Origin of the sequence: Enterobacter cloacae complex sp. SHL001, assembly GCF_049236825.1 — a bacterium.
GTDB classification, from domain to species: domain Bacteria; phylum Pseudomonadota; class Gammaproteobacteria; order Enterobacterales; family Enterobacteriaceae; genus Enterobacter; species Enterobacter hormaechei_C.
Window position 1 is genome coordinate 504,011 of the sequence record NZ_JBMKIP010000001.1, and the last position, 57,671, is coordinate 561,681.

The window sequence follows — 57,671 nt, forward strand, 5'->3', positions numbered from 1 at the left end:
GTAACAAACTGAACATACAACAAAAAAAAAGCCGCAATCAGCAAGGAGCTGAGTGCGGCTTTCGTCGATGAATTTTACTTATGGCAGCCGGGAAATCTCTCTTGCGATAGCAGCCGACTCCTGTGCCCACCCCTGCGCAAGCACTTTCACCATTTCGTCATAGCCATCTTTCTGCTGCTTCAGTTCCAGATGGAAAGGACGCTTAATCAGCTGGCCCTGATGATTCAAGAGCCACTCCCCGCTGATAACAACCGCACCATCATAGCGGCCATGGAATCCCGTCACGTTAACATTCAGGGTATCCTGATCGCTTCCCAGAGGCTGCGAGGCGACTACCCAACCAGGAAGCTGGCTGCTCAGATTCGCCACCAGCGTATTGCGTAGCTGCTGATCCAGCGGGCTGGCCCACAGGTTATTGTTGGCGATAACGTACTGCACATCGCTGGTCTGGTAGACCACCCCGTTGCCCGCCAGATAATCTGGCACGGCAACCTGTTCAACCCACAGCAGACGGCTGCCCTGCGAGGTGCTACTCTGCGCACCGGATTGCGCGCTTAACGGCAACTGGTAGTAGCTTTTGTTATCGCTTCCAGAGCTACAGGCCGTTAATACCAGTGCGCCTGCGATGATTAGCCATTTTTTCATTGTTTCGCCCTCTTAGGCTCAGGATCCTTTTTGTCTTTCGCTTCAAACACCAGCGCGTTGCTCTTTTCATTGAGCGTTTTCAGAACGGGCTGTAGCTCACGTAAAACCTGATCAAGACGTTGCATATCCGCCACCATCTTGTTGTAAGCCGCTGAGCCCGGCTGGAAGCCCTGCATACTGCGATTCAGTTCGCGCAACGTTTTCTGCATATCCTGCGGCAGCTGCTGCATGGACTGGTTGGCAGTGATCTTGTTGATATTATCCAGCGTGGTTTGCAGACGTTGCATCGTCGCCTGGCTCTGATGCAGTGATCCCGTCGCGGCCTCAAGCATTGGATTCAGCGGCAGATTGTTGATCTTATCCAGCGTTTCCATCAGGCGCTGTTGGATCTGCGCCAGGCCACTGCTGACCGTAGGAATAATTTTGTAGCCGCCAAATTCACGGATCCCCGTCATTGGTGGCGCTTTTGGATAGAAGTCCATATCGACATATAACGCCCCTGTGACCAGGTTGCCAGTTTTCAGCGAGCCACGCAGACCGCGATTCATCAGATCGCTGATATGCTCCCCAATATCCTGGTCCTCGCCTATCTGGTTAATCAAACGCTCAGGCTCAATGCGGATCAGCACCGGAATACGATAATCATCATCAAGCATCTGCTTGAGTCCCGGAACAAAGTAAGGCACTTGTCCCACTGTCCCCAGACGGATACCCCGGAACTCTACTGGCGCCCCTGGCTGCAAGCCGCGTACGGAGTCCTTAAAGAACATCAGGTAGTCGATGTGATCGGTATAGAGCGCATCCTGAATGCTTTTTTGATCGTCAAACAGCCTGAAGGCGGTTTTCTCCGCCACCGGTTGTCCCAGATCGATACCTTCCGGCACATCAAAACTGACGCCCCCACCAAATAGCGTGGTGAGTGAACCCATCTCAACGCGCATCCCCGCAGAGGTCAGATCCACCGCGATCCCGCTGTCTTTCCAGAAGCGAACGTTGCTGGTCACCAGGCGGTCATTAGGCGCATTGATAAAAAGCTGATAGCTGATGGTCCGTTTTTGCGGATCGAAGGTGCTTGTTTCAACCGAACCGACGCGATACCCACGGAACAGCACCGGATCGCCCGGCGAGAGCTGACCCGCTTTTTTGCTGTCCAGAATAACGCGGATCCCTTTTGCATCCGGTGGCGCAAGCGGCGGTGAATCCAGCAGCTGATAGTTTGCTGGCTGGGCGCCTTTGTTGCCGGGCTGGAGTTCAATATAAGCCCCGGACAATAGCGTCCCTAAGCCGCTGATCCCTTCTCTCCCGACCTGCGGTTTCACTACCCAAAAAACAGAATCTTCATGGAGCAGTTTTTCCATGCCGGCATTCAGGCGGGCCTTGATTTCAACATGGGTTAAATCATCCGTCAGGGTCGCGCTTTCCACGACACCCACATCCACGCTGCGGCTCTTGATGGTGGTTTTTCCGCCCTCAATCCCCTCTGCATTGGTGGTAATTAGCGTGACTTCCGGTCCCTGATGGCTGTAATGATAAAACAGGATCCATGCACCGATCAGCGCGGTCACGATGGGGAAAATCCACACCGGCGACCAGTTTCTGACCTTCTGCACTTTAGCCTCTCCACTCTTATTTTCCATGCTCTTACTCTTCCTCATGGCTTGAATCGGGCTCACGATCCCACGATAAACGAGGGTCGAAGGTCATGGCCGCAAACATGGTCATAATGACGACCAACGCAAACATCAGCGCCCCCATAGCGGGATAAATACTCATCAGCCCCCCCATACGCACCAGCGCTGAGAGAACCGCAATCACGAACACGTCAATCATCGACCAGCGGCCAACAAATTCCACGACCTCATAAATCAGATGCATACGCTCGCTGTCTCGCTTACCGTGCCCTTTTGCATCCCAGCAAAGCCAGGCAATGGCAATCATCTTTAAGGTCGGAACCATAATACTGGCGAGGAATATGACGCCTGCTACAGGGTAAGACCCCTCGCTCCACAGCAAAATCACCCCGGCCAGTATGGTCGAGGGCATTCTGTCGCCGAGCAGATCGGTGATCATGATCGGCAAGATATTGGCGGGCAGATAGAGCATGACAGAGGTCACCAGCAGCGCCATGGTCCATTGCAGGCTATTTTTGCGCCGGACGTGACCTTTTGTTTCACAGCGCGGACACACCTCGACATCCGCGGGCAGCACGGCGGTGCAGCACGAGCAGGAGCGAAGCCCCTGACGGATACCCGGTACGCCCACCTTTACCGTCTGCGAGAGCGTCGGCGCCGGGGCAATATCGTCCCAGGCCCAGCGTCGGTCCACGCACTGGAACGCGCGCAGTTGTAGCACGCAGTACAGACACCACGGAATAAAGCTGCTGCCAATCCCCACATCGCCGTAGGCCATCAGCTTCACGAAGCTGACCAGGATACCCGCGAGAAAAATTTCCGCCATCCCCCAGCTTTTCAACTGGAACAGGATCCGCGCGAGTTTGATTTTAAGGACAGTGGGCATCCTGACGCGGTTGACCAGCAGCAGAATGACGACCAGGCAAAAAGCCGGGACGATCTGCACGAAAAGAAGAAAGAAGGTGCCAAGGCTGGCGTAATCTTCCGAGAACATCACGCCTGGTATTTCCAGTAAATCCACCTGGCTGGTCATCCCGCCCACTTTCATATAGATGAAAGGGAAGAGATTGGAGAGCAGTAACATGAATAAGGCTGCCAGCGCATAAGCCGTAGGACGCTGCCTTGGCGCGTCCCACTCGGTCGTCAGCGTAGCGCCGCAGCGCGGGCAGGCAGCCTTATGTCCGTGACCAAGCTCTGGCAACGCCACGAGCATATCGCATTGCGAGCATAATATATGCCGATCGGCATGGTGCTGGTCACACATAGATTATCCCTGTTTATGCGCCGTTTTTCAGAGACTCAAGGTACTCCCAGCGCTCAAATGCCTCTTCCAGCGCCTGTTCAGCCTGGGAGAGTTCAGCCAATACTTTCTGAGTATAGTCGTGAGGCTGCGTAAAGAATGACGCATCAGCGACCTGGATTTGCAGTGCTTCCAGTGCAGCTTCCAGCTCTTCCAGACGCTGCGGCAGCCCTTCCAGCTCGCGCTGCAAGTTATAACTCATTTTAGCAGGAGACTTTTTGACAGTTTCTGCCTTTGCAACAACAGGTTCAGCGACATTTTTGGTCTTCGCCTGTTTTTGCGCCAGCGACTGCGATTGCTGTCCACGCGCGTCATGATAGCCGCCCACATATTGCCCGATGCGTCCTTTGCCTTCGAAGATCCAGCACTCGGTCACGGTGTTATCGACAAACTGACGATCGTGGCTGACCAGCATCACGGTTCCCTGATAACCATCAATCAACTCTTCCAGCAGTTCCAGCGTTTCGACATCCAGATCGTTAGTCGGTTCATCGAGAATCAATAAGTTACTGGGTTTCAGGAACAGACGCGCCAGCAAAAGACGGTTACGTTCTCCCCCGGACAGCGCGCGCACCGGCGTCATAGCGCGTTTCGGGTGGAACAGGAAGTCCTGAAGGTAGCCCAGCACGTGACGCGGCTTGCCGTTAACCATGACCTCCTGTTTGCCCTCGGCGAGGTTATCCATCACCGTACGGTCTGGATCCAGCTCGGCGCGGTGCTGGTCGAAGTACGCCACTTCCAGTTTGGTACCGCAGTGGATACGACCGCTGTCGGCCTGGAGCTGACCGAGCATCAGTTTCAGCAGTGTGGTTTTACCGCACCCGTTCGGGCCGATCAGCGCAATTTTGTCGCCGCGCTGAACCTGAGCGGAGAAATCGTTCACCAGCACTTTGCCGTCAACCGAATAATTCACGTTCTCCATTTCGAAGACAATCTTGCCCGAGCGGGACGCCTCTTCCACCTGCATTTTGGCGCTACCCATGACTTCGCGGCGTTCGCTACGTTCGCGGCGCATCGCCTTCAGGGCGCGAACGCGGCCTTCGTTACGGGTACGACGCGCTTTAATGCCCTGACGGATCCATACCTCTTCCTGGGCCAGCTTGCGGTCGAACTCGGCATTTTGCAGCTCTTCCACGCGCAGGTTTTCTTCTTTCTCCAGCAGATAGGTATCGTAATCGCCCGGATAGGTCACCAGCTTGCCGCGATCGAGATCGACAATGCGCGTGGCCATGTTGCGGATGAACGAACGGTCGTGGGAGATGAAGATAATGGTACCGTTAAAGGTTTTCAGGAACCCTTCCAGCCAGTCAATCGCTTCGATATCCAGGTGGTTCGTCGGTTCGTCCAGCAGGAGCACCCTGGGCCCGCTCACCAGGGCCCGGCCCAGCGCCGCTTTACGCAGCCAGCCGCCGGAGAGCGCCGACAGCTCCATATCCGCTTCCAGGCCAAGCTGGGCCAGCACTTCGTTAATGCGGTTTTCCAGCTGCCACAGGCCGTGGTGATCGAGCATCTCCTGCACTTTTGCCAGCTCGTTGAGATTCTTGTCGCTCGGGTCCGTCATCACCAGATGCGAAATCTCGTGGTAACGCTTGAGGTATTCCGCCTGCTCTGAAATCCCTTCGGCCACAAAATCGTACACGCTGCCGGTGACGTTACGCGGCGGATCCTGTTGCAGACGAGAGACGATCAGATCCTGCTCGTAAACAATACGGCCGTCATCCAGCCCCTGCTCACGGTTGAGGATTTTCATCAGCGTCGATTTACCTGCGCCGTTACGGCCCACCAGACAGACGCGCTCGTTATCTTCGATATGCAGCTCTGCATTATCGAGAAGCGGTGAGTCGCTGAAAGAGAGCCACGCGCCGTGCATACTAATTAAAGACATTTATTTTTCCTTTCAGACCGCGGAGATCAGCCAGCAGTTGTGGATTTGACGGTTACGGGCAAAGTCCTGAGACAGCGTTTTTTGGCTGATTTCTTGTGCTTTCAGTCCCAGTTCGGCCAGGCCGTCGTGATCCATGCGGAATCCGCGCTTGTTATTCGAGAACATAATGGTGCCGCCTTTACGCAGCAGACGCTTCAGGTCGGTCATCAGGCGCAGGTGATCGCGTTGAACATCAAAGCTATCCTCCATACGCTTGGAGTTAGAGAAGGTCGGCGGATCGATAAAGATCAGGTCAAACTGCTCGTCGGTATCGCGCAGCCAGCCCAGCACGTCGGCCTGTAACAGGCGATGCTGACGTCCGGTTAAGCCGTTAAGACGCAGGTTGCGCTCAGCCCACTCCAGATAAGTCCGGGACATATCTACCGTGGTGGTGCTACGCGCGCCGCCAAGCCCCGCATGAACGCTGGCGCTGCCGGTATAGGAGAACAGGTTCAGGAAGTCTTTACCCTTGCTCATCTGGCCCAGCATGCGGCGGGCGATACGGTGATCAAGGAACAGGCCGGTATCAAGGTAGTCGGTCAGGTTAACCCACAGGCGCGCGTTATATTCGCCCACTTCGATGAAGTCACCCTTCTCGCCCATCTTCTGATACTGGTTTTTGCCTTTCTGACGCTCACGTGTTTTCAGCACCAGCTTGTTTGGCGAAATGCCGAGTACGGCGATGGTGGCCGCAATCACATCCAGCATACGCTGACGCGCTTTTTGCGCATCGATAGTTTTCGGCGGGGCGTATTCCTGAACCACCACCCAGTCCGCATAGCGGTCAACCGCCACGTTGTACTCGGGCAGGTCAGCGTCGTACAGGCGATAACATTCGATGCCTTCTTGCTTCGCCCACTTCTCAAATTTCTTCAGGTTTTTGCGCAGGCGGTTGGCGTAATCTTCCGCCACGCCTGACGGTTTGCTATCCGCCGCTACCTCTGCCAGATGGTAGTTTTTCTGCACGCAGTCCAGCGGGCCGTTTTTCGCTTTGAACTGGCGATCGGCACGCAATTGCAGGCAGCTCAGCAGCTCCGGCGAGGCGCTAAACAGGGAGAGGTTCCAGCCGCCGAAATGCGCTTTCATGTTGCGGCCCAGCAGGCTGTGCAGTGCAATCAGCGCCGGCTCGCTGTCCAGACGCTCACCATACGGCGGGTTGCTGATCACCGTACCGTACGGGCCTTTTGGCAGAGGATTGGTCAGATTCGCCACGTCCTTCACCTCGAAGGTCACCAGCTCGCCGATACCGGCACGACGGGCGTTGCTGCGCGCGCGTTCAATCACCCGTGCGTCGCTGTCCGAACCGTAAAAGTGAGAGGTGTACTCCGCCAGCCCTTTACGGGCGCGGGTCTGCGCATCGTCTTTGACCTCTTTCCAGATGGCTTCATCGTGCTGCGCCCAGCCTTTGAAGCCCCAGTGGCCGCGGTGCAGCCCTGGCGCACGGTCGGTGGCCAGCATCGCGGCTTCAATCAGCAGCGTACCGGAACCGCACATCGGATCGAGCAGCGGCGTACCTGGCTGCCATCCGGAGCGCATCACGATAGCGGCAGCCAGCGTTTCTTTGATCGGCGCCATCCCGGTGCGATCGCGATAGCCGCGCAGATGCAGGCCTGCGCCACTCAGATCCAGGGAAATACTGGCCGTATCGCCGTTCAGCCAGACGTTGATACGCAGATCCGGGTTTTCACGGTCAACGTTCGGACGTTCTTTATTGCGACGCGTGAAGCAGTCCACAATGGCATCCTTAACGCGCAGGGCACCATACTGGCTGTTGCGGATCTCATCGTTGACGCCGTTGAAATGCACCGCAAAGGTAGCGTCCGGGGTGAAGATCTCTGTCCAGTCGATCATCTGTACGCCGGTGTAGAGATCAAGATCGCTGTAGACCTTGCACTCTTTCATCGGCAGCATGATGCGCGACGCCAGACGGCTCCACATCAGGCTCTGGTAAATAAGCCGCGTGTCGCCCTCAAAATGGACACCACCCTGAACCACCCGGCACTCTTTCGCGCCCAGGGCTTCCAGTTCAGTTTTTAACAGCTCTTCCAGCCCACGGGCCGTACTGGCAAACAGAGAATTCATATCGTCACTTTTACTCAAAGAAAATTGTCGCGCATTATAGCTAATATGGCGTGTATGTCATAAAGTTGAAGGCTTATTTTCTTTAGCGGGAGTGTGCAGTGGCGACGTTATCCAGGCTTTTTATTCATCCGGTGAAATCCATGCGCGGCATCGGCGTCTCTCACGCGCTGGCCGATATGAGCGGATTCGCCTTCGATCGTATTTTTATGGTCACCGAGCCTGACGGTACGTTTATCACCGCACGTCAGTTCCCGCAGATGGTTCGCTTTACCCCTTCCCCGCTTCATGACGGGCTGCATTTGACTGCGCCGGACGGTTCAAGCGTCGTGATCCGCTTTGCTGATTTTGCGCCGCTTGATGCGCCAACGGAAGTGTGGGGCAATCATTTTACCGCGCGTATCGCGCCGGATAACATTAACCAGTGGCTGAGCGGCTTTTTCTCCCGTGACGTTCAGCTGCGCTGGGTTGGGCCTGCGCTGACCCGTCGCGTGAAGCGCCACGATGCGGTTCCTCTCTCCTTCGCGGATGGTTTTCCCTTCCTGCTGACCAGCGAGGCCTCGCTGCGTGATTTACAAAATCGTTGCAAAGCCAGCGTGCAGATGGAGCAGTTTCGCCCGAATCTGGTGGTGACCGGAGCGAATGCCTGGGATGAAGATACCTGGAAAGTGATCCGCATCGGCAGCGTTATTTTTGATGTCGTGAAGCCGTGCAGCCGCTGTATTTTTACCACCGTCAGCCCGGAGAAAGGTCAGAAACACCCTTCCGGCGAACCGCTGAAAACCTTGCAGTCATTTCGTACCGCGCAGGATAACGGCGATGTCGACTTCGGCCAGAACCTGATCCCCCGCTCCAGCGGCGTGATCCGCGTGGGCGACGAGGTCGAAATTCTCACCCGCGGGCCTGCCAGGGTGTACGGCGCAGGTCAGGAAGAAGAGATGGTTGACGTTGTCACCAACGTCGCTTCCGCGGTGGATATTCACTGGGAAGGCAAGGTTATCCGTGGTAACAATCAGCAGGTGCTACTGGAACAGCTGGAGCAGGCAGGTATCCGCGTACCGTATTCCTGTCGCGCGGGGATTTGCGGATGCTGTCGCATTAAACTGGTCGATGGTGAAGTAAGTGCCCTGAAGAAATCTGCGATTGGCAGTGACGGCACGATCCTGTGCTGTAGCTGTGTCCCGAAAACATCCGTACAGCTGGAAGCTTAAACTGCCTGTTCAAGGCTGAAGGAATCAACGCGCAGCTGTGGCTTCAGCCTGTCATTCATCACTTTGATGGCATCACCTAACTGCATAACTCGCCCGGCAATGGTCACGCCGGGTTGGGCCAGCAAACAGAGCGCAGCGTTTTCACCGGGTTCAACCACCAGCAAATTCACCTCTTCTTCGGTATCGCTCAGATTGACGCTCGCCGCATCGCCGATAGCCGGGGTCCAGCACATGCCGTGGGCGAGAAAATGCCAGCTTTTCGGCATTTGCGGTTTCAGGAAACGGATCGCCACCAGCGCATTTAGTACCAGTTCAGCGCGCTGTTCTTTGGAGAGATCGAACTCGCGGCATTTTTCTTCAAAAGAGAAATAGAGTGCAGCGTCGTCAACGCAAAAGCCTGAGGGAGCAAACGCGTCTGGCGTTAACATTCGGCGCGCAAAACGAGAGCGAAACAACATGCCATTGGCTAAGTCGAGCATCATACGGTCATGCTCGTCACAAAAATACCAGCGCCAGTTATCGTCAGGTTTAATTCGCATGTTTCTCTCCCGTCCCCTAAACGTCCTGTACTAAAAATGTCCTGTTTGCCGCTTCGCTTATAACACTAGTAATAAAAGACTATAATGTTTAAATAAGCAACAATGACGGAATATAAAACAACCAGGGCTGGAAATAAAGCCCTGGTTGTCTGATTAAGAGAAAAGATTAGATATGCGTGACGATTTCTTTAATCAGCGGCGGCCCTTTAAAAATAAAGCCGGAATAAATTTGCACCAGCGATGCACCTGCCGCCATCTTCTCACGTGCAGCGATGACAGAGTCAATGCCACCCACGCCAATAATCGGCAGCTGACCTTTTAATTCTGCGGAGAGTGCGCGAATAATTTCGGTGCTTTTTAATTGTACCGGACGGCCACTTAATCCACCCGCTTTGTCACAGTTTTTCATTCCCTGAACGAGAGAGCGATCGAGTGTTGTATTGGTTGCAATCACACCATCAATATTATGGCGAACTAAACTGTCGGCAACCTGGATCAATTCTTCTGCCGAAAGATCCGGGGCGATCTTAACCGCGACCGGAACATATTTATGGTGGATCGCCTGTAGCGCCGTTTGTTTATTTTTAATGGCGCTAAGAAGATCGTCGAGCGCTTCGCCATATTGTAATGAACGCAGTCCTGGGGTGTTAGGCGAAGATATATTCACCGCAATATAACCGGCATAGGCATAGACTTTTTCCATACAAATCAGATAGTCATCTTTACCCTGCTCGACCAGCGTGTCTTTATTTTTGCCAATATTAATACCCAGCACGCCATCAAAATGGGCTTTCTTAACGTTCTCAACCAGATGATCGACGCCAAGGTTATTAAAGCCCATGCGGTTGATCAGCCCCTCGGCTTCAACCAGGCGAAACAGACGTGGCTTGTCATTTCCCGGCTGCGGACGCGGCGTCACCGTCCCGATTTCGATCGAGCCAAAGCCCATCGCACCGAGTGCATCAATGCATTCGCCATTTTTGTCCAGACCGGCCGCCAGGCCCAGTGGATTTTTGAAAGTCAGGCCCATGCACTGAACTGGTTTTTCCGGCACGTTTTGACGCACCAGCGCGGCCAGAGGCGTTCCTGTAATACGGCGTAACTGCTGAAATGTAAATTCATGAGCGCGCTCAGGATCGAGCTGGAAAAGGGCTTTACGAACGAAGGGGTAGTACATGAACTCTCCTGGATTCCCGGTGTGCAAACCGGGAGGGGATTATGTGCGATTCCGCCCGGAAAGGGAATTGACCTGTGGCAAAAAAAGCCACGTAAAACGCAATCGTTTACTTATCGGTTCGCTTCTTATGCATTTTTCTGCATTCATCCTGAGGATAAATCATTTAGTGGAATAACCACGCAATGTCACACTCCTGAAAATTGTTATGAATGTTAGATAAAAGCAAACAATTAGTTATAAGGAGCAACCATGCGCGTCATTACCCTGGCCGGAAGCCCCCGCTTCCCCTCTCGCTCCAGCGCACTGCTGGAATACGCTCGCGAAAAGCTTAATGCTCTGGATGTCGAAGTGTGTCACTGGAATTTGCACAATTTCGCGCCTGAAGATCTGCTCTACGCCCGTTTCGACAGCCCGGCGCTGAAAACCCTGATCGAACAACTTAAGAGTGCTGACGGGCTGGTCGTCGCGACACCGATTTACAAAGCCTCTTTTTCCGGCGCACTGAAAACGCTGCTCGATCTGCTGCCCGAACGCGCGCTGGACGGTAAGGTCGTCCTGCCGCTGGCCACAGGCGGTACGGTAGCCCATTTACTAGCGGTGGATTATGCCCTCAAGCCGGTTCTGAACGCGCTGAAAGCGCAGGAGATCCTGCATGGCGTCTTCGCTGACGACTCACAGGTAATCGACTACCAGCATAAACCCCATTTCACGCCGAATCTGCAAACGCGCCTCGACAGTGCGCTCGAAACCTTCTGGCACGCCCTGAACCGTCGGGATCGCCACGCGGCAGCATTTCATCAATCACAAGGAGTGGCGCATGTTTAAAACAGTTACCCGTATCGGGCTGGCAGGTCTGCTGGCAGTGGCGTCGCTGGCTCAGGCGGCGGAGAAAGCGCCGGAGAGCCTGCGTATCGGTTATCAGAAAGGCAGCGTCAGCATGGTGCTGGCGAAAAGCCATGCGTTGCTTGAGAAGCGTTTCCCGGAGACCAAATTCTCATGGGTCGAGTTCCCTGCCGGACCACAGATGCTGGAGGCGCTGAACGTCGGGAGTATTGATTTAGGCAGCACCGGCGATATCCCGCCAATCTTTGCGCAGGCTGCCGGGGCGGATCTGGTTTACGTTGGCGTTGAGCCCGCCAAGCCGAAGGCAGAGGTTATTTTGGTGCCGGAAAACAGCGAGATCAAAAGCGTCGCCGACCTCAAAGGCCATAAGGTTGCTTTCCAGAAAGGTTCAAGCTCGCACAACCTGCTGCTGCGCGCGTTGCAGGAGGCCGGCCTTAAATTCACCGATATCCAGCCCGTTTACCTGACGCCTGCCGATGCGCGCGCGGCGTTTCAGCAAAAAAATGTTGATGCCTGGGCTATCTGGGATCCGTACTACTCCGCCGCACTGTTGCAGGGCGGTGTGCGGGTGCTGAAAGACGGCACCACCCTGAAGCAGACCGGTTCGTTCTACCTGGCGGCACGTCCTTACGCTGAGAAAAATGGCGCATTTATTCAGCAGGTGCTGGATACCTTCTCTCAGGCCGATGCGCTGACCCAAAGCCAGCGTCAGCAGAGCATCACGCTGCTGGCAAAAACCATGGGCCTGCCTGAACCGGTGATCGCCACCTATCTTGACCACCGTCCTCCCACCACCATAGCACCGATTGACGCCCACGTTGCCGCTCTCCAGCAGCAAACGGCAGACCTCTTTTATCAAAACCGCCTGGTTCCAAAGCAGGTGAATATTCGCGAACGCATCTGGCAACCCGCTGGCATTGAAGGAAAAAAATCATGAGTCTGAATCTTTTCTGGTTTTTACCCACCCACGGTGATGGACACTATCTTGGCACAGAAGAAGGCGCCCGCCCGGTCGATCACGGCTATCTACAGCAGATCGCCCAGGCGGCAGACCGCATCGGTTTTACCGGGGTACTGATCCCGACGGGCCGCTCGTGTGAGGATGCGTGGCTGGTTGCCGCGTCAATGATCCCCGTCACCCAGCGTCTGAAATTCCTGGTAGCCTTGCGCCCGAGCGTGGTGTCGCCCACCGTCGCGGCGCGTCAGGCGGCAACGCTGGACAGGCTTTCCAACGGCCGTGCGCTGTTCAACCTGGTGACGGGCAGCGATCCGCAGGAGCTGGCGGGCGATGGCGTCTTTCTCGATCATACCGAGCGCTATGAAGCCTCCGCAGAGTTCACCCGCGTCTGGCGACGTCTGCTGGAAGGGGAAACTGTCACCTTCGAAGGGAAACATATCCACGTTCGCGATGCGCAGCTCTACTTCCCGCCGGTACAGCAGCCGCGCCCTCCTCTCTATTTCGGCGGATCGTCGGACGTGGCGCAGGAACTGGCGGCTGAGCAGGTCGATCTCTATCTGACCTGGGGCGAGCCACCGGAGCTGGTGAAAGAGAAAATTGCTCAGGTACGCGCTAAAGCCGCAGAACATGGCCGTACGGTACGCTTCGGCATTCGCCTGCACGTGATCGTCCGCGAAACAAACGACGAGGCCTGGCAAGCCGCCGACCGTCTGATCGCTCATCTGGACGACGACACTATCGCTAAAGCACAGGCAGCGTTTGCCAAAACCGACTCCGTGGGCCAGCATCGGATGGCCTCCCTGCACAACGGCAAGCGTGAAAACCTTGAGATCAGCCCGAACCTGTGGGCCGGGGTAGGTCTGGTGCGAGGCGGCGCCGGCACGGCACTGGTCGGCGACGGTCCAACCGTAGCAGCACGCATTAATGAATATGCGGCGCTGGGGATCGACAGCTTTATCCTGTCTGGCTACCCACATCTGGAGGAGGCGTACAAGGTGGGTGAACTGCTGTTCCCGCACCTGGATGTCGCTATCCCGGAAATTCCGCAGCCACGTCAGCTTCAGTTGCAGGGCGAAGCCGTGGCGAACGCGTTTATCCCGAGAAAAGTCGCGCAAAGCTAAGGAGCCACCATGTCTGCAACCGCACAAAAATGGCTGCTGCGCGCCGCGCCGTGGTTTCTGCCCGTCGGCATTGTCCTCGTCTGGCAACTGGCGTCTTCAACTGGCTGGCTGTCGAGCCGCATTTTGCCCTCTCCGGAGGGCGTTGTGGAAGCGTTCTGGTCGCTAAGCGCCAGCGGTGAGCTGTGGCAACATCTTGCCATCAGCTCCTGGCGCGCGGTAATTGGCTTTTCGATTGGCGGAAGCATCGGCCTGACGCTGGGGCTGATCAGCGGCCTGTCACGCTGGGGTGAGCGGCTACTGGATACCTCCGTTCAGATGCTGCGCAACGTGCCGCATCTGGCGCTTATTCCGCTGGTTATCCTGTGGTTTGGCATTGATGAGAGCGCCAAAATTTTCCTCGTGGCGCTGGGAACGTTATTCCCGATTTATATCAATACCTGGCATGGGATCCGTAATATCGATCGCGGTCTGGTGGAGATGGCCCGCAGCTATGGCCTGTCAGGTTTTGCCCTGTTTACCCATGTGATCCTGCCGGGCGCCCTGCCCTCCATTATGGTTGGGGTGCGTTTTGCGCTCGGCCTGATGTGGCTAACCCTGATCGTGGCGGAAACCATTTCGGCTAACTCCGGCATTGGTTATCTGGCGATGAACGCCCGCGAGTTCCTGCAAACGGACGTGGTGGTGGTTGCCATTATCCTTTATGCCCTGCTCGGCAAACTTGCGGACGTCAGCGCCCAGTGGCTGGAACGTAGCTGGCTGCGCTGGAACCCGGCCTACACCACTCAGGAGGCGAAAGCATGAATACTGCACGACTGAACCAGGGAACACCGTTACTGCTGAACGGCGTGACCAAACGCTACGGCGACAACACCATTCTGAATGCACTGGATCTGCATATTCCTGCCGGACAGTTCGTGGCCGTTGTCGGCCGCAGCGGTGGCGGCAAGAGTACCCTGCTGCGTCTTTTAGCCGGGCTGGAAGCGCCAAACTGCGGTGACATTCTGGCAGGCACTACGCCGCTGGCCACGATTCAGGATGATACGCGCATGATGTTTCAGGACGCGCGTCTGCTGCCGTGGAAAACGGTGATGGATAACGTCGGGCTGGGCCTGAAGGGCAGCTGGCGGGAGGACGCCCGGCAGGCACTCGCTGCGGTAGGGCTGGAGAATCGCGCGGGAGAGTGGCCTGCGGCCCTGTCGGGTGGACAAAAGCAGCGCGTAGCGCTGGCTCGCGCGCTGATTCACCGTCCCGGCCTGTTGCTGCTTGATGAACCGCTCGGCGCGCTTGATGCCCTGACGCGGATCGAGATGCAGGATCTGATAGAAACCCTCTGGCAGACGCACGGCTTTACGGTACTGCTGGTGACGCATGATGTCAGTGAAGCCGTGGCAATGGCAGACAGGGTGCTGTTAATAGAAGAGGGCAAAATTGGTCTGGATCTGACGGTAGATATTCCACGTCCTCGCCGCGTGGGATCGGCCAGACTGGCGGAGCTGGAAGCCGAAGTACTGGATCGGGTGATGAAACGTGGGGAAGCGGAGATTCAGCGGATAAAGGCTAATGCCTGATGCCCTCACCCCGGCCCTCTCCCACAGGGAGAGGGAGAAAACCGATGCCCCGCGACCCCACGTAGGCCCGGTAAGCGTAGCGCCACCGGGCTTTTTTACATCAGGCCAGCGCCTTAGCAATCTTCTCGTACAGATCGCCAGACAGATTTTCCAGCCCTTTCAGCTGCTCAAGCGCGGCGCGCATTTTCGCCTGACGCTGCGCATCGTAACGTTTCAGGCGGATCAGCGGCTCAATCAGACGAGACGCCACCTGCGGGTTACGGCTGTTCAGCTCGGTCAGCATTTCAACCATGAACTGATAACCGCTGCCGTCTTCGGCATGGAACGCGGCCGGGTTGCTGCTGGCGAAGGCACCAATCAGAGAGCGGACGCGGTTCGGGTTGCTCATGGTGAACGAACGGTGCTTCAGCAGGCTGCGTACTTTGCTGAGTACATCGGCTGCCGGGCTGGTGGCCTGAAGGATGAACCACTTGTCCATCACCAGACCATCCTGATGCCACTTGTCGTCGTACTCCTGCATCAGCGCATCGCGGCACGGTAGCTCGGCGGCAACGCTTGCGGCCAGCGCGGCCAGGGCATCCGTCATGTTATCGGCTTCGTGGTACTGCTTGCTGACCAGCGTGTTCGCCAGCTCTGCCTCACCAAACGCCAGATAGCGCAGGCAGGTATTGCGCAGGGAACGTTTACCGATATCCGCATGTTCCACCCGATACCCGTCCAGCTTGTTGGCGTTGTAAATGGCGAGGAACTCATCTGCCAGTTCGGTCGCCAGCGTGCGGGTCAGCGCTTCACGCACGGCGACGATGGCAATCGGGTCGATGATGTCAAACAGCTCGGCGATTTCAGTCGCAGAAGGCAGCGTTAAAATTTCAGCCGCCAGCGCCGGGTCAATGTTCTCATCCAGCAGGATGGCGCGGAACGCGTCTGCCACATGAACCGGCAGCGTCAGCGGCTGGCCCTGCTGGTAACGGTTGACGTTCAGCTTGATGTAGGTCGCCAGCAGGCTTTGTGCCGCATCCCAGCGCGAGAAATCGTTGCGCGCGTGACGCATCAGGAACGTCAGCTGCTGATCGCTCCACTTATATTCGAGTTTCACCGGCGCGGAGAATTCGCACAGCAGGGCAGGAACGGGCTGGAAATAGACGTTATCGAAGATAAAGGTCTGCTCTGCCTGGGTCACGTTCAGCACGTTATGCACCGGGTGGCCGCCCTTCTGTAACGGGATCACGTTGCCTTCGTTGTCGTACAGCTCAACGCTGAACGGAATGTGCAGCGGATGTTTCTCTTCCTGCTCGGCCGTTGGCGGCGTGCGCTGGCTGATGGTCAGCGTGTACTGCTCGGTTTCCGGGTTGTAGTCGTCTTTGACCGTCACAATCGGCGTACCGGCCTGGCTGTACCAGCGGCGGAAATGAGACAGATCGACGTTAGAGGCGTCCTCCATCGCCTGGACGAAATCGTCGCAGGTGGCCGCACTGCCGTCGTGACGCTCAAAGTAAAGCTGCATCCCTTTCTGGAAATTCTCTTCGCCCAGCAGGGTGTGGATCATACGGATAATTTCAGCGCCTTTTTCATACACCGTCAGGGTGTAGAAGTTATTCATCTCAATGACTTTATCCGGGCGGATCGGGTGCGCCATTGGGCTGGCATCTTCTGCAAATTGCAGACCACGCATGGTGCGCACGTTGTTGATGCGGTTCACCGCCCGCGATCCCAGATCGGAGCTGAACTCCTGATCGCGGAAGACGGTTAAGCCCTCTTTCAGGCTCAGCTGGAACCAGTCGCGACAGGTGACGCGGTTCCCGGTCCAGTTATGGAAATATTCGTGGCCGATAACGCGTTCGATATCGAGGTAATCTTTATCCGTGGCGGTATCGGTACGCGCCAGCACGTATTTAGAGTTAAAGATGTTAAGACCTTTATTCTCCATCGCGCCCATGTTGAAGAAATCGACCGCAACGATCATATAGATGTCGAGGTCATATTCGAGGCCAAAGCGCGTTTCATCCCACTTCATGGAGTTGATGAGGGAGGTCATTGCCCACGGTGCGCGGTCAAGGTTGCCACGGTCCACGAACAGCTCCAGCGCGACTTCACGGCCAGAGCGCGTTTTAAAGGTGTCGCGCAGGACATCGAAATCTCCCGCCACCAGCGCAAACAGATAGCAGGGTTTCGGGAACGGATCCTGCCACTGTACCCAGTGACGGCCATTCTCCAGTTCCCCTTCACCAATCCGGTTGCCGTTGGAAAGCAGGTACGGGTACAGCGTTTTGTCGGCAATAATTTTGGTGGTAAAGCGCGCCAGGACGTCCGGGCGATCCAGATACCAGGTAATGTGGCGGAAACCTTCGGCTTCACACTGGGTACACAGGGCTACGCCTGACTGGTAAAGTCCTTCCAGCGCGGTATTGGCGGCAGGGCTAATTTCATTCACGATGCGCAGGGTAAAGCGTTCCGGCAGGTTGTCGATGACCAGCTGGTTGCCTTCTTCTTTATAGTCTGACCAGGCTTCATCGTTAATATGCAGGGAAACCAGCGTCAGGTCTTCACCATCCAGACGCAGCGGCACGGCTGTCGCGCTCTGGCCCGTCACCTGGCTTACCGCCGTCACCACGGTTTTTGTGGCATCCAGGTCGAAAGTCAGATCGATATCGCTTATCAGGTATTCCGGCGCACGATAGTCGTGGCGGTATTTAGCTTGTGGCTGTTGTGTCATAGAAAACCTTATGCATCGTTTGTCGAGTAACGATTCAATATATTCCTGTTGTGTAAAACGCGCTATGCAGAATGTTCATCTTTTCAGGCACAACGCCCTTTTTAGCTACATTTTTATAACACGGGGCACGAAATGCTCTCGACCATAAAGTGTGCTTATGTTGTGATCGGGGTTCAATAAATCACTAAACAGGGTATACTCCGGAGTTGTTTATTGTACTAAACGCTCCCGTGAGAGGATGCTACAGCGCACCTATGACTCAATTCGCTTCTCCGGTTCTGCATACGTTGCTGGATACCGACGCGTACAAGCTGCATATGCAGCAAGCCGTGTTTCACCACTATCATGATGTCCATGTTGCGGCGGAATTTCGCTGCCGGGGTGACGACTTGCTGGGTATCTACGCAGATTCCATTCGTGAACAGGTCGAGGCCATGCAGCATCTGGCGCTCACCGATGACGAATATCAGTGGCTTTCAGGCCTGCCTTTCTTTAAAGCGGATTATCTGAACTGGCTGCGTGAGTTCCGCTATAACCCGGAACAGGTCACCGTCACCAATGATAACGGCAAGCTGGACATTCGTCTGACCGGCCCGTGGCGCGAGGTGATCATGTGGGAAGTGCCGCTTCTGGCCGTGATCAGCGAGCTGGCCCACCGCTATCGCTCCCCTGAAACCGGTGTGACGCAGGCGGTTGCCGCTCTGGAGAATAAACTCGTTGAGTTTTCCAGACTGACCGAAGGGCTGGATATGTCCCGATTCCGTCTGATGGACTTTGGCACGCGCCGCCGCTTCTCTCGCGAGGTTCAGGAAGCCATTGTCAGACGTCTGCAACAGGAGCCGTGGTTCGTTGGCACCAGTAACTACGATCTGGCACGTCGCCTTGATTTAACGCCGATGGGCACCCAGGCGCACGAATGGTTCCAGGCGCACCAGCAGATCAGCCCTGACCTTGCCAACAGCCAGCGCGCCGCCCTCGCCGCGTGGCTAGAGGAATACCCGGATCGGCTGGGTATTGCCCTTACCGACTGCATTACCATGGACGCGTTCCTGCGCGACTTTGGCCCTGAGTTTGCCAAACGCTACCAGGGTTTGCGCCATGATTCCGGGGACCCGGTTGAATGGGGTGAGAAAGCCATCGCCCATTACGAAAAACTGGGCATCGACCCCATGAGTAAGGTGCTGGTCTTCTCCGATAACCTTGACCTGGCGAAAGCCGTCGACCTTTATCGCCATTTCTCATCGCGGGTGAACCTGAGTTTCGGGATTGGTACGCGGTTAACCTGTGATATTCCTCAGGTGAAACCGCTGAACATCGTGATAAAACTGGTGGAATGTAACGGTAAGCCGGTCGCGAAGCTCTCCGACAGTCCGGGCAAAACCATCTGCCATGACAAAGCGTTTGTCCGCGCATTACGTAAAGCCTTCGATTTGCCTCAGGTTAAAAAAGCCAGTTAACGGCTTCGGGGGAGCCTTCATGGCTCCCCTTCTCTTATTAATTTCTTATTTCTTCTCTTAAGACGGTGAAATTTACTTGTCTGATAGCGGATGGCAGGTAACATAGATATCCCCCCTATAAGGGCGGACAAGTGTTTATTTTTTCCGACTATTAACAGAGAGAATATTATGAGCGTTGTGCCTGTAGCCGACGTACTCCAGGGCCGTGTCGCCGTTGACCAGGAGGTCACCGTGCGCGGATGGGTGCGTACTCGCCGAGATTCTAAAGCTGGCATCTCCTTCCTCGCCGTCTATGACGGTTCCTGCTTTGATCCTGTACAGGCCGTCATTAATAATTCTCTGCCCAATTACAATGATGACGTTCTGCACCTGACAACCGGCTGTTCCGTGATCGTCACCGGTGTTGTGGTGGCCTCTCCGGGCCAGGGTCAGAGCTACGAAATTCAGGCGACCTCGGTGGAAGTGACCGGCTGGGTTGAAGATCCTGACACCTACCCGATGGCTGCAAAGCGTCACAGCATCGAATATCTGCGTGAAGTCGCGCACCTGCGTCCGCGCACCAACCTGATTGGTGCGGTTGCCCGCGTGCGTCATACGCTGGCGCAGGCGCTGCATCGTTTCTTTGACGAGCAGGGTTACTTCTGGGTTTCTACTCCGCTGATCACGGCTTCCGATACCGAAGGCGCAGGTGAAATGTTCCGCGTTTCAACGCTGGATATGGAAAACCTGCCGCGTACGCCGGAAGGTAAAGTCGATTACGACAAAGACTTCTTTGGCAAAGAAGCCTTCCTGACGGTTTCCGGCCAGCTCAACGGTGAAACCTACGCCTGTGCGCTGTCTAAGATCTATACCTTCGGCCCAACCTTCCGTGCGGAAAACTCCAACACCAGCCGTCACCTGGCGGAATTCTGGATGCTGGAGCCGGAAGTGGCCTTTGCCGATCTGAATGACGCGGCAGCCCTGGCAGAAGCGATGCTGAAATACGTGTTTAAAGCCGTTCTCGAAGAGCGCGCAGACGACATGAAATTCTTCGCTGAGCGTGTCGATAACGACGCCATCGCCCGTCTTGAGCGCTTCGTCTCCGCAGACTTCGCGCAGGTGGATTACACCGACGCGGTCGCAATCCTGGAAAAATGCGGTGAGAAATTCGAAAACCCGGTTTACTGGGGCGTGGATCTCTCCTCCGAGCACGAACGTTATCTGGCAGAGAAGCACTTTAAAGCACCGGTTGTGGTGAAAAACTATCCGAAAGACATTAAGGCGTTCTATATGCGCCTTAACGAAGACGGTAAAACCGTTGCCGCGATGGATGTCCTCGCGCCGGGCATCGGTGAGATCATCGGTGGCTCCCAGCGTGAAGAGCGCCTGGATGTGCTGGACGCGCGTATGCAGGAGATGGGCCTGAACCCGGCGGACTACAGCTGGTATCGCGATCTCCGTCGCTACGGCACCGTTCCACACTCCGGCTTTGGCCTGGGCTTCGAACGTCTGATTGCTTACGTAACAGGTGTTCAGAACGTACGTGATGTGATTCCATTCCCACGCACACCGCGTAACGCAAGTTTCTAACCGACCAAATCATTAATGGCCAGCAAATGCTGGCCATTATTTTATCCTGCAATGTCAGTTTTCGTCAGTCAGAAGTAAGCGTCTTTAAACCACAACCCCGCTATTACCTCTACCTGTTACGTTTTGTTTCCACGAAATATCCTGAGACAAAAAAATAACCCCATTCTTATTGCGCTTAAAACAATCCTTACGCATTAGCATAAAAAACAACCAATTTCACAGCCATCTGGATGGCTTTTATCGATCATAAGAAAAAATGAGCCGTTTAACTTCTGTTTATACGAAAGGCCTTTAGCTAAATTAAACATAAGGAAATCATATATATAAGAATAAAGCGGATGTTTAATTCGCCAGGTGGCACTGAAATTTGAGGTGCTTCACAAAGTTCCCAAAAATACATATTTAGTTACACATATTTTCTTTTGGTAACTGAATCTTGAAGATTGTAGCACTTTCAGTGTAGCGAAACGGTTCTATGAATGGAAAGATGCCTGTCAGACACATAAAGACACCTAACTCTCATCAATAGTTCCGGAAATATTTATTGACAGAATTTATTGGCGGCAGTGGCGAGTGTCATAAAAAAACCAATGAGGGTAATAAATAATGATGAAGCGCAATATCCTGGCAGTGGTAGTCCCTGCCCTGCTGGTAGCCGGTGCAGCAAACGCTGCTGAAATCTATAACAAAGACGGCAACAAATTAGATCTTTACGGGAAAGCAGTTGGCCTGCATTACTTCTCTGATTACGCGGGCAACGATGGCGACAACACTTACGCGCGTCTGGGCTTCAAAGGTGAAACTCAGATCAACGATCAGCTGACTGGCTACGGTCAGTGGGAATACAACTTCCAGGGTAACAACTCTGAAGGTGGCGATGCACAGAACGGCAACAAAACCCGTCTGGCATTCGCAGGTCTGAAATTTGGTGACGCAGGCTCCTTCGACTACGGTCGTAACTACGGTCTGGTCTATGACGCAATCGGCATCACCGATATGCTGCCTGAGTTCGGCGGCGACACCGGCGCGAGCGATAACTTCTTCGCAGGCCGTACGGGTGGTCTGGCGACTTACCGTAACAGCAACTTCTTCGGCCTGGTTGACGGTCTGAACTTTGGTGTTCAGTACCTGGGCAAAAATGAACGTGATGACGCAGTACGTTCCAACGGTGACGGCTGGGCAACCTCTCTGAGCTATGATTTCGACGGTTTCGGCATTGTGGGTGCTTATGGTGCAGCTGACCGTACCAACAACCAGCAGACGCTGGAATGGGGTAAAGGTGACAAAGCTGAACAGTGGGCAACCGGCCTGAAATATGACGCGAACAACATCTACCTGGCAGCTATTTATGGCGAAATGCGTAACGCAGCGCGTCTGGGCAGCCGTGGTTTCGCTAACAAGTCTCAGGACTTCTCTGTCGTCGCTCAGTACCAGTTCGACTTCGGTCTGCGTCCATCCATCGCTTACTACAAATCTAAAGCGAAAGACGTAGAAGGTATCGGTGACGAAGACTACATCAACTACATCGACGTTGGTGCGACATACTACTTCAACAAAAACATGTCTACCTATGTTGACTATCAGATCAACCAGCTGAAAGACGACAACAAGCTGGGCATCAACAACGACGATATCGTGGCTCTGGGTCTGGTTTACCAGTTCTAATCAGCACACCTCGTTGTTATATGCTTAATGAACAGGGCTTCGGCCCTGTTTTTTTATTCCTGAGAGAAAATAATAGCGACTTTTGAAAAGCCGCACGCTTTTCGTCGCAAACGGTTGGCATTTTGTAAATCTACCGTTAACCTGATAGCGGATTTCACTTCTGTAATCACAATGGAACTTCGTCATGTTTGAGAACATTACTGCCGCTCCTGCCGACCCAATTCTGGGCCTGGCCGATCTGTTTCGTGCCGACGACCGCCCTGGCAAAATCAACCTGGGTATTGGTGTATATAAAGATGAAACCGGCAAAACTCCGGTACTGACCAGCGTCAAAAAAGCTGAGCAGTATCTGCTGGAAAACGAAACCACCAAAAACTACCTCGGTATTGATGGTATCCCTGAATTTGGTCGCTGCACCCAGGAGCTGCTGTTCGGCAAAGGCAGCACCATTGTGAGCGAAAAACGCGCCCGCACGGCGCAGACCCCAGGCGGTACCGGCGCACTGCGCGTGGCGGCAGATTTCCTGGCGAAAAACACCTCTGTGAAGCGTGTGTGGGTAAGCAATCCAAGCTGGCCGAACCACAAGAGCGTTTTTAATTCTGCGGGTCTGGAAGTGCGTGAATACGCCTACTACGACGCGGCAAACCACGCGCTGGATTTCGACGGTCTGCTGGCCAGCCTGAGCGAAGCCCAGGCGGGCGATGTGGTGCTGTTCCACGGCTGCTGCCATAACCCAACCGGTATCGATCCTACGCTTGAACAGTGGGAACAGCTGGCTAAGCTGTCCGTTGAAAAAGGCTGGCTGCCGCTGTTCGACTTCGCTTACCAGGGCTTTGCCCGTGGTCTGGAAGAAGATGCAGAAGGTCTGCGCGCATTCGCCGCCGTGCATCAGGAGCTGATTGTCGCAAGCTCCTATTCCAAGAACTTTGGTCTGTATAACGAGCGTGTCGGCGCCTGTACGCTGGTGGCTGCTGACGAAGCAACCGTCGATCGCGCATTCAGCCAGATGAAGTCCGTGATCCGCGCTAACTACTCTAACCCACCGGCACACGGTGCGTCTGTGGTCGCGACGATCCTGAGCAACGATGCGCTGCGCGCAATCTGGGAACAAGAGCTGAACGATATGCGTCAGCGCATTCAGCGCATGCGTCTGCTGTTTGTGAACACGCTGGCTGAGAAAGGCGCTGACCGTGACTTCAGCTTCATCATCAAGCAGAACGGCATGTTCTCCTTCAGCGGCCTGACCAAAGAGCAGGTGCTGCGCCTGCGTGAAGAGTTTGGCGTGTATGCCGTTGCCTCTGGCCGCGTGAACGTTGCAGGTATGACGCCTGACAACATGGCGCCGCTGTGCGAAGCCATTGTCGCGGTGCTGTAACCTGCACCCATAAAAAAAGCCTGCATCGCGCAGGCTTTTTTATTTTACCGGGTTTACCAGACAGGCATTTCATCCTGAAGGAACGGGTTATGCAACCGCTCATCGCCCAGCGTCGACATCGGTCCGTGTCCAGGGATAAACGTCACATCATCACCTAACGGCAATAACTTCTGCTTAATCGACTGAATCAGCTGACCGTGATCGCCGCGTGGGAAATCACTGCGTCCTACGCCCCCTTTGAAAATCACGTCACCGGAAATCAGCAGGCGCGACACGTCATCAAAGAAGACAATATGGCCGGGCGTATGCCCGGGGCAATGCAACACCTGTAAAGTTACATTCCCCACGTTAACGCGATCGCCTTCGTTCAGCCAGCGGTCCGGTGTCAGTGGCTGACACTCATCCAGACCAAACATACGGCTTTGGGCAGGTAGCCCCTGAAGCCAGAACTCATCTTCTTTTTCCGGGCCGATAATCGGCACACCGTAGTGTTCAGCCAGTTCTGCCGCTGCACCCACATGGTCGAGATGGCCATGGGTGAGTAAAATCTGCATCAGCGTTACACCGCTGGCAGCGACTTCCTGCTTGATTGTCCCGGCGTCTCCACCGGGATCGACAAGCGCGGCCAGTTTAGTTTGTTCACACCAGATCAATGAACAGTTCTGTGAGAACGCGGTAACCGGAATAATACGATAGTTCATACTGCTCCTGTGTTTCGTTATTACCAGTGCCGAACCGGCCCGGTATCAATATGCACAAAGTTGCTACGTGGGTAGTATCCTACACCACCTGCGCGCATAGATAACGCCGCTTTGCGAATATTGGCTAACGAAACGCCTTCAATATGGAAATCCATCGCCTGCCCTTTAGTGTGATAGCTTTTTTTCGCTACCCCACGGCTGTGGGCGCGCAGTTCATTGTTGGTATCCAGAGAGCGATAGCCAGAAATGAGTTGCACCGGCCTTTTGGTCCCCAGCAGTCCCTGCAAGCGGTAAAGCTGATCGAATAATCCAGGGTCGATGGCTTTGATTTTATTCGCGCGGAAATCACGGAAAAAATGGTTGAGTCTTGCTAATTCATCCTGAATATAGCCTCTGCCATCGAAAAATTCCGCTTTAAGCGTCTCACCAGTATGCAGATTGTTGAGCGTTAAAATACGCGGACGAGGTGTCGAGAGGGTGGCAAATGCTGGCGTCGGAAGGATGGCTGCTGCGCCCAGCGCAACGCCACCTAACGCCAGCAATTTGCGGCGATTAGCGTCAAATTTGTCCATGATAATCAGGTCTACAGGTAAAAGAAATTGTCAATATGCTTAGCGCACGAAGGGCACCATAACTGGCAAAGCCTGCTACGTCAAGGCGCCCAACCCCAGTGAATACGCGGCTTGCAGCCAGATCGCCTCATATTCACCATAACTTACGACAATCATTTTTACCGAACTACTTCATTTACCTGATTAATTGTTCCGCTTTTGGCAAAATTTGTGCGCCGGATCGCGCTGTCAGATCATAATTGTAAATATCTGTACGATACTGGGTGCGTCCGTCCGCGCCTACAAACGCCGTCAGATAGTAAAGATTGACCGGAATATTGTGGCGAATATTGACGTAACGCGTATCCCCCTGCTTCAGGGCATCTGATATCCGCGTATCGTTCCAGCCTGCATCCTGCAACAGCATATTCGCCAGCTCGGAGGCCTTGTTCACGCGGACACAGCCCGAGCTGAGCGCGCGTGCATCTTTCTGGAACAGATTATGGTTTGGGGTATCATGCAGGTAGATAGCGTCCGAACTTGGCATATTGAATTTGTAACGTCCCAGCGAGTTATGTGCGCCAGGTGCCTGCTGAAAACGAAACGGCAGGTTCGAAGGCGTAATCGTTGACCAGTCGACCATCCAGGGATCAATCGCTTCTTTGCTGTTCCAGCCACGCATCACCGTATAGTTATGTCGCTCCAGATAACCCGGGTCATTCCATACCTTAGGCAGGATATCTTTGCGCGCCAGCGTCGGCGGCACGTTCCACGGCGGGTTAACCACCACGTTATTCAGCGCGCTGCTCATCATTGGCGTTTTTCGGTCAGGTCGGCCGACAATCACGCGGGACGCCAGCACTTCGCTACCGTCCTGATAGTAGACCAGGGAGTACGCCGGAATGTTGACCATAATGCCGGTGGATAACGTGCCCGGCAGCAAGCGCAAGCGCTGGATATTCAACGCCAGCACTCCTGCCCGCTGGGCCGGAGAGACGTTCAGCCAGTCGCGAGTAGATGGACCAATCACGCCGTCAGCGCCAAGCCCCTGCGCGGCCTGGAACTGCTTCACTGCGGCGACCAGCTCGCGATCGTAAGCGGCGGGCTTATTGCTCAACGCAACGGCCGTTTTCTCTTTTACCGGCGCCGACGGGCTGACGACCGCATTTTGCGTCTCGTCACCGGGCAGCGCAATTTTAGGGCCGCTGTCAAGAATGCCGGAGCGTTTCATAATTTCGCGGATCGCAGGCACATCGCTGCTCCACTGCCCCGGACGCAGCGTTGTGGTGCCACGCAGCTGAGGCCACGGGCGGGAATCCGCAACCAGCTCAAGAAGCGACTGATGCATCGTGGCATATTGCGGATGGGCAGGCGCAAGGCTTGCGATAAAGCGCGGCAGTTCGCCGTTATCCAGCGACAGCTGCCACTGATTAATGACGGACAGCGCAGGCGTCGCCAGCTTGTACGGTTTACTGCTGTATAACCAGCGGTTGCCGTTCACCGAAATCCCCGCCACAAACTGTAAGTAGCCCATCATGGCATCAGACAGCACCACGTCACGCGCCTGTCCGGTAACGGCAGGGTCGGTCAGGAGCTCAACCCAGGTCGTGAACTGCGGCTGAAAGCCTGCAATCGCCACTTCAGCCAGCTGCTGCTGGAAGGCTCGTACCGCCTCGCGATTTTCCCACATCGGTTTCATATCGCGCGCAGCGTAAAGCAGCGTGAGCTGGTTAATATAAGCGGGAGTATAGCCCGAGGGCAGGCCGGTCATAAGCTGCTGGCGTAATGATTCAGTATCGATGCCTTCCGGCAGCGGTTTAATGCCGGCCATGATGGCCGTCGCCGGAGACTGATCCAGCGGTTGTGACAGCGACGTCGGCTGCGCGCCCATCGTCGCGGAGCTGTCAGTCGGTACAATTTCAGGCTCATCGGCCTGAGCGGTAAACAGTGGAGCAAACATCACTGTCAGGCACAAACTCAGCGCAGACAGCTGACGACCACGATTTTTCTTAAGCAACATCCCTTGCCCCCTGTTTTTCACGACATGCCCATTATTCTGGAGCTTTCCTTCAGTATAGAAAGGCATACTCGCTGCTGCCTTACCTTATGTAAAGAAGTTTAAAGATAACGCAGCCCTGTACACAAGTTAAGTGAATAAAAAAAGCGGCGCATGAGCGCCGCTATTTGTCGCACCCCGGGTTAAGAGGCGTCAGCCGTGCCCGGTAATGACTCCGGTGGCTGCGGGGCGAAACCACGCAGGCCCACGACGTGTACGTGTTCACTGTTCTGAAACACCTTACGCACCAGCTTATAGGTTGTCCCTTTTTCCGGACTGATGTTTTCCGGCGCCGCGATGATGAGCTGCATATCGAGTCGCTCGCAAAGCTCAAACAGCGTGGCGATGGAGCGGGCGTCGAGACGCGCGGCTTCATCGAGGAACAGCAGACGGCATGGCGAGATGTCTTTGCCGCGCAGACGACGCGCTTCATCTTCCCAGCTCTGCACCACCATCACCAGAATCGACATACCGGTACCGATAGCTTCACCGGTAGAGAGCGCACCGGATTCCGCGCGCAGCCAGCCGTCTGAGCCACGGTTAACCTCAACTTCCATTTCCAGATAGTTGCGGTAGTCCAGCAGCTCCTCGCCGATGGTTTGCGGCGTACGCTGGCCCATGTCAATCTGCGGATTCAGACGCTGATATAGCTTCGCCAGCGCTTCGGAGAAGGTCAGGCGGTTACTGTTGAACAGATCCTGATGCTGTTCGTGCTGTTCAGACAACACGTCCAGCAGCGTGGAGTGCGCCTCACGCACGTTCACGTTCAGCCGCACGCTGTTGACCTGGCCAAACGACACGCTTTGCAGGCCCTGGTTCAGCTGACGGATACGGTTCTGCTCGCGCTGAATGGTTTTACGAATAATATTCGCCACGCTGCGGGAGCTGATTGCCAGCTTCTGCTCGCGGGAGGTCAGCTCCTCCGTCAAACGGCCCAGCTCGATCTCCATCTGTTCGATCGCTTCCACCGGATCGTCGGTACGGATGATGTCCTGACGAATACGCTCGCGTAAGTGCTGATAAACCGCCACGAAGAACTGAATTTTGCGCTCAGGACGCTTCGGATCTTCGGACATACGCAGCACGTCGCGCAGGTGTTCATTGTCCGCCACCGCCAGACGCAGCGCGCCCAGCGCCTTATCCGACATAGAGCGCAGTTCATCGGCTGACAGGTACGCCAGCTCGCGACGATGCAGACGACGCTCCACGTTGTTATCTTTCACCATGCGCATCACCGCGCACCACCCCGCCTTCGCGGTCACAACCTGTTCACGCATCTCATGATAGTCACGCTCCAGCTTGCGCAGGCGTCGCGTCAGGTTGTCCATCTCTGCTTCACAGAAGGTCAGCGCTTTTTCCAGCTGATTACGACGCGCGCGGTTGTTACTGAGCTGAGCATGCAGTTCATCGCGGCGAATACGCGCCCGCTCTTCTGCACCGCTGTCGGCGCGAACGCCGATGTCCTGCAACTCTTTATGCAGATCGTTTAACAGCTCTTTCTTGGTGTCGAAGGAGCTTTTCAGCGAGGCCATGACCTGGCTGTACTGGCTCAGCTGTGCGGCGTGAGTACGCATCGCTTCACGGGCGCGCGTACGCTCTGCTTCGGCCTGCTCAAGACGCTGGCGCAGCTTTTCATTAAGATCGCTGTTCCCGCTCAGCATTTCTGCTGAATCGGAGTAGCCGAAGTGTGCGCGACGTTGCACCACTTCCGTCAGGGCAAACGCCTGCTGACGCGCTTCGCGCTGCACCTGCTGTGACCAGGCATAATCCTCTTTTAACTGCTCAAACTGTTCCGGGTCGCTCTGGAGAACGGAAACCATCGGCTCCAGTTTTGCCAGCTGATTGCCGTGCTGCTGCACAAAGCGCGCCGCTTCCTGCGCTTCGTCCAGACGTTCCTGAATTTCGTCCACGCGGTCGGCGAGCGTATCGTCCGCCAGCAGGTTCAGGCGCGGCAGGATACGGTTAAGGGCCGCAACGCCCTCTTTCGCCTGCTCGAACTGCACGCGGCTTTGCTGGTTGTCATTTTCATGGCTGGCAAGCGCACGCTCCAGCTCACCACGGCGGGTGTTGAGCTTGCGAATTTCAGCTTCCGGATCGGGCTCAAAGGCAACGCCCAGGTGGCTGCCGATAAAGCGGCTGAACGCCTGATGCAGACGCTGCGTTTTTTGTACATCAAACGACAGGGTTGCAAAACGCTCAGAAAGCGTTTCGCGCTCGGCGTGCAGGCTTTCAATACGGTTTTCACGCGCGGCGCGGCCAAACAGCGGCAGTTCCGGGAAGCGCGAATAGCGCCACTGGCGATCGGCGATTTTCACCACCACCGCTTTTTCCAGCTCGTCGACGCTGAATACGCTGTCATCAAACGACTGCGGATCCCCTTCGATGAGGTAGAGATCTTCCGGGCAGTCTTCCAGCCCTGCAAGCTGGTCCGAAATCAGCGACAGATCAGGCACCACAATCGCGTTACGGGATGGACCGTACAGCGCGGAGAAGTACGGCGCATCGTCCAGGCCGACATCGTCGTAAATTTCAGACAGCAGCACGCCGCCGAAACGCTCGGCTAAGGCATTCAGGCGCGGATCTTCTGAGCCGCCAGGCTGGCTTAAACGCTCGATCTCTTCATCGACGTCACGCTTGCGCGCACCCACTTCGTCACGCTCAACAATCGCTTCACGCTCGCGCTCCAGCAGCTGTTGCATGTATTCGGTGACGTCCTGGCTGGAGGAAAACTCCTGGCCACACTGTTCGCTGAGCTGGTTCAGGCTGCTTTGTGCAGCCAGCCAGATCGGCGCACGCTGTAAGAGCGTCTTCGAACGCGACTGAAGCTGTTCCAGCTCCTGACGCAGCGTCATGCGCTGTTCGCTGGCGTTCGATACGGTATCCGACAGGGCCGCAATACGCGCTTCCAGCTCCTGGTGCAGGGCCTCAAGCTCGTCGAAATCGTAATTTTTACCCTGACGCTTGCAGAATTCCGCCAGCAGACGCTCGGCTTCCTGCTGTTCACGCAGACGCTGTTCCAGCTCGTTCAGGCGCATGCGCAGCGGCTGCACCTGTTCGGCCAGATGGCGTTGATTGACGCCGTCGCGCAGCAGCTCACGGGCAACGTCCCACGCTTCGTTACGCGCCAGCGGACCGTTGATCGCCACCACCAGCTGGTACGCCTGCTCAAACTGGCTGTGCGCCGTTTGCGCCACGCTCATTTTCTGATCGAGAGAAAGCAGTTTCTCAGTGGCTTCCTGCTCTTTGGCCTGGAAGGTATCCAGCCATTCGTCAGCGCTTTCCGGGGTCAGGTCCGGCAGATGGCACAGCTCTTTGGCACGCTGCAACGCCTGCAACGCCTGGTTGTACTGAATCGCACGCGTCTGCTGCACGTCCAGCGCCTGCTGGTAATCAGCAAGCTGGTTTTTCAGCTCATCCACTTCCAGCTCGGCGGCTTCCGCGCGGGCTTCGTTCTCTTCCTGCAATTCGGCAGCTTCGGCCACCACTTCATTTTGCTCTTCAAGACGAATTTGCAGCTCATCCAGATCGGCTTCATAGCGCTCGATTTTTTCCTGCTGACGCAGCGCGGTCTGTACCAGGTTCAGGTGATCGCTGGCCGCCTGGTAATCGGCTTCCAGATCCCCTTCCGCACCGTTGTGCTCGCCCAGTTCGCGCGCCATTTCGACATGCTTATACTGCTCAGCCACCAGCTGTTTGCGGGAGGTAAACAACTCGCGGCGGTATTCCAGCGCCTGATCGAGATGAATACGGCGCTCGTTGGCGTGGCGCATATAGTCCGCCGCCACGTAGTTGGTGGCTTCGCTGATCAGGTGCTTAAACAGGTCGCGGTCAGACTGTGTGACGCGAATCGCTTCCAGCGTCATGCGGTTTTCACGCAGCGCGGCTTCCATATCCTGGAAAGCCTTACGCACGCCGCTGTTTTCCGGCAGCAGGTAGTCGCGCAGGGAGCGCGTAATGGCGCTGGAGATACCGCCGTACAGGGAGGCTTCAATCAGACGGTAGTATTTACTACGATCTGACGCGCTGCGCAGACGACGGGCTACCACGCCGAGATCGAACATCAGAGAGTGGTAGTCGGTAATGGAGTTAAACTGCTTAAACTGCACGCCTTCGATAGCTTCCAGCTTGTCCTTCAGCTCCTGAAGCGTGAGGACGCGCGCCTGACGTTCATTCAGGGTTTCCGTCAGCAGCGCGGTCGGCTGTACGGAGGTTGGTAGTCCCTGGATCGCAAACGGTTTGATATCTACTTTACGGTCGCGGCCAGCAACCTGTTGCAGACGCACGCCTACAACCACGCGCTGATGGCGGGAGTTGATGACGTCCAGCACTGAATAACAGACGCCCGCTTTCAGCTTACCGTGCAGACCTTTATCACGAGAGCCGCTCGTGGCGCCCGCTTCAGTGGTGTTACGGAAGTGCAGCAGGGTCAGGTCAGGGATCAGCGCCGTCACGAAGGCCGCCATGGTGGTGGATTTACCCGCCCCGTTACCGCCGGAGAGCGTTGTCACCAGCTCATCCAGATCGAATGTTCGGGCAAAGAAGCCGTTCCAGTTGATCAGCGTTAGTGAGCGAAATTTACCGCGTTCAATCATTACTCTTCCTCCCCGCTATCCGGCTGATTCTCTTCGTGCTCGTCATTGAGCTGCAAATGATTTTCCACCGGCATCGCTTCACCGTCACGGATCATGCGCAGCTGCGCTTCACGCGCATCGTCACCCGCACGCACATCGGCGCCAAAACGGAAGACCGATTCGGTAATACGGAACTTGCTGCTGTCGTGACCCATGAACCAGACCATTCCCAGACGGCGCAGACGGTTCAGGGAAGAGCGAACTTTTTCCTGTAATTTCTGACGGTCCAGATCGGACCCCGTTGAGCGGTTATTCACCAGCTTGAGCAGCTTGCTTTCATCCGCCAGCGACAGCAGCTCATCGTAAAGCTCCTGCTGGGTGAAGATCCCTTCATTCGCCAGACGTTCCGGGCTGAGATAGAGGTAGCAGAGAATTTTGCCGACCATCATATCCAGTTCGGAAAGCACCGAGCGCGGAATAAGCGTGGTAGAGCGCGGACGCAGGTAGAAAAAACCTTCCGGCGCGCGGATCAGCTCAACGTTATAGCGAGCGTAAAACTCTTCCAGGTACTCCTGAAAGTCCATCAAAAAGGCGTGATTATCCAGCTCGTCAAGGCCAATGTGACGACCGGCACGCAGCTGGCTATCCAGCGCCGGAAACAACGGATTCGCCAGCGCCTGTGCCAGCTTAACTGGCATCACGTGTTCAATATTTGTCAATGACATGCGCCTGTACCTTGGCTCCGTAATCGTTAATCGGCTGCCACTTCGGCGGCAGTCCGGTGAAATCGGCTTGTGCGATGCCCAGGCGCACCGCCTGGTCTACAACAATGCGGGCAACATCGAAGTGGCGCGCGCGCGGATACTGCGCCAGATAGTCGCGTACCACGAGGCCAAGATCCAGCGGTGCTTGTCTGGTTTTGTAGACAGCGAGCTGTTCTTCGATCATCGCCGCAAGCTGCTCGCGAATTTCGTTAAATTCTTCGTATTCCAGATCCGGTGGCAGTTCACCGGTGACCTCTTCATCACGCAGCGCCATCTCTTCGTCGCGCATATCCAGCAGACGATCGGCGTTGGCGTAGGTCAGCGCCCACGGCGCATCGAAGTAGGTCTGTACCGACTGGCGCAGACGTTGAGCAAAGACGCGATTCTTATCCATATCGATGGCGGTACGGATAAATTTATGCACGTGGCGGTCGTAACCGATCCACAGGTCGATCGACTGCTGGCCCCAGCTGATAATGCGGTCAAGCTTGCTCTGCAAATCAAACACCAGACGGTCGATAAAATGCAGATCGTCGTGCGCCATCGTCGCGTCCTGGATGCGTAGCAGATTGGCCTGTAGCTTATCTCCCGCCGCCTCCAGCGTATCCTGCAACTCACGCAGCGTACCCGACGTTTCTGACAGCAAGAGTTCACAGCTGGAGATGGCCGCACGCCAGTCTATATTAAGCAGTTGAGCGATATCGTCTTTCACCTGCTGCTGCTGTTCGTCCATCAGACGTTGAGTCAGATCGATACTGTCGAAAATCTCGGCAACCGAATATTTCAGCGGCGCGTAAACGTTGCGATGCCAGTGGAATTCATCACCGTTTTCATCAGCCGCGTCGGCGGCACGCTTCAGCTCGCCTGCAACAATAGAGAGCTGCATGGAGAGACGCAGCGTGGAAAATTCGCGCTGGCGGATGTAATAGTCGGTAATGCCAATGCCCAGTGGCGTAAGACGATAGATGGCGTTTCCTTCCGCCTGCTCGCTGGTAAAGCGGTTCAGCAGACGTTGACGCACCATATCATTGATTGCGTTGTTGGCACGCACGCTAATGGTTTCGCTGGTTTGCTCAAACGCATCACTGACGTGGCGGAACGCATCCACCAGTTCGCCTTCACTCATTTCGCCATCCAGGCGTTCGCCGTTTAGCGTCGCAACCGCCAGCAGGAATGAGAGTCTGTCTACCGGCAGCGAGATGGAGAAATCGTTTTTCCTGGCCCAGGCAACCAGTTCGGGGACTGTCTGGGAAAATTCACTCATAGATTATCCTTGCATCTGCGGCTTGCGCGCGGTGACGTGTATATAGCGGCCAAGGCTCAGATAAGGCTCCTGGCGGCAGTACCGCGTCTCTATTTCTGTTAAGGCGTCTAAACAGTCATCCTGTTTTTGTTTATCACGCAGATAATCATGAAACACCCTCACGCCGGTTTTGCCGGTAATTTCCCAACCGATCTCCTCCAGCCAGCCATAGACCTGCTGCGGTTCACGAGGGAAATCCGGTGAAAGCGTGCGTCGTTTCTTTTTATACATGCCCTGCTGTACATAGCCAAAATTGCCGACCAGCACGTTTCGCATTAGCAGGCCGTTGGCATTGTAAAACATCAGCGATAACGCACCGCCCGGGCGCAACATCGACCACAGCGTTTTTAACATCGCTTGTGGTTCAGCGATCCATTCGAGCACAGCATGAAACAATATCAGATCAACCTGCGTTTCCAAATGCTGCGGAATGTCCTGAGCGGCGCAATGTATAAAATGCATGTTGTCGCTCACACCTTTCTCTTCTGCCGCTCGCCCTGCACGCGCAACCATCTCGGCAGAAAGATCGCAAAGCGTGACGTGATGTCCCCGCTGCGCCATCAGAATTGCAGTCTGACCTTCCCCACCGCCGGCATCCAGCACGCGCAACGGTCGGTCACCGAATTCAGCCAGCAGCTTGTCCAGATCCTGCCAGAGGATCGTCTGACGAAGCTGACCTTTGGTGGTGCCATAAATGTTGCGCGAAAACTTTTCCGCGATGTCATCAAAATTGCGATCCCGCATTGGGAGGGTTCCACTCACTGCAAAACCGCTATTTTGTCACACCCGCGCGGAGAATGAACCACTCTGGTGTAATATCACCGACAATCGCCTGCTGTATGGTTAAAAAAGGAACCAAAAAGGATGCTTTTTACCCTAAAAAAATATATCGGAGGCATGATGCTTCCCCTTCCCCTGCTGTTACTTCTCATCGCGCTGGGGCTGGCATTGATATGGTTTAGCCGCTTTCAGAAAAGCGGTAAATCCCTCGTTACCGTGGGCTGGCTGGCGCTGCTGTTACTCAGCCTGCAACCGGTCGCTGACGGTTTATTACGTCCGATTGAAAACACCTACCCGACATGGCAGGGAAATCATAAGGTGGGCTATATCGTCGTGCTGGGCGGCGGGTATACCTGGGATCCGAACTGGGCGCCCAGCTCGAACCTGATCAACAACAGCCTGCCTCGCCTGAACGAGGGGATCCGCCTGTGGCTGGCCAATCCGGGATCGAAGATGATCTTCACGGGCGCTGCGGCAAAAACCAACCCGGTCAGTACCGCTGAAGCAGGAGCAAGAGTGGCTGAATCGCTTGGCGTACCACGTTCCGCCATCATCACGCTGGATAGCCCAAAAGATACCGAAGAAGAGGCGGCGGCGGTGAAACAGGCCATCGGTGATGTACCGTTCCTGCTGGTGACCTCTGCTTCACACCTGCCGCGCGCAATGATTTTCTTTGAGAAGCAGGGCCTGCATCCGCTTCCTGCTCCGGCAAACCAGATGGCTATTGACGCCCCGCTCAATCCGTGGGAACGGATAATCCCGTCCCCGGTATGGCTGATGCACAGCGATCGCGTCGGCTACGAGACGCTTGGCCGCCTCTGGCAGTGGCTCAAAGGTTCGTCAGGCAAGCCAGGGCAGGAGTGATTTTGCGGCCAGATCGAAACTGGCGCGATTAAAGCGCCCGGTGTTGACCAGCTGCGCCACCTCATCCCAGAGAAGATAGAGCCAGCGTCGCCAGAGAAAGGCCTCCGCAACGGGGGCGCGCTGAAGATAGTGCCAGAGCAAATCTTCCGCCGCCCCGCCCTCGCTCAGCCTGAACAGTTCGTACTCGCGCGGCGCCCAGAGCATGATCCCCGGCCCGACCATCGCCAGCAGCTGGTCGCTGCGCGAGTCTTTAAGCATACTGCGCAACGTGAAATTGCCGTGAACCAGCACGCAGTTGTCGTTAAAGCCCTCAAACAGCGTCGGCAGACACTCCCGGGTGCGGAATAAAATACGTTTGTCCTGCATCGTTAAACCGGTGTTGTTGAACTGGTTCAGCGTGCCCCACAGCACCTCGACACGCTGGCGATACCACAGCGGCCACAGGTTTTCCTGCGTACTGTCTACCGCGCCAACAAGACCCCGGCTGTCCTGCCGATGCCAGGCAAGCAGAGCCTCGACAATCTGATCTTTCAGCTGTTCCCAGCGCTCCGGTGTACGCGTCGGGGCTTCAACAGAAACCCCGCGTAAACGCTCGATAAGCAGAACATCCGGGCCGGGATGCTCCTCATGGGTCATCACGCCGTAGACCGTCGGCATGCGGACAGTCCCTTCCCGCGCCAGCATCGACATTTTCCAGGCCAGCTGTCTGGCGACGCCCGGCGAGGTAAAACTTCTGGCCATCAGCGGCATGGGGTTTCCCTGACTGTCGTACAACGACCAGAGTGCGGTATCGGCCTTTTCATTCACGCATTCCACCCGGCTTAGCTTTTCGCCAAGGAGATGGCTGAGTTCAGCACGCAGCTGTTCCATATGAGATTACCCCCATTAAGACTACTGCTTTTATAATGAGCGCGCGAAACCCGGATGTCACCCGGTAGAGATCAATAATGAAAAAGAAAAGGAAAATAGCCAGGCGGGAGAACATCCCCCCAGACGAGGGGATGCCAGCGAATTAACGCATTTCGACGCGTACGCGCTCGAGATCTTCAGGGGTATCCACGCCGGTGCCTGGGATTTCCTGGGCAACCGCAACGTGAATTTTCTCGCCGTACCACAGCACGCGAAGCTGTTCGAGCATTTCAATATGCTCCAGCGGGCTTGGTGCCCAGGCGACGTAGCGACGAATAAAGCCGGCGCGGTAGCCGTAAATACCGATGTGGCGCAGGAAGGTTTCGCCGATTGTCTCTTTCGATTGCGCGAAACGATCGCGATCCCACGGAATGGTGGCGCGGGAGAAATAGAGCGCGTAGCCCTCTGCGTCCATGACCACTTTCACCGCATTCGGATTGAACGCCTCTTCAGCGTGGTGAATCGGCACCGCGAGGGTCGCCATCCCGACCTGACGCTGTGCCAGGTTGTCGGCCACCTGACGGATAATCGCCGCCGGGATCATCGGCTCATCGCCCTGCACGTTCACAATCACCGTATCGTCGCTGAAACCGCATTTTTCGACGACTTCCGCCAGGCGCTCGGTGCCTGACTGATGATCGGCACGGGTCATGCACACTTCCCCACCCGCGGCCTCAACCGCGCGCGCAACATCTGGGTGATCGGTGGCGACGATGACGCGTCCGGCGCCCGATTCGCGTGCCCGTTCAAGGACATGCACAATCATCGGTTTGCCATTGATATCCACCAGCGGTTTACCTGGCAGGCGCGTTGAAGCATAACGCGCAGGGATAATGACAACAAAACTCATGGTTTGATCTCTTCTGCCACCAGGGAACGGGCTTCATTTTCCAGCAGTACCGGAATACCGTCACGCAGCGGGAACGCCAGGCTGTCCAGTTTGCAAATCAGCTCTTGTTTATCCTGGCTGTAATACAGTTTGCCGTTGCACACCGGGCAGGCAATAATTTCAAGTAAACGGTGATCCATAGTTCCTCCGTATGGGTAATCGCTAAAGCTTATCACATTCCCTTTTCAGGGAGTGCCTGTTTCCCAGCCACCTCGACAGGTCGTAAACAGCCCCGCAGGCACGCGACCGAGTACAATTTCATGCGCCCCCTGCCAGCGGGCAAATTCACTGAGCGCAGTCGTTAACCCTTTTTCCAGGCCAGCCGTCACCTTTATGCCCTCTTCAAGCCAGAGCGCGATAATTTCAAGCATGCCGGTTTTACGGTGCATTTTAGCGTCCATGCGCCCGACTAGCTGGCCTTTGTGCAGCAGCGGCAAAACAAAATAACCATACTGCCGCCTGGGCGCCGGAGTGTAGCATTCCAGACGGTAGCTGAAATTAAACAACTGCCCGGCCCGCTTTCTGTCCCAGACCACGGGGTCGAACGGCGACAGCACGGCACTGTGGGTCGCCTGGAGTTTGCCCTCCTGCGCCTGCGCCAGCAGAGGGAACAAATCCGCATGCAACCACATTTCACCTAACGACTCTACCGAGACCGGCATGACGCGCTGTTCGCGCTGCCACGATTCCAGCAGTGGTTTTAGCTGCGGCTGACGCAAACGATAATAATCCGCCAGCCACTGTGGGCGGAAGATGCCAAGGCTGCGGGCGCTATTCCCGAGCATGATGGCTTCGGCTGCGTCCTGAGACAGCAGGTCACGCGTATCGTCCCAGTGAGGCATAACGCGGTGTGTGAGGTCATAGACGCGCTGAAAGTTGCGACGCTCGACCACCATCACTTTGCCCGACGTAAACAGCCCTTCAAGATGGCGTTTGTGCGGTTTCCACTCCCACCATCCACTTGCCCCTTTTCGCGGGTGTTCAAAATCCGCGGAGCGTACCGGCCCGTTTTCCTGAATATGGGCAATCAGTTGCTCTATTTCATCCGCGTGTTCCACCATCCACTCCCGACGGTATTTCCAGCCCATTTTGTCCGGGGCGAGCATGCGGTGACGCACCAGTGCAAAATCGCTGCGCGGGAGAAAACAGGCTTCATGCGCCCAGTATTCCATCAGTTCGCCCTGACTTAGCGCATTATCCAGCCACTGCGGAGGATAGTTTCCCAGGCGGCTAAACAGGACCAGATACGGGCTACGCGCCACGATGTTAATGGTGTCGATTTGCAGCAACGACATGCGTTGCACGGTAGAGAGGATATCCGCTGGCTGCGCGCGGCGACGGGGCTTTTTCAGAAGCCCCTGGGCGGCAAGATGCAAGTTTCGTGCGGCTGCAAGTGAGAGTTGCGGTAGAGACATGCGTTTTCCTGTCAGTCAAAGCGCCACCGGAACCGCGTAGAAGTTACTGCACTAACGCGAGCAGTTCCTTGAGCAAATGTTCCGGCTGTTCGCCGCTGAGTTCAGCGTCAACCGGCAGATACCACCAGTTTTCTTTCGCAAAGGCCCGGCATTTTACCGCGTCTTTTTCCGTCATGATCAGCGTCTGGCCCGGCGCTGCCAGCCTTTCAACCTCTTCGGCAACTAACGCCTGGTGATCGGCCAGCGGTACTCGTTTTTCCAGTCGCGCGCCGCACTGCTCCAGCGTTGCGAAGAAACGCGGCGGATGACCTATACCGGCCATCGCAACCAGATGTTCCAGTTGCGCGACGTCTTTACGCACGCCGGTCAAGATATTCACGGCCTGTCCGGGACGAAGATACATCGGGATTTCGCCCGCTCTGGCTTCACCACCGTTCACAATCACGGCATCGACGCTCTTCAGGCGCGACGCACGCTCACGCATTGGACCGGCTGGCAGCCACCAGCCGTTGCCAAAACGCCGCACGCCGTCAATGACCACGATCTCTTTGTCACGCGCCAGCGCGTAATGCTGCAAACCATCATCGGTAATAACGATTTGTACGTCATGCTCCGCAAGCAGTGCCTTCACGGCATCACTGCGCACCGGCGATACCGCAACCGGCGCGCCGGTACGCTGGTAAATCAGTACCGGCTCATCACCGGCTTCAGCGGTTGTCGTAGCTGGGCTCAGCACCAGTGGATACTGCGCCGCTTTACCACCATAACCGCGTGAGACAACTCCCGGGCGGATACCACGTTTATGGAGCTGTTCTACCAGCCAGATCACCACCGGGGTTTTGCCGTTTCCACCCGCCGTCAGGTTGCCGACCACCACCACCGGTACCGGTGCGCGCCAGGCGCGCTTGATCCCGAGGCGGTAAAGCAGACGAATAGTACCGCTCACCAGGCCATACAGCCAGGAGAGCGGGAGAAGCAGCACCCACAGAGGGGATTCACCCGACCAGATGCGTGCAATCATTGACCGAACTGCATTTTATGAAGCTGCGCGTAAACACCACGCTGTTCCAGCAGGTCCGCATGGCTGCCGCGTTCAACGATCACGCCATCTTCCACCACCACGATTTCGTCAGCCTGTTCGATGGTCGACAGACGGTGCGCGATAACCAGCGAGGTACGGTTTTTCTGTAATTCATCCAGAGCAGACTGGATAGCGCGTTCAGATTCCGTATCCAGTGCGGACGTTGCTTCATCGAGGATCAGAATCGGGCTGTTGCGCAGCAGCGCACGGGCAATCGCGATACGCTGACGCTGACCACCGGAGAGCAGCACCCCGTTTTCGCCAATGATCGTATCCAGACCGTTATCCATTTTGTTAATGAAGTCCATCGCATAGGCCATACGCGCCGCATTCTCAATCTCTTCACGGCTGTACTCTTCGGTACGGGCATACGCAATGTTGTTCGCCACCGTATCGTTGAACAGATGCACGTTCTGCGAGACCAGCGCGACCTGGTTACGCAGCGACTGGAGGGTATATTCCCGCAGGTCGTGACCATCAAGCAGGATCTCGCCCTGGTCGATATCGTAGAAACGGGTAATCAGGCTGGCAATGGTCGACTTGCCCGAACCGGAACGACCGACCAGCGCAACGGTTTTACCCGCCGGGATGGACAGGCTGATATCACGCAGCGCCGGCACTTCACGGCCTGGATAGGTAAAGGTGACGTTACGGAATTCCAGGTCGCCTTTAGCGCGCTCGATCACGCGTGTACCTTCATCTTTTTCCTGTTCGGAATCGAGGATGCTGAACAGCGTCTGACAGGCTGCCATCCCGCGCTGGAACTGGGCGTTGACGTTAGTCAGCGATTTCAGCGGACGCATCAGCGCAATCATGGATGAGAACACCACGGTAATGGTACCCGCAGTCAGGGTTTCCATGACGCTCGGGAAACTGGCGGCATACAGGACGAAGGCCAGGGCCAGAGAGGCAATCAGCTGAATGATCGGATCGGAAATCGACGAGGCCGATACCATTTTCATTCCTTGCAGGCGCATTCTGTTGCTGACCTTGTCAAAGCGTTTGGTTTCGACTTCCTGACCGCCGAAAATCAACACTTCCTTATGGCCTTTCAGCATCTGCTCGGCGCTGGTAGTCACCTGCCCCATCGTATTCTGCATATTTTTACTGATGTTGCGAAAACGCTTTGATACCACGCGGATCGCGATGGAGACAATCGGCGCCAGCACAATAAGGATCAGCGACAGTTGCCAGCTGTAATAGAACATCATCGCGAACAGGCCGATGATGGATGCGCCTTCACGCACAACGGTAATCAGTGCGCTGGAAGAGGACGACGCCACCTGCTCTGAATCGTAGGTAATACGCGACAGCAGGGTGCCGGTTGACTGTTTGTCAAAGAATGAGACCGGCATCCCCATCATATGGCTGAACAGCCGGCGGCGCATGGTCATCACCACTTTACCGGATACCCAGGAGATGCAGTAGCTGGATACATAGCTGGAGATTCCGCGTAAGATCATCAGCCCAATAACCACCAGCGGCATCCATAGCAGCACTGAACGATCCGTTTTACCGAAACCGTCATCCAGTAACGGTTTGAGAAGCGATAACATAAACGTATCGCTGGCTGCGTTGAGGATTAACGCTACGCCCGCCACGATCAAGCCTGCTTTGAAAGGAGCAATCATCGGCCAGAGCCGGCGGAACGTTTGCCACGTGGAGAGATCTTTGTCGTTATGCATTCAAAAAACCAGCATTTGTTGAAATAGCCGCATATTCTACCCGTTATCTACGGGCGCGCCAAACCACTGATGATACCAACGCGGTAAATAGTGTTCGCGTAAGCGACGAATTTGCCGACTATGGTGCGAAAAGGTCACAGATATCTGCCCGGAATGCGGGGTATCAAGCCAGAGATATCCCTCCGTTCGATAGCGCCGGACCACTTTAATAGAAGGGAAACGCCACGCGTTATAGCGAGCCGTCGAGGCCAGCGAAACCTGCCCCTCTACGCGCTGCAGCAACGGTGTTGAAGATGACGTGTTACTTCCATGATGTGGCACCTGGATCAGTGTAGACGCAAGCTGACGCCAGCGATGGCTTAGCATTGCCAGTTCTGCCTGCGCTTCAATGTCTCCGGTCAGTAAAACGCTCTGTTCGCCGTCATCGATTTTTACCACACAGGAGCGGTTGTTACCTTTCGCCGAGGTGTTTTCGGGTGGCCAGTGCACGGAGAACGTTAAACCCTGCCACTGCCATCGCTGTCCTCGAAAGCACGGAAGATGTCCGGACCAGGATAAGGGGCTCCTGATCCACATTGCGGGCCAGGCAGCTTTTAGCGATGCCAGTCCCCCCGCGTGGTCGAGATGTTCATGGCTCAGGATCACCCCTTCCGGTCTCAGATGATGCCAGCGTAGCCAGGGGATAATCAGCTGTTGCGCACTGTCCCCACCGGGCCATGCCAGCCCGGTGTCGTACAGAATGGCCTTGCCGTGACGCTCAATGACCATCGCCAGCCCCTGCCCTACATCCAGCATATGCAGGGACCAGCTGTCTGTTTTAACCCTGTGCCAGAGGGGAAAGGCCAGCACCATGCTGCCTGCCAGACAGACTGCGGGTGCTGCGCTGAAGGCCCTGAATCGCCAGCCAATGACCAGCAGCCACGGCAGTAACGTCAGGTATTGCCAGCGTTCATCAACGTCCTGCCAGCCATTCGGTAAACGCATCAATAGCCAGAAAAGCCCTGCCAGAGATTTATCAGTAGCCAGCCAGACGATACTTTCCAGCACAGCGACCGGAAACAGATGCAGAAACATGCCGAGCAGGATCAGCGGAACTGAGATAAACGTGACCAGAGGAACGGCAAACAGGTTCGCTACCAGCGAGGAGAGGCTGAAACCATGGAAAATCAGGACCTGAAGCGGCAACAGAAGCAGCAGCATTCCGACCTGCAAATACACTAGCGTCGCCAGCGGCCGCAGGCACCGGCCACGTTGCCAGTGCGGGAGAGGCAACCACTGATACCAAAAAATAAGCGCGGCGACCGCAAACGCTGACAACGCCAGGCTTTGTGACAGGACCGCCAGTGGATCGAAAACCAAGATCGCCGCCACGCAGGTAAGCCATACCTGCCAGGGCGACCACTGGCGACCACTCATTTTTAATGCAGCCAGTACCACAAGCGCGATAACCGTGCGCAGCGCGGGCGGCTGCAAGCCCGTTAGCCATGCGTAAAACGCGGCAAAAATCAGCCCTGCCAGCAAGGGGATTTGCCAGATAATCCAGCGGCCCGGCAGGAAGAGCTGGATGCCCCGCGCCAGAAACCAGATGACAGAAGCGGCCAGCGCAATATGTAATCCCGAGATTGCCATCAGATGCATCGTTCCGGTATCACGCATCAGGTTTTTTATCTCCCGCGAGACCGACAGCCGCTCCCCCATCCCCAGCCCCAGGATCACGGGTCCCCACTGATATGCTGAAAGAGTATTCTGTAGTGATGTCAGGTATTGCGCACGCAGACTACAGCCCTCGTCAACGAGCGCCGCATGGGTAAACCGTCCACTCAGCGTCTGGTGTCGGGCAAAGGCATTTTTCTGTGAATCATAGCCGCCATCGTTGAGTTCTCCGTGTACCGCCCTGAGCCGCAGGGTCATTGCCCAGCGTTGACCCACGCAGACGTTATGCGGCAAATAGTTGCCATACAGCGCCACGCCCATGGCAGCCCACACGCGTTCTCCATTGAGGCTGACAATCCTTCCCTGATGCATCGTTGCGCCGTCCGTTGCGGTAATGACCACCTCGGCCTGCTGCGGTGCTTGCGTTAAATAGTTCATCTGCCACACGCTTTCCTGAGCGGCCAGGATCCCCCAGCACATAAAAAGCAATGCGAGGCCTGAAAACCTGAGCCATTTTCTCTGCTGTACGGATAACGCAATCCCTGCGGCAATCAGCAACCAGACAATATGCAAATCAGGCAAAACGGGTAACCAATAGAGCGGGATTATGGCCAGAATGGCGCACATACTGATAACGTGGATCCCCATCTTCACCTCCATGTTTCAGGCGATTATGCGGCGGGACTGATGCGTCGTCAGACAGAAAAAACGTGATTTACAGCGGGCGCTGCAACGTTTTAAGCGCTTACAGCAAAGAGAAAATTTAAATGCGGCGCGTATTCAGAAATGCAGGGGCGGGATACAAAAAAAGCACCCTAAGGTGCTTTCTTTAAACTCAGTTTAACCCTGATGATTAAACTCAGTTACCGTAAATATTGGCGCGATCGCGCAGTTCTTTACCCGGCTTAAAGTGCGGAACATACTTTCCTTCCAGCTCCACTTTATCGCCAGTCTTCGGGTTACGCCCGGTACGTGGTGCACGATAGTGCAGAGAAAAACTACCGAAACCGCGGATTTCAATGCGCTCGCCCTGGGCAAGAGTGGTAGCCATATGCTCCAGCATCTCTTTAACGGCATCTTCCACAGCCTTGGCAGGGATATGCGGTTGCTGACTGGCAAGTCTTTCAATCAATTCTGACTTGGTCATGATTCCTCCGGTTCCTTTCAAACCCATTAGCTGAACAGCTTATTAAACAAGGGCGGCCGTAGCCGCCCTTTGTTATTGATTACAGGACGAATCCTGCAATCTGTCAAGTCTGCTCTCCATCCTTCGCGCTGTAAATGCGTTACAGCTCAAATGATGGTGCGAACCTGAACTTACTCGCCTTTAGCTGCTTTGAAAGCTTCAGCCATTGCGTTGTTAGAGAAGTTTGCATCTTCCTGTTTGTTCACAGTTGCGATTGCATCTTTCTCATCAGCTTCGTCTTTAGCACGAACAGACAGGCTGATTGCACGGTTCTTACGGTCAACACCGGTGAACTTAGCTTCAACGTCGTCACCAACGCTCAGAACCAGAGTTGCATCTTCAACGCGGTCACGTGAAGCTTCGGAAGCGCGCAGGTAACCTTCAACGCCGTCAGCCAGTTCTACGGTTGCGCCTTTAGCGTCAACAGCAGTCACTTTACCGTTTACGATTGCGCCTTTCTTGTTCAGTGCAACCCAGTTGTTGAACGGATCTTCTGCGAGCTGTTTAACGCCCAGGGAGATACGCTCACGCTCTGCGTCAACTTGCAGAACAACTGCTGCGATTTCGTCGCCTTTTTTGTATTCACGAACTGCTTCTTCGCCTGCAACGTTCCAGGAGATGTCAGACAGGTGAACCAGGCCATCGATGCCGCCGTCCAGGCCGATGAAGATACCGAAGTCAGTGATAGACTTGATTTTACCTTCAACACGGTCGCCCTTGTTGTGGGTTTCCGCGAACTGCTGCCATGGGTTGTTTTTGCACTGCTTCAGGCCCAGGGAGATACGACGACGTTCTTCGTCGATATCCAGAACCATCACTTCCACTACATCACCAACGTTAACAACTTTGGATGGGTGGATGTTTTTGTTGGTCCAGTCCATTTCGGAAACGTGCACCAGACCTTCAACGCCTTCTTCGATTTCAACGAAGCAGCCGTAGTCAGTCAGGTTGGTAACGCGACCAGTCAGTTTAGTACCTTCTGGGTAACGCTTAGCGATAGCTACCCATGGATCTTCGCCCAGCTGTTTCAGGCCGAGGGATACACGAGTACGCTCGCGGTCGAACTTCAGCACTTTAACAGTGATTTCGTCGCCCACGTTCACGATTTCGCTTGGGTGCTTAACGCGTTTCCACGCCATGTCGGTGATGTGCAGCAGGCCATCAACGCCGCCCAGGTCAACGAATGCGCCGTAGTCAGTGAGGTTCTTAACGATACCTTTGACTTCCATGCCTTCCTGCAGGTTTTCCAGCAGCTGATCGCGTTCTGCGCTGTTTTCGGATTCGATAACGGCACGACGGGAAACAACAACGTTGTTACGCTTCTGGTCCAGCTTGATTACTTTGAACTCAAGCTCTTTGCCTTCGAGGTGCAGGGTGTCACGGACTGGACGAACGTCTACCAGAGAACCTGGCAGGAACGCACGAATACCATTCAGCTCAACAGTGAAGCCACCTTTAACTTTGCCGTTGATAACACCGACCACAGTTTCAGCTTCTTCGTAAGCTTTTTCCAGCGTGATCCATGCTTCGTGACGTTTAGCTTTCTCACGAGACAGCAGGGTTTCGCCGAAGCCGTCTTCTACTGCGTCCAGAGCAACGTCAACTTCGTCACCAACCTGGATTTCCAGCTCGCCCTGGGCGTTTTTGAACTGCTCAGCCGGGATGGCAGACTCAGATTTCAGACCGGCGTCAACCAGTACAACGTCTTTGTCGATAGCAACAACAACGCCACGAACGATGGAACCCGGACGGGTTTCGATTTCTTTTAAGGATTCTTCAAACAGTTGAGCAAAAGATTCAGTCATGTTTAATCTTCAGGTTAATATTAACGTCCACCTGGCTCCGTGCCGGATGGGGTTGTTTCACATACCCGCCGTCAATCCATTGCAGCGGGGGTACTGCTAAATCGGTCGCGATTACGCGAGTGCCAGTTTTTGGCGCGCATATTGTAGCGCTTTTTCAATCACTTGCTCAATAGTTAAACTGGTTGAATCCAGCACTAATGCGTCTTGCGCGGGAACAAGTGGTGCGACGGCGCGGTTACGATCGCGGTCATCGCGCTCTTTTATCTCGGATAAAAGGCGATCAAAGTTAACACTAAACCCCTTTTCCTGCAACTGAAGCATGCGGCGTTGAGCACGTTCTTCTGAAGAGGCGTCAAGGAAAATTTTCACTGGCGCATCGGGGAATACCACGGTTCCCATGTCGCGGCCGTCGGCGATCAGCCCCGGCGCTTCACGGAAACCGCGCTGGCGACGTAACAGCGCTTCACGAACGCGTGGGAAAGCCGCCACCTGAGAGGCCGCATTGGCCACTTCCTGGGTACGGATTTCACCGCTGACATCTTCCCCTTCCAGGATCACTTCAAGGTTGCCATCGGTCGAGACAAAGCGCACATCCAGATGCGCAGCCAGCGGTACCAGCGCTTCTTCAGACGCAACATCCACATGATGATGCAGCGCAGCCAGCGCCAGCACGCGATAGATTGCTCCCGAATCTAAAAGATGCCATTGCAATGCTTCCGCCATCGCTTTGCACAGAGTACCTTTCCCTGCGCCACTTGGCCCATCAATGGTGATTACCGGGGCAATTGCCGTCATCTTTTTCTCCTTAATTAAGGCATACCGTTTACATGAACGCCGCGCATTATACGCGCCAACGTGCGCAACTGTTACCTTTGCGTGCAAATTACGGAATGATTGAAGCAGAGTGTAGAAGAAATGAAAGAGGATGAGTGTCAGAAAGCGTAAGGAAATGCCGCATCAGGTGATGCGGCATACCATCATCAGGCCAGGGTGCTAATGCGCGCCAGCTGTTCGAAGTAGTCCGGGAACGTTTTTGCCGTACACTTCGGATCAAGGATAGTGACTGGCGTATCTGACAACGCCACCAGCGAGAAACACATCGCCATGCGGTGATCGTTGTAGGTGCCAATTTCTGCAAATTGCAGTTTTGCCGGCGGCGTGACGCGAATGTAGTCTTCGCCCTCTTCTACCTCAGCCCCCACTTTACGCAGCTCGGTTGCCATCGCGAACAGGCGGTCCGTCTCTTTCACACGCCAGTTGTAAATGTTTCGCAGCGTGGTGGTGCCTTTCGCAAACAGCGCAGCGGTGGCAATGGTCATCGCCGCATCCGGAATATGGTTCATATCCATATCGATGGCGTTCAGCTCACCGTGGGTACAGGAGATGAAGTCATCGCCCCAGGTCACCACCGCGCCCATTTTTTCCAGCACGTCAGCAAAACGGATATCGCCCTGCACGCTGTTGCGGCCAATGCCCGTCACTTTTACCGTACCGCCTTTAATCGCACCTGCGGCAAGGAAATAGGAGGCGGATGAAGCATCGCCTTCAACCAGGTAGTGGCCCGGGGACTGATACTGCTGCGCTCCGCGCACCACGAAACGCTGATAAGACTGGTTTTCCACCTCAACACCAAAGGTGTTCATCAGGTGCAGGGTGATATCAATGTACGGCTTAGAAACCAGGTCGCCTTTAATGTTGATGACGGTGTCCTGTGGTGCCAGCGGTGCGGTCATCAGCAGCGCGGTCAGGAACTGGCTGGAAACGCTACCGTCAACCTCAACATTGCCGCCAGTGAATCCCCCGCGCAGACGCAGGGGCGGGTAATTTTCCTGCTCAAGATAATCAATCTGCGCGCCGCCCTGACGCAGGGCATCCACCAGATGGCCGATCGGACGCTCTTTCATTCGCGGCTCACCGGTCAGCACAATATCGTTACTCCCCAGACACAGCGCAGCGGCCAGAGGACGCATCGCGGTACCGGCGTTACCCAGGAAAAGCTCCAGCGCTTCAGCAGAATGTAACGCGCCGCCGTTACCGGTGACTTCACAACGGGTACGATCGTCAGACAGCGCGTACTGAACGCCCAACGCTTTCAGTGCATTGAGCATATGGCGCACGTCATCGCTGTCCAGCAGATTAGTGAGGACGGTGGTGCCGTTTGCCAGAGCTGCCAGCAGCAGAGCGCGGTTCGAGACACTTTTTGAACCAGGCAGATTAATGGTGCCATCTACCCGCGCGATAGGTTGTAACGTCAGGGATTCCATGAAACTCAACTCTCAACTCAACATAATAAAAACCCCGCAGGAACGCTGCGGGGGTGAAAAACAGCCAATTAACCGTGACGACGTTCGAAGTCGATCATGAAATCAGTCAGGGCTTTAACGCCTTCCAGCGGCATGGCGTTATAGATAGAGGCGCGCATTCCGCCTACCACACGGTGGCCTTTCAGCGCATGCAGACCCGCCGCGAAGGACTCTTCCAGGAACACGTTATCCAGGTTGCTGTCCGCCAGCTGGAACGGCACGTTCATGCGCGAACGGTTAGTTTTGGCGACATCGTTACGGTAGAAATCGCTCTTGTCGATCACGCCGTACAGCAGTTCAGCCTTTTGCTGATTGATCTTATCCATCTGCGCCACACCGCCTTTTTGCTTCAGCCATTTGAAGACCAGGCCGGAGAGATACCAGGCAAACGTTGGTGGGGTGTTGAACATGGAATCGTTGTCGTTCAGGACGGTGTAATCCAGAATTGACGGGCAAGACTTATGGGCTTTCCCCAGCAGGTCTTCACGCACAATAACGATAGTCAGACCCGCAGGACCGATGTTTTTCTGGGCACCCGCGTAGATGACGCCGTAGCGGCTGACATCCAGCGGGGTGGACAGAATGGTTGAAGAGAGATCCGCCGTCACAATGACATTTTCGCCAAAGTCTGGCTCTTCGTGAATGGCAATACCGTCGATGGTTTCGTTCGGGCAGTAGTGAAGATAAGCGGCGTTGTCAGAAAGCTGCCACTCACTCATCGGCTTCACGGCGCGCAGACCGTCAACGGTCACTTTGGCATCGATGACATTCGGCGTGCAATATTTGTGCGCTTCTTTTACCGCACTGGCCGCCCAGTAGCCGGCATCAACGTAATCAGCGGTGGTTTTGTCGCCCAGTAGATTGAGCGGGATACCCGCAAACTGGCCGCGTCCACCGCCGTGACAGAACAATACTTTGTAGTTCGAGGGAATGTTCAGCAGATCGCGAAAATCCTTTTCTGCTTCTTCCGCCACCTGAATAAACGCTTTACCCCGGTGGCTGACTTCCATCACCGACGTACCCAGACCGTTCCAGTCACACAGCTCCTGTTGAGCCTGTTTGAGCACGTCTGCCGGTAACATTGCCGGACCTGAACTGAAATTAAAGACTTGAGCCATTTCCCCTCACCACGCTAAAAGCCATAAGTTATAACTGTGGATATCGGTTTTATCATTCAGTGACACGCGCCGCAATGTCTAAAACTGATGGCCGAAGAAATGTGCCCCTCGTCACACAATACAATCTGCCGTACCGTTGTCACAAAACCGACAAAATCGCTGTCAGGTGTTACGTTTAGCCCGGCTAACCTTCGTCCATTCTGGATTCGTACAGCGGGGGCATAATTGATGATCGCCCGCCTGCATAACCACGACATGACTACATTTTATGCAGGCGTACTCGCCCGCTTCAGGTACAGTTTTGTATCGCTCGATGAGCATATCCGGCAGGATGCACAGGCCGGGCTTCACCTCATCGTCGGAATAGTAATAGACGCTGATTTGACCATTCGTTTCCATAATCGCCAGACGCACCTGCCCCAGTTGCTCAACGCTGCTCAAACGGAGTTCCATAAAGAACTCAAACTCCGTCATATTGGCGCTTTGCACATTCTCCCAGGCCAGTTGACCATCTTCGACAATCACCACCGGCTTCCCTTCGAGCAGATCTTCCAGTTTCTCACTTTTCGACATCAGCCACATGACCAGCCGGTACAGCAGTGCAAGCGTCACGAAGACGATAAAGACCGGCACCATCGGCACATCGTCATAAAAGGCAACGTCCCCTGCCGCCGACCCCAGCGTCAGGATGATCAGCACTTCAAACAGCGACATCTGCCGCACGCCGCGACGTCCGGTGATTTTCAGAAACAGGAAAACGAGTACAAAGGTGTACAGGCTGCGCAGCGCTACTTCGCCTAAAAACTCAGGAGGGACTTTATCAAACGCCATCCGCTGGAGATCGAAAGCTTTCATTTTTTTATGCCTTAACAGTAGGTTACTGCTTATAAGCATAGTCCAGCCATTTATTTTCGCCGGAGATAGCACCCGTCACGCAAAACCCGTATCATTGCGCGCTTTACGTACGATAAAAGTGAACGCCATGACTCAAACGTTTATCCCCGGCAAAGACGCCGCTCTGGAAGATTCCATCGCTCGCTTCCAGCAGAAACTGACCGACCTGGGCTTTAATATCGAAGAAGCCTCCTGGCTGAATCCGGTGCCTCACGTCTGGTCCGTGCATATTCGCGACAAAGACTGTGCGCTGTGCTTTACCAACGGTAAAGGCGCGACCAAAAAAGCGGCGCTGGCCTCTGCACTGGGTGAGTATTTTGAGCGTCTGTCCACCAACTACTTCTTCGCCGACTTCTGGCTGGGCGAAACTATTGCCAACGGTCCGTTCGTTCACTATCCGAACGAAAAATGGTTCCCGCTGACCGAAAACGATGAACTGCCGGAAGGCATTCTCGATGCCCGCCTGCGCGCGTTCTACGATCCGGAAAACGAACTGACCGGCAGCATGTTGATCGACCTGCAATCCGGCAATGAGGATCGTGGGATCTGCGCCCTGCCGTTCACCCGTCAGTCTGACGAGCAGACCGTTTATATCCCGATGAACATCGTCGGCAACCTGTATGTGTCTAACGGCATGTCTGCCGGTAATACCCGCAACGAAGCGCGCGTGCAGGGATTGTCTGAAGTTTTCGAGCGTCATATCAAAAACCGCATTATTGCTGAATCCATCAGCCTGCCGGAGATCCCGGCTGACGTGCTGGCGCGCTACCCGGGCGTGGTGGAATCCATCGCCAAACTGGAAGCAGAAGGTTTCCCAATCTTTGCTTATGACGGCTCTCTGGGCGGCAAATATCCGGTTATCTGCGTGGTACTGTTCAACCCGGCAAATGGCACCTGTTTCGCCTCCTTCGGCGCGCACCCGGACTTCGGCGTGGCGCTGGAGCGTACCGTAACCGAACTGCTGCAAGGTCGTAGCCTGAAAGATCTCGATGTCTTTACTCCGCCAACCTTTGATGACGAAGAAGTCGCCGAGCACACCAACCTCGAAACACACTTCATCGACTCCAGCGGTTTGATCTCCTGGGATATGTTCAAACAGGACGCGGACTATCCGTTCGTGGACTGGAGCTTTGCCGGTACGACGGAAGAAGAATTCGCCACCCTGATGGCGATCTTCAACGCGGAAGATCAGGAAGTTTACATTGCCGACTATGAACACCTCGGCGTTTACGCGTGCCGTATTATTGTGCCAGGTATGTCGGACATTTATCCGGCAGAAGATCTGTGGCTGGCGAACAACAGCATGGGCGCGCATCTGCGTGAAACCCTGCTGGCCCTGCCAGGCAGCGAGTGGGATAAAGAAGATTATCTGAACCTGATCGCCCAGCTGGACGAAGAAGGACACGATGATTTCACCCGCGTGCGCGAACTGCTGGGTCTGGCGACCGGAAAAGATAACGGCTGGTACACCCTGCGCATCGGCGAGCTGAAAGCGATGCTGGCGCTGGCGGGCGGCGATCTGGATCAGGCTTTGGCCTGGACCGAGTGGACGATGGAGTTTAACCAGTCCGTCTTCTCCGCCGAGCGCACAAACTATTACCGTTGCCTGCAAACGCTGCTCCTGCTTTCTCAGGAAGACGACCGCGAGCCATTGCAGTATCTGAATGCCTTTGTGCGTATGTACGGTGCGGATGCCGTTGAAGCTGCCAGCGCGGCGCTGAGCGGTGAAGAACCATTCTACGGCCTGCAAGCGGTTGACAGCGATCTGAAAGCCTTCCCGGCGCATCAGTCACTGCTGAATGCGTATGAAAAATTGCAGAAGGCAAAAGCCGCTTACTGGTCAAAATAAGCGCATATAACATTAATGGCTGTAGGCGTATTCAATCGCCTGAGCTATATTACGGGGCAATTTCATTGCCCCTTTTTTTTTATTTTTCCGCAATGACGTTTAATTGTAATAATTAAGTTAACCACGGGTAAATATAAAAACGCTTACCTGAGCTTTACTGTTACTAATTATAATAAATACTCCATTTTAATTAACTGTTCCACGGGAGGCTGAAGGAAAAAATTCAACTCTTTTCATAAGTTTTAAAATTTATTTTTATACGGATAATCAAATACTTACTCCGCTTTTGCTGTAAAACCATACACACTGCGGGCCTATAAGCCAGGCGAGATATGATCTATATCAATTTCTCTTCTATAATGCTTTGTTAGTATCTCGTCGCCGACTTAATAAAGAGAGAGTTAGTGTGAAAGCTGACAACCCTTTTGATCTATTACTCCCCGCTGCGATGGCGAAAGTTGCCGAAGAAGCGGGTGTCTACAAAGCCACGAAACATCCGATGACGACGTTCTTTCTGGCCATTACGGCTGGGGTGTTCATCTCCATCGCTTTCGTCTTCTATATCACAGCCACCACCGGCACTGCCGGGATGCCTTTCGGCATAGCGAAACTGATTGGTGGTATTTGCTTCTCACTGGGCCTGATTCTCTGCGTCATCTGCGGCGCCGACCTCTTCACCTCAACGGTGCTGATTGTGGTGGCAAAAGCCAGCGGAAGAATTACCTGGGGTCAACTGGGGCGCAACTGGCTCAACGTTTACGTTGGCAACCTGATTGGCTGTCTGCTCTTTGTTCTGTTGATGTGGCTCTCTGGCGAGTATATGACCGCCAACGGCGGCTGGGGGCTTAACGTCCTGCAAACCGCCGACCACAAAATGCACCATACATTTATCGAAGCTGTTGCTCTCGGCATCCTCGCAAACCTGATGGTCTGCCTGGCGGTCTGGATGAGCTACTCTGGTCGTAGCCTGATGGATAAAGCCATGATTATGGTTCTGCCGGTTGCGATGTTTGTTGCCAGCGGCTTTGAGCACAGTATTGCGAATATGTTCATGATCCCGATGGGGATTGTTATCCGCAACTTTGCAAGCCCGGAGTTCTGGACTGCTGTAGGTTCAACCCCGGAAAGTTTTTCACACCTGACTATTATGAACTTCATTACTGATAACCTGATCCCCGTCACTATCGGGAACATTATCGGTGGGGGTCTGTTAGTTGGGTTGACATACTGGGTCATTTACCTGCGTGGCGGCGATCATCATTAATGGTTGTCTCAGGCAGTAAATAAAAAATCCACTTAAGAAGGTAGGTGTTACATGTCCGAGCTTAATGAAAAGTTAGCCACAGCCTGGGAAGGTTTTACGAAAGGTGACTGGCAGAATGAAGTCAACGTCCGTGACTTCATTCAGAAAAACTATACCCCGTATGAAGGTGACGAATCCTTCCTGGCTGGTGCGACTGACGCAACCACCAAGCTGTGGGACAGCGTAATGGAAGGCGTTAAACTGGAAAACCGCACTCACGCGCCAGTTGATTTTGACACCTCCGTTGCTTCTACCATCACTTCTCACGATGCTGGCTACATCAACAAAGCCCTTGAGAAAATCGTTGGTCTGCAAACTGAAGCACCACTGAAACGCGCAATCATCCCGTTCGGTGGTATCAAAATGGTTGAAGGTTCCTGCAAAGCGTATAACCGCGAGCTGGACCCAATGCTGAAAAAAATCTTCACCGAATACCGTAAAACCCATAACCAGGGCGTATTCGATGTTTACACCAAAGACATTCTGAACTGCCGTAAATCTGGCGTTCTGACCGGTCTGCCAGATGCCTATGGCCGTGGCCGTATCATCGGTGACTACCGTCGCGTTGCGCTGTACGGTATCGACTTCCTGATGAAAGACAAATACGCACAGTTCGTCTCTCTCCAGTCTGACCTGGAAAACGGCGTAAACCTGGAAGCAACTATCCGTCTGCGTGAAGAGATCGCTGAACAGCACCGTGCGCTGGGTCAGATCAAAGAGATGGCGGCTAAATACGGCTGCGATATCTCTGGTCCTGCAACCAACGCTCAGGAAGCTATCCAGTGGACCTACTTCGGCTACCTGGCCGCTGTTAAGTCTCAGAACGGCGCAGCAATGTCCTTCGGCCGCGTATCCACCTTCCTGGATGCGTACATCGAACGTGACCTGAAAGCAGGCAAAATCACCGAACAAGACGCTCAGGAAATGATTGACCACCTGGTCATGAAACTGCGTATGGTTCGCTTCCTGCGTACCCCAGAATATGATGAGCTGTTCTCTGGTGACCCAATCTGGGCAACCGAATCTATCGGCGGTATGGGCGTAGATGGCCGTACTCTGGTAACCAAAAACAGCTTCCGCTTCCTGAACACCCTGTACACCATGGGTCCTTCTCCGGAGCCGAACATCACCGTTCTGTGGTCTGAAAAACTGCCTCTGAACTTCAAGAAATTCGCCGCTAAAGTGTCCATCGACACCTCTTCTCTGCAATACGAGAACGATGACCTGATGCGTCCTGACTTCAACAACGATGACTACGCTATCGCTTGCTGCGTAAGTCCAATGGTTGTTGGTAAGCAAATGCAGTTCTTCGGTGCGCGTGCAAACCTGGCGAAAACCATGCTGTACGCAATCAACGGCGGCGTTGATGAAAAACTGAAAATGCAGGTTGGTCCTAAGTCTGAACCGATCAAAGGCGACGTGCTGAACTATGACGAAGTCATGGAGCGCATGGACCACTTCATGGACTGGCTGGCTAAACAGTACGTGACCGCGCTGAACGTTATCCACTACATGCACGACAAGTACAGCTACGAAGCCTCTCTGATGGCGCTGCACGACCGTGACGTCGTTCGCACCATGGCGTGTGGTATCGCAGGTCTGTCCGTTGCTGCTGACTCCCTGTCTGCAATCAAATATGCGAAAGTTAAACCAATTCGTGACGAAGATGGTCTGGCTATCGACTTCGAAATCGAAGGCGAATATCCGCAGTTTGGTAACAACGACGCTCGCGTTGATGACATGGCGGTTGACCTGGTAGAACGTTTCATGAAGAAAATTCAGAAACTCACTACCTATCGTAACGCTATCCCGACTCAGTCTGTTCTGACCATCACCTCTAACGTTGTGTATGGTAAGAAAACCGGTAACACCCCAGACGGTCGTCGTGCTGGCGCGCCATTCGGCCCAGGTGCTAACCCAATGCACGGTCGTGACCAGAAAGGTGCGGTTGCCTCTCTGACCTCCGTTGCTAAACTGCCGTTTGCTTACGCGAAAGATGGTATCTCTTACACCTTCTCTATCGTGCCAAACGCGCTGGGTAAAGACGACGAAGTGCGTAAAACTAACCTCGCGGGTCTGATGGATGGTTACTTCCACCACGAAGCGTCCATCGAAGGTGGTCAGCACCTGAACGTGAACGTGATGAACCGTGAAATGCTGCTCGACGCGATGGAACACCCTGAGAAATATCCTCAGCTGACCATCCGCGTATCTGGCTACGCAGTACGTTTTAACTCCCTGACGAAAGAACAGCAGCAGGACGTTATTACCCGTACTTTCACTCAGTCCATGTAAGTGGAATTGACTGAAATCACGCGTTAAAAAGCGTACAATAAAGGCTCCACGCAAGTGGGGCCTTTTTAACACCCTCGCTTCATCAGTCTCTTTTGTCCGCTATCTATACTTAATGGATAACAGCCAAAACAGACTCGACATAGCCTTTGAGCTGTGCATCTACATAGGCCCCAGGATGGGCCAAATTCGGAGATATCACCGCAATGTCAATTATTGGTCGCATTCACTCCTTTGAATCCTGTGGCACCGTCGATGGCCCGGGGATCCGCTTTATCACTTTCTTCCAGGGCTGCCTGATGCGCTGCCTGTACTGCCATAACCGTGACACCTGGGACACCCATGGCGGTAAAGAAGTCACCGTTGAGGATCTGATGAAAGAGGTGGTGACCTATCGCCACTTCATGAACGCGTCCGGCGGTGGCGTGACGGCATCCGGCGGTGAAGCCATTCTTCAGGCTGAATTTGTGCGCGACTGGTTCCGCGCCTGCCACAAAGAAGGCATTCATACCTGCCTCGACACCAACGGCTTTGTGCGCCGTTACGATCCGGTTATTGATGAACTGCTTGAAGTGACCGATCTGGTGATGCTCGATCTCAAGCAGATGAACGATGAGATCCACCAGAATCTGGTTGGCGTTTCAAACCACCGTACGCTGGAATTTGCCAAATACATTGCCAATAAAGGCGTCAAGACCTGGATCCGCTACGTGGTGGTGCCGGGCTGGTCAGATGATGATGACTCTGCACATCGTCTGGGTGAATTTACCCGGGATATGGGTAACGTGGAGAAAATTGAACTCCTGCCCTATCACGAGCTGGGTAAACATAAATGGGTGGCGATGGGTGAAGAGTACAAACTCGATGGCGTGAAGCCGCCGAAAAAAGAGACGATGGAGCGCGTCAAAGGTATTCTTGAGCAGTATGGCCACAAGGTCATGTATTAACGAAAAGGCCCGGTGAAAACCGGGCCTTTTTATATTCTATTTAAAGACGCCATTAATAACGGAAGTCACAATCGCCGTACTCAGCGCAATTAAGACCAGGTCGTCACCTACCACGCGCCATTCATAGCCCGGATAGGAAGGAAGCTGACCCAGCATATCGGCTGGCACGGTTTTCTTCGCAATGCCCGGCGGCAGTGGCTTACCGCGCACCAGGTTTTTCGCAATTCCCGGAGGCAGAGAGTCGTAGCCCGTAAAGCCGTAATTCAGTGCCAGATGGCGGGCATGATCAAAGCTCACGCGAGCATCCACATCATTACCGACATCTTTGCTGTTTTTAAAGCTCTTATCCGATTTCCCAGGGTTATCCTGACCGTTATTGTGTTTATTACCATGGTTACCAGCGTTCCCGTTACCATGATTGCCACTATTACCTTGTCCGCCACCATTTCCGTTTCCTGGATTAGCCATGGCCGGAGCCGTTGCAAACGTTAAAGCCAACACTACGGCAAGTGCTGTAGTGGAAAAACGACGAGTAGACATGATTGCTGCCTTTTAGTGGTATAACTCATTTGAATTATCGCCGGGCAGTAAAAACTCACAATAAGTAAAAGTCTTATATGTGACAGGGACAAAAAAGCCTGTCATCGACAGGCTTTTAATAAGTCAGGCATGGGCCACTGGCGTTGGATGTTCGCCCACTTTGCGCAGCAGCATTAACAGATAAATAAACGACACGCTGGCGATCATAATAAACAGCAGATTGTCAGAATAATTTTGCATGAGCATAGCGGTAAACGTCGGACCCAGTAAACTGCCGATGGTGTAACTCAGCAACAAAGCCTGGTTCATTGCAACCAACTGGTGATGCTCAACTTTCTCACAGGCCCAGGCCATCGCGACCGGATAGAGCGTAAAGCCCGCAGCTCCCAGAATGAACAGCGCAGGCGCCATTGCGGCGTTGCTGAGCATGGCGAGAC

Annotated in this window: 45 protein-coding genes (1 of these 45 cut by a window edge); 15 read left to right on the top strand and 30 right to left on the bottom strand. The window is 54.7% G+C overall.

Annotated elements, in window-relative coordinates:
* Positions 1-78: 78 nt before the first annotated feature.
* From pqiC to rlmKL, 5 genes are read right to left on the bottom strand one after another with little or no spacing between them, the layout of a single operon-like run.
* Complete coding sequence (pqiC, locus tag ACOTYH_RS02645; RefSeq protein ID WP_017384809.1) at positions 79-645, bottom strand: membrane integrity-associated transporter subunit PqiC; 567 nt, start codon at positions 643-645, stop codon at positions 79-81.
* Positions 642-2,282 carry an intermembrane transport protein PqiB gene (pqiB, locus tag ACOTYH_RS02650; protein WP_015570901.1) on the bottom strand — a complete coding sequence of 547 codons (1,641 nt, stop codon included), beginning with the start codon at positions 2,280-2,282 and terminating at the stop codon, positions 642-644. Before pqiB ends, pqiC begins: the two co-directional genes overlap by 4 nt.
* Positions 2,283-2,286: 4 nt before the next feature.
* Positions 2,287-3,540, bottom strand: a complete 1,254-nt coding sequence (gene pqiA, locus ACOTYH_RS02655) for a membrane integrity-associated transporter subunit PqiA (protein WP_017693685.1) — start codon at positions 3,538-3,540, stop codon at positions 2,287-2,289.
* A gap of 13 nt (positions 3,541-3,553) precedes the next feature.
* Positions 3,554-5,461, bottom strand: coding sequence for an ABC transporter ATP-binding protein (locus tag ACOTYH_RS02660; protein ID WP_045338781.1), 1,908 nt, complete (start codon positions 5,459-5,461; stop codon positions 3,554-3,556).
* A 12-nt stretch (positions 5,462-5,473) separates the two neighbouring features.
* On the bottom strand, positions 5,474-7,582 hold the full coding sequence (gene rlmKL, locus ACOTYH_RS02665; RefSeq protein ID WP_026080728.1) for a bifunctional 23S rRNA (guanine(2069)-N(7))-methyltransferase RlmK/23S rRNA (guanine(2445)-N(2))-methyltransferase RlmL: 2,109 nt from the start codon (positions 7,580-7,582) through the stop codon (positions 5,474-5,476).
* Between the two features lie 98 nt (positions 7,583-7,680).
* Here rlmKL and ACOTYH_RS02670 point away from each other — a divergent pair, with 98 nt between their 5' ends.
* Positions 7,681-8,790: a YcbX family protein gene (locus ACOTYH_RS02670; protein ID WP_017384813.1), complete on the top strand. Its 1,110-nt coding sequence runs from the start codon at positions 7,681-7,683 to the stop codon at positions 8,788-8,790.
* Here ACOTYH_RS02670 and zapC read toward each other — a convergent pair.
* Together zapC and pyrD are read right to left on the bottom strand one after the other, a co-directional pair.
* Complete coding sequence (gene zapC / locus ACOTYH_RS02675) at positions 8,787-9,329, bottom strand: cell division protein ZapC (protein WP_015570906.1); 543 nt, start codon at positions 9,327-9,329, stop codon at positions 8,787-8,789. The two genes, ACOTYH_RS02670 and zapC, sit on opposite strands and share 4 nt — an antisense overlap.
* 166 nt (positions 9,330-9,495) lie before the next feature.
* On the bottom strand, positions 9,496-10,506 hold the full coding sequence (gene pyrD, locus ACOTYH_RS02680) for a quinone-dependent dihydroorotate dehydrogenase (RefSeq protein ID WP_421637536.1): 1,011 nt from the start codon (positions 10,504-10,506) through the stop codon (positions 9,496-9,498).
* A gap of 249 nt (positions 10,507-10,755) precedes the next feature.
* Here pyrD and ssuE point away from each other — a divergent pair, with 249 nt between their 5' ends.
* Genes ssuE through ssuB form a run of 5 tightly spaced genes read left to right on the top strand, consistent with a single transcriptional unit; the run spans position 10,756 to position 14,996 of the window.
* The gene (gene ssuE / locus ACOTYH_RS02685) at positions 10,756-11,331 is read left to right on the top strand and encodes an NADPH-dependent FMN reductase (protein ID WP_003858180.1); all 576 of its coding nucleotides are present in this window, start codon (positions 10,756-10,758) and stop codon (positions 11,329-11,331) included.
* Positions 11,324-12,286 (top strand): sulfonate ABC transporter substrate-binding protein, encoded by a 963-nt coding sequence (locus ACOTYH_RS02690; protein ID WP_023296266.1) that lies wholly within the window; start codon positions 11,324-11,326, stop codon positions 12,284-12,286. The genes ssuE and ACOTYH_RS02690 overlap by 8 nt, the downstream gene beginning before the upstream one ends.
* Positions 12,283-13,428 carry an FMNH2-dependent alkanesulfonate monooxygenase gene (gene ssuD / locus ACOTYH_RS02695; protein WP_017384817.1) on the top strand — a complete coding sequence of 382 codons (1,146 nt, stop codon included), beginning with the start codon at positions 12,283-12,285 and terminating at the stop codon, positions 13,426-13,428. The genes ACOTYH_RS02690 and ssuD overlap by 4 nt, the downstream gene beginning before the upstream one ends.
* A gap of 9 nt (positions 13,429-13,437) precedes the next feature.
* Complete coding sequence (gene ssuC, locus ACOTYH_RS02700; protein WP_063135279.1) at positions 13,438-14,229, top strand: aliphatic sulfonate ABC transporter permease SsuC; 792 nt, start codon at positions 13,438-13,440, stop codon at positions 14,227-14,229.
* A complete protein-coding gene (gene ssuB / locus ACOTYH_RS02705; protein WP_032670196.1) occupies positions 14,226-14,996 on the top strand; it encodes an aliphatic sulfonates ABC transporter ATP-binding protein in 771 nt (256 codons plus the stop codon). The genes ssuC and ssuB overlap by 4 nt, the downstream gene beginning before the upstream one ends.
* A 100-nt stretch (positions 14,997-15,096) precedes the next feature.
* Here ssuB and pepN read toward each other — a convergent pair whose 3' ends face one another.
* On the bottom strand, positions 15,097-17,709 hold the full coding sequence (pepN, locus tag ACOTYH_RS02710; RefSeq protein WP_421637537.1) for an aminopeptidase N: 2,613 nt from the start codon (positions 17,707-17,709) through the stop codon (positions 15,097-15,099).
* A gap of 254 nt (positions 17,710-17,963) precedes the next feature.
* Here pepN and pncB point away from each other — a divergent pair, with 254 nt between their 5' ends.
* The 4 genes from pncB to ACOTYH_RS02730 all read left to right on the top strand — a co-directional run bounded on the left by pncB (position 17,964) and on the right by ACOTYH_RS02730 (position 23,775).
* A complete protein-coding gene (gene pncB, locus ACOTYH_RS02715; protein WP_033487278.1) occupies positions 17,964-19,166 on the top strand; it encodes a nicotinate phosphoribosyltransferase in 1,203 nt (400 codons plus the stop codon).
* A 168-nt stretch (positions 19,167-19,334) separates the two neighbouring features.
* Positions 19,335-20,735 (top strand): asparagine--tRNA ligase, encoded by a 1,401-nt coding sequence (gene asnS / locus ACOTYH_RS02720; RefSeq protein ID WP_015570955.1) that lies wholly within the window; start codon positions 19,335-19,337, stop codon positions 20,733-20,735.
* 606 nt (positions 20,736-21,341) lie between these two features.
* Positions 21,342-22,400: a porin OmpF gene (gene ompF / locus ACOTYH_RS02725; protein ID WP_017384819.1), complete on the top strand. Its 1,059-nt coding sequence runs from the start codon at positions 21,342-21,344 to the stop codon at positions 22,398-22,400.
* A 184-nt stretch (positions 22,401-22,584) separates the two neighbouring features.
* The gene (locus ACOTYH_RS02730; protein ID WP_017384820.1) at positions 22,585-23,775 is read left to right on the top strand and encodes an amino acid aminotransferase; all 1,191 of its coding nucleotides are present in this window, start codon (positions 22,585-22,587) and stop codon (positions 23,773-23,775) included.
* A 53-nt stretch (positions 23,776-23,828) separates the two neighbouring features.
* On the opposite strand, the gene ACOTYH_RS02735 is transcribed toward ACOTYH_RS02730, so the two are convergent.
* From ACOTYH_RS02735 to cmoM, 7 genes are all read right to left on the bottom strand, one after another.
* Positions 23,829-24,476: an MBL fold metallo-hydrolase gene (locus tag ACOTYH_RS02735; RefSeq protein WP_032619969.1), complete on the bottom strand. Its 648-nt coding sequence runs from the start codon at positions 24,474-24,476 to the stop codon at positions 23,829-23,831.
* Between the two features lie 20 nt (positions 24,477-24,496).
* The gene (locus ACOTYH_RS02740) at positions 24,497-25,048 is read right to left on the bottom strand and encodes a YcbK family protein (protein WP_003858202.1); all 552 of its coding nucleotides are present in this window, start codon (positions 25,046-25,048) and stop codon (positions 24,497-24,499) included.
* Between the two features lie 175 nt (positions 25,049-25,223).
* Complete coding sequence (gene ldtD / locus ACOTYH_RS02745) at positions 25,224-27,047, bottom strand: L,D-transpeptidase (RefSeq protein WP_032647901.1); 1,824 nt, start codon at positions 27,045-27,047, stop codon at positions 25,224-25,226.
* 179 nt (positions 27,048-27,226) lie between these two features.
* Positions 27,227-31,675 carry a chromosome partition protein MukB gene (gene mukB, locus ACOTYH_RS02750; protein ID WP_421637538.1) on the bottom strand — a complete coding sequence of 1,483 codons (4,449 nt, stop codon included), beginning with the start codon at positions 31,673-31,675 and terminating at the stop codon, positions 27,227-27,229.
* The gene (gene mukE / locus ACOTYH_RS02755) at positions 31,675-32,379 is read right to left on the bottom strand and encodes a chromosome partition protein MukE (RefSeq protein WP_017384823.1); all 705 of its coding nucleotides are present in this window, start codon (positions 32,377-32,379) and stop codon (positions 31,675-31,677) included. The genes mukB and mukE overlap by 1 nt, the downstream gene beginning before the upstream one ends.
* Positions 32,360-33,682, bottom strand: a complete 1,323-nt coding sequence (gene mukF / locus ACOTYH_RS02760; protein ID WP_421637539.1) for a chromosome partition protein MukF — start codon at positions 33,680-33,682, stop codon at positions 32,360-32,362. Before mukF ends, mukE begins: the two co-directional genes overlap by 20 nt.
* Positions 33,683-33,685: 3 nt before the next feature.
* Positions 33,686-34,465 (bottom strand): tRNA uridine 5-oxyacetic acid(34) methyltransferase CmoM, encoded by a 780-nt coding sequence (gene cmoM / locus ACOTYH_RS02765; RefSeq protein ID WP_003858212.1) that lies wholly within the window; start codon positions 34,463-34,465, stop codon positions 33,686-33,688.
* Positions 34,466-34,585: 120 nt separating this feature from the next.
* Between cmoM and elyC the strand changes: the two genes are divergently transcribed.
* A complete protein-coding gene (gene elyC / locus ACOTYH_RS02770) occupies positions 34,586-35,365 on the top strand; it encodes an envelope biogenesis factor ElyC (RefSeq protein WP_421637540.1) in 780 nt (259 codons plus the stop codon).
* Here elyC and ACOTYH_RS02775 read toward each other — a convergent pair.
* The 13 genes from ACOTYH_RS02775 to ACOTYH_RS02835 all read right to left on the bottom strand — a co-directional run bounded on the left by ACOTYH_RS02775 (position 35,342) and on the right by ACOTYH_RS02835 (position 50,264).
* Complete coding sequence (locus tag ACOTYH_RS02775; RefSeq protein WP_003858216.1) at positions 35,342-36,235, bottom strand: YcbJ family phosphotransferase; 894 nt, start codon at positions 36,233-36,235, stop codon at positions 35,342-35,344. The genes elyC and ACOTYH_RS02775 overlap by 24 nt on opposite strands.
* A 142-nt stretch (positions 36,236-36,377) precedes the next feature.
* On the bottom strand, positions 36,378-37,124 hold the full coding sequence (kdsB, locus tag ACOTYH_RS02780; RefSeq protein ID WP_421637541.1) for a 3-deoxy-manno-octulosonate cytidylyltransferase: 747 nt from the start codon (positions 37,122-37,124) through the stop codon (positions 36,378-36,380).
* A complete protein-coding gene (ycaR, locus tag ACOTYH_RS02785) occupies positions 37,121-37,303 on the bottom strand; it encodes a protein YcaR (RefSeq protein ID WP_003858220.1) in 183 nt (60 codons plus the stop codon). Before ycaR ends, kdsB begins: the two co-directional genes overlap by 4 nt.
* A gap of 45 nt (positions 37,304-37,348) precedes the next feature.
* Positions 37,349-38,578, bottom strand: a complete 1,230-nt coding sequence (locus tag ACOTYH_RS02790; RefSeq protein WP_421637542.1) for a winged helix-turn-helix domain-containing protein — start codon at positions 38,576-38,578, stop codon at positions 37,349-37,351.
* Positions 38,579-38,621: 43 nt separating this feature from the next.
* Positions 38,622-39,599, bottom strand: a complete 978-nt coding sequence (gene lpxK, locus ACOTYH_RS02795) for a tetraacyldisaccharide 4'-kinase (RefSeq protein ID WP_421637543.1) — start codon at positions 39,597-39,599, stop codon at positions 38,622-38,624.
* The gene (msbA, locus tag ACOTYH_RS02800; RefSeq protein ID WP_003858227.1) at positions 39,596-41,344 is read right to left on the bottom strand and encodes a lipid A ABC transporter ATP-binding protein/permease MsbA; all 1,749 of its coding nucleotides are present in this window, start codon (positions 41,342-41,344) and stop codon (positions 39,596-39,598) included. The genes lpxK and msbA overlap by 4 nt, the downstream gene beginning before the upstream one ends.
* A gap of 36 nt (positions 41,345-41,380) precedes the next feature.
* Positions 41,381-43,645 (bottom strand): ComEC family protein, encoded by a 2,265-nt coding sequence (locus tag ACOTYH_RS02805; protein ID WP_058689707.1) that lies wholly within the window; start codon positions 43,643-43,645, stop codon positions 41,381-41,383.
* Between the two features lie 211 nt (positions 43,646-43,856).
* Positions 43,857-44,144 (bottom strand): integration host factor subunit beta, encoded by a 288-nt coding sequence (gene ihfB, locus ACOTYH_RS02810; protein WP_003858233.1) that lies wholly within the window; start codon positions 44,142-44,144, stop codon positions 43,857-43,859.
* A gap of 170 nt (positions 44,145-44,314) precedes the next feature.
* Entirely contained in the window at positions 44,315-45,988 is a 1,674-nt protein-coding gene (rpsA, locus tag ACOTYH_RS02815; protein WP_003858235.1) for a 30S ribosomal protein S1, read from the bottom strand.
* Positions 45,989-46,099: 111 nt separating this feature from the next.
* Complete coding sequence (cmk, locus tag ACOTYH_RS02820; protein ID WP_015570968.1) at positions 46,100-46,783, bottom strand: (d)CMP kinase; 684 nt, start codon at positions 46,781-46,783, stop codon at positions 46,100-46,102.
* A 185-nt stretch (positions 46,784-46,968) separates the two neighbouring features.
* On the bottom strand, positions 46,969-48,252 hold the full coding sequence (aroA, locus tag ACOTYH_RS02825; protein WP_017384828.1) for a 3-phosphoshikimate 1-carboxyvinyltransferase: 1,284 nt from the start codon (positions 48,250-48,252) through the stop codon (positions 46,969-46,971).
* Between the two features lie 68 nt (positions 48,253-48,320).
* The gene (serC, locus tag ACOTYH_RS02830) at positions 48,321-49,409 is read right to left on the bottom strand and encodes a 3-phosphoserine/phosphohydroxythreonine transaminase (protein WP_017384829.1); all 1,089 of its coding nucleotides are present in this window, start codon (positions 49,407-49,409) and stop codon (positions 48,321-48,323) included.
* 162 nt (positions 49,410-49,571) lie between these two features.
* A complete protein-coding gene (locus ACOTYH_RS02835) occupies positions 49,572-50,264 on the bottom strand; it encodes a DUF421 domain-containing protein (protein ID WP_017693700.1) in 693 nt (230 codons plus the stop codon).
* Positions 50,265-50,391: 127 nt separating this feature from the next.
* On the opposite strand from ACOTYH_RS02835, the gene ycaO reads away from it, so the two are divergent.
* From ycaO to pflA, 4 genes are all read left to right on the top strand, one after another.
* Positions 50,392-52,152: a 30S ribosomal protein S12 methylthiotransferase accessory factor YcaO gene (gene ycaO / locus ACOTYH_RS02840; protein WP_023303388.1), complete on the top strand. Its 1,761-nt coding sequence runs from the start codon at positions 50,392-50,394 to the stop codon at positions 52,150-52,152.
* A gap of 406 nt (positions 52,153-52,558) precedes the next feature.
* Positions 52,559-53,416 (top strand): formate transporter FocA, encoded by an 858-nt coding sequence (gene focA, locus ACOTYH_RS02845; protein ID WP_017384832.1) that lies wholly within the window; start codon positions 52,559-52,561, stop codon positions 53,414-53,416.
* Between the two features lie 51 nt (positions 53,417-53,467).
* Complete coding sequence (gene pflB, locus ACOTYH_RS02850) at positions 53,468-55,750, top strand: formate C-acetyltransferase (RefSeq protein ID WP_015570975.1); 2,283 nt, start codon at positions 53,468-53,470, stop codon at positions 55,748-55,750.
* Positions 55,751-55,953: 203 nt separating this feature from the next.
* On the top strand, positions 55,954-56,694 hold the full coding sequence (pflA, locus tag ACOTYH_RS02855; RefSeq protein WP_003858250.1) for a pyruvate formate lyase 1-activating protein: 741 nt from the start codon (positions 55,954-55,956) through the stop codon (positions 56,692-56,694).
* 36 nt (positions 56,695-56,730) lie between these two features.
* On the opposite strand, the gene ACOTYH_RS02860 is transcribed toward pflA, so the two are convergent.
* Both ACOTYH_RS02860 and ACOTYH_RS02865 read right to left on the bottom strand, forming a co-directional pair.
* Entirely contained in the window at positions 56,731-57,234 is a 504-nt protein-coding gene (locus ACOTYH_RS02860) for an anti-virulence regulator CigR family protein (protein WP_421637544.1), read from the bottom strand.
* Between the two features lie 123 nt (positions 57,235-57,357).
* Positions 57,358-57,671, bottom strand: partial view of an MFS transporter gene (locus tag ACOTYH_RS02865; RefSeq protein ID WP_003858254.1) — the end only. Its footprint extends 835 nt past the window's final position; the window shows 314 of its 1,149 coding nt (coding positions 836-1,149); its start codon lies beyond the right edge, outside the window — the gene reads right to left on this strand; it ends in the stop codon at positions 57,358-57,360.

What these genes read in the sequence shown, in the direction of transcription:
- pqiC (WP_017384809.1), bottom strand. Translation starts at nt 645, where the DNA reads ATGAAAAAATGGCTAATCATCGCAGGCGCACTGGTATTAACGGCCTGT.
- pqiB (WP_015570901.1), bottom strand. Translation starts at nt 2,282, where the DNA reads ATGGAAAATAAGAGTGGAGAGGCTAAAGTGCAGAAGGTCAGAAACTGG.
- pqiA (WP_017693685.1), bottom strand. Translation starts at nt 3,540, where the DNA reads ATGTGTGACCAGCACCATGCCGATCGGCATATATTATGCTCGCAATGC.
- ACOTYH_RS02660 (WP_045338781.1), bottom strand. Translation starts at nt 5,461, where the DNA reads ATGTCTTTAATTAGTATGCACGGCGCGTGGCTCTCTTTCAGCGACTCA.
- rlmKL (WP_026080728.1), bottom strand. Translation starts at nt 7,582, where the DNA reads ATGAATTCTCTGTTTGCCAGTACGGCCCGTGGGCTGGAAGAGCTGTTA.
- zapC (WP_015570906.1), bottom strand. Translation starts at nt 9,329, where the DNA reads ATGCGAATTAAACCTGACGATAACTGGCGCTGGTATTTTTGTGACGAG.
- pyrD (WP_421637536.1), bottom strand. Translation starts at nt 10,506, where the DNA reads ATGTACTACCCCTTCGTTCGTAAAGCCCTTTTCCAGCTCGATCCTGAG.
- ssuE (WP_003858180.1), top strand. Translation starts at nt 10,756, where the DNA reads ATGCGCGTCATTACCCTGGCCGGAAGCCCCCGCTTCCCCTCTCGCTCC.
- ACOTYH_RS02690 (WP_023296266.1), top strand. Translation starts at nt 11,324, where the DNA reads ATGTTTAAAACAGTTACCCGTATCGGGCTGGCAGGTCTGCTGGCAGTG.
- ssuD (WP_017384817.1), top strand. Translation starts at nt 12,283, where the DNA reads ATGAGTCTGAATCTTTTCTGGTTTTTACCCACCCACGGTGATGGACAC.
- ssuC (WP_063135279.1), top strand. Translation starts at nt 13,438, where the DNA reads ATGTCTGCAACCGCACAAAAATGGCTGCTGCGCGCCGCGCCGTGGTTT.
- ssuB (WP_032670196.1), top strand. Translation starts at nt 14,226, where the DNA reads ATGAATACTGCACGACTGAACCAGGGAACACCGTTACTGCTGAACGGC.
- pepN (WP_421637537.1), bottom strand. Translation starts at nt 17,709, where the DNA reads ATGACACAACAGCCACAAGCTAAATACCGCCACGACTATCGTGCGCCG.
- pncB (WP_033487278.1), top strand. Translation starts at nt 17,964, where the DNA reads ATGACTCAATTCGCTTCTCCGGTTCTGCATACGTTGCTGGATACCGAC.
- asnS (WP_015570955.1), top strand. Translation starts at nt 19,335, where the DNA reads ATGAGCGTTGTGCCTGTAGCCGACGTACTCCAGGGCCGTGTCGCCGTT.
- ompF (WP_017384819.1), top strand. Translation starts at nt 21,342, where the DNA reads ATGATGAAGCGCAATATCCTGGCAGTGGTAGTCCCTGCCCTGCTGGTA.
- ACOTYH_RS02730 (WP_017384820.1), top strand. Translation starts at nt 22,585, where the DNA reads ATGTTTGAGAACATTACTGCCGCTCCTGCCGACCCAATTCTGGGCCTG.
- ACOTYH_RS02735 (WP_032619969.1), bottom strand. Translation starts at nt 24,476, where the DNA reads ATGAACTATCGTATTATTCCGGTTACCGCGTTCTCACAGAACTGTTCA.
- ACOTYH_RS02740 (WP_003858202.1), bottom strand. Translation starts at nt 25,048, where the DNA reads ATGGACAAATTTGACGCTAATCGCCGCAAATTGCTGGCGTTAGGTGGC.
- ldtD (WP_032647901.1), bottom strand. Translation starts at nt 27,047, where the DNA reads ATGTTGCTTAAGAAAAATCGTGGTCGTCAGCTGTCTGCGCTGAGTTTG.
- mukB (WP_421637538.1), bottom strand. Translation starts at nt 31,675, where the DNA reads ATGATTGAACGCGGTAAATTTCGCTCACTAACGCTGATCAACTGGAAC.
- mukE (WP_017384823.1), bottom strand. Translation starts at nt 32,379, where the DNA reads ATGTCATTGACAAATATTGAACACGTGATGCCAGTTAAGCTGGCACAG.
- mukF (WP_421637539.1), bottom strand. Translation starts at nt 33,682, where the DNA reads ATGAGTGAATTTTCCCAGACAGTCCCCGAACTGGTTGCCTGGGCCAGG.
- cmoM (WP_003858212.1), bottom strand. Translation starts at nt 34,465, where the DNA reads ATGCGGGATCGCAATTTTGATGACATCGCGGAAAAGTTTTCGCGCAAC.
- elyC (WP_421637540.1), top strand. Translation starts at nt 34,586, where the DNA reads ATGCTTTTTACCCTAAAAAAATATATCGGAGGCATGATGCTTCCCCTT.
- ACOTYH_RS02775 (WP_003858216.1), bottom strand. Translation starts at nt 36,235, where the DNA reads ATGGAACAGCTGCGTGCTGAACTCAGCCATCTCCTTGGCGAAAAGCTA.
- kdsB (WP_421637541.1), bottom strand. Translation starts at nt 37,124, where the DNA reads ATGAGTTTTGTTGTCATTATCCCTGCGCGTTATGCTTCAACGCGCCTG.
- ycaR (WP_003858220.1), bottom strand. Translation starts at nt 37,303, where the DNA reads ATGGATCACCGTTTACTTGAAATTATTGCCTGCCCGGTGTGCAACGGC.
- ACOTYH_RS02790 (WP_421637542.1), bottom strand. Translation starts at nt 38,578, where the DNA reads ATGTCTCTACCGCAACTCTCACTTGCAGCCGCACGAAACTTGCATCTT.
- lpxK (WP_421637543.1), bottom strand. Translation starts at nt 39,599, where the DNA reads ATGATTGCACGCATCTGGTCGGGTGAATCCCCTCTGTGGGTGCTGCTT.
- msbA (WP_003858227.1), bottom strand. Translation starts at nt 41,344, where the DNA reads ATGCATAACGACAAAGATCTCTCCACGTGGCAAACGTTCCGCCGGCTC.
- ACOTYH_RS02805 (WP_058689707.1), bottom strand. Translation starts at nt 43,645, where the DNA reads ATGGGGATCCACGTTATCAGTATGTGCGCCATTCTGGCCATAATCCCG.
- ihfB (WP_003858233.1), bottom strand. Translation starts at nt 44,144, where the DNA reads ATGACCAAGTCAGAATTGATTGAAAGACTTGCCAGTCAGCAACCGCAT.
- rpsA (WP_003858235.1), bottom strand. Translation starts at nt 45,988, where the DNA reads ATGACTGAATCTTTTGCTCAACTGTTTGAAGAATCCTTAAAAGAAATC.
- cmk (WP_015570968.1), bottom strand. Translation starts at nt 46,783, where the DNA reads ATGACGGCAATTGCCCCGGTAATCACCATTGATGGGCCAAGTGGCGCA.
- aroA (WP_017384828.1), bottom strand. Translation starts at nt 48,252, where the DNA reads ATGGAATCCCTGACGTTACAACCTATCGCGCGGGTAGATGGCACCATT.
- serC (WP_017384829.1), bottom strand. Translation starts at nt 49,409, where the DNA reads ATGGCTCAAGTCTTTAATTTCAGTTCAGGTCCGGCAATGTTACCGGCA.
- ACOTYH_RS02835 (WP_017693700.1), bottom strand. Translation starts at nt 50,264, where the DNA reads ATGAAAGCTTTCGATCTCCAGCGGATGGCGTTTGATAAAGTCCCTCCT.
- ycaO (WP_023303388.1), top strand. Translation starts at nt 50,392, where the DNA reads ATGACTCAAACGTTTATCCCCGGCAAAGACGCCGCTCTGGAAGATTCC.
- pflB (WP_015570975.1), top strand. Translation starts at nt 53,468, where the DNA reads ATGTCCGAGCTTAATGAAAAGTTAGCCACAGCCTGGGAAGGTTTTACG.
- pflA (WP_003858250.1), top strand. Translation starts at nt 55,954, where the DNA reads ATGTCAATTATTGGTCGCATTCACTCCTTTGAATCCTGTGGCACCGTC.
- ACOTYH_RS02860 (WP_421637544.1), bottom strand. Translation starts at nt 57,234, where the DNA reads ATGTCTACTCGTCGTTTTTCCACTACAGCACTTGCCGTAGTGTTGGCT.